The 45,421-nt window shown below is 64.6% G+C and carries 39 protein-coding genes; 25 read left to right on the top strand and 14 right to left on the bottom strand.

Features of this window, described 5'->3' with window-relative positions; all coding sequences use genetic code 11:
* The first annotated feature begins 163 nt into the window (after positions 1-163).
* Genes SE92_RS13895 through SE92_RS13880 form a run of 4 tightly spaced genes read left to right on the top strand, consistent with a single transcriptional unit; the run spans position 164 to position 4,773 of the window.
* A complete protein-coding gene (locus tag SE92_RS13895; protein WP_063196295.1) occupies positions 164-1,561 on the top strand; it encodes an enolase-like domain-containing protein in 1,398 nt (465 codons plus the stop codon).
* Positions 1,558-2,709, top strand: coding sequence for a Gfo/Idh/MocA family protein (locus tag SE92_RS13890; protein WP_063196294.1), 1,152 nt, complete (start codon positions 1,558-1,560; stop codon positions 2,707-2,709). Before SE92_RS13895 ends, SE92_RS13890 begins: the two co-directional genes overlap by 4 nt.
* Positions 2,710-2,719: 10 nt before the next feature.
* Entirely contained in the window at positions 2,720-3,910 is a 1,191-nt protein-coding gene (locus SE92_RS13885) for a dihydrodipicolinate synthase family protein (RefSeq protein ID WP_063196293.1), read from the top strand.
* Positions 3,910-4,773 (top strand): sugar phosphate isomerase/epimerase family protein, encoded by an 864-nt coding sequence (locus SE92_RS13880; RefSeq protein WP_063196292.1) that lies wholly within the window; start codon positions 3,910-3,912, stop codon positions 4,771-4,773. The genes SE92_RS13885 and SE92_RS13880 overlap by 1 nt, the downstream gene beginning before the upstream one ends.
* 100 nt (positions 4,774-4,873) lie before the next feature.
* On the opposite strand, the gene SE92_RS13875 is transcribed toward SE92_RS13880, so the two are convergent.
* Positions 4,874-6,106: a cytochrome P450 gene (locus SE92_RS13875; RefSeq protein WP_063196291.1), complete on the bottom strand. Its 1,233-nt coding sequence runs from the start codon at positions 6,104-6,106 to the stop codon at positions 4,874-4,876.
* A gap of 105 nt (positions 6,107-6,211) precedes the next feature.
* Between SE92_RS13875 and SE92_RS13870 the strand changes: the two genes are divergently transcribed.
* From SE92_RS13870 to cnbZ, 9 genes are all read left to right on the top strand, one after another.
* Complete coding sequence (locus SE92_RS13870) at positions 6,212-6,766, top strand: phosphonopyruvate decarboxylase (protein ID WP_063196290.1); 555 nt, start codon at positions 6,212-6,214, stop codon at positions 6,764-6,766.
* A complete protein-coding gene (locus tag SE92_RS13865) occupies positions 6,763-7,353 on the top strand; it encodes a thiamine pyrophosphate-dependent enzyme (RefSeq protein ID WP_063196289.1) in 591 nt (196 codons plus the stop codon). Before SE92_RS13870 ends, SE92_RS13865 begins: the two co-directional genes overlap by 4 nt.
* Positions 7,354-7,513: 160 nt before the next feature.
* The gene (locus SE92_RS13860) at positions 7,514-8,200 is read left to right on the top strand and encodes a TetR/AcrR family transcriptional regulator (protein ID WP_063196288.1); all 687 of its coding nucleotides are present in this window, start codon (positions 7,514-7,516) and stop codon (positions 8,198-8,200) included.
* Between the two features lies 1 nt (position 8,201).
* Positions 8,202-9,395, top strand: coding sequence for an efflux RND transporter periplasmic adaptor subunit (locus SE92_RS13855; RefSeq protein WP_063196287.1), 1,194 nt, complete (start codon positions 8,202-8,204; stop codon positions 9,393-9,395).
* A 70-nt stretch (positions 9,396-9,465) separates the two neighbouring features.
* Positions 9,466-12,561, top strand: coding sequence for a MexW/MexI family multidrug efflux RND transporter permease subunit (locus tag SE92_RS13850; RefSeq protein WP_063196286.1), 3,096 nt, complete (start codon positions 9,466-9,468; stop codon positions 12,559-12,561).
* Positions 12,562-12,718: 157 nt separating this feature from the next.
* Complete coding sequence (locus SE92_RS13845) at positions 12,719-14,767, top strand: sensor histidine kinase (protein WP_063196285.1); 2,049 nt, start codon at positions 12,719-12,721, stop codon at positions 14,765-14,767.
* Entirely contained in the window at positions 14,764-15,153 is a 390-nt protein-coding gene (locus SE92_RS13840; protein ID WP_063196284.1) for a response regulator, read from the top strand. The genes SE92_RS13845 and SE92_RS13840 overlap by 4 nt, the downstream gene beginning before the upstream one ends.
* Positions 15,150-16,400, top strand: a complete 1,251-nt coding sequence (locus SE92_RS13835; RefSeq protein ID WP_063196282.1) for an adenylate/guanylate cyclase domain-containing protein — start codon at positions 15,150-15,152, stop codon at positions 16,398-16,400. Before SE92_RS13840 ends, SE92_RS13835 begins: the two co-directional genes overlap by 4 nt.
* A gap of 9 nt (positions 16,401-16,409) precedes the next feature.
* On the top strand, positions 16,410-17,156 hold the full coding sequence (gene cnbZ, locus SE92_RS13830) for a 2-amino-5-chloromuconate deaminase CnbZ (RefSeq protein ID WP_063196280.1): 747 nt from the start codon (positions 16,410-16,412) through the stop codon (positions 17,154-17,156).
* Here cnbZ and SE92_RS13825 read toward each other — a convergent pair.
* The 12 genes from SE92_RS13825 to SE92_RS13770 form a co-directional block, all read right to left on the bottom strand.
* A complete protein-coding gene (locus SE92_RS13825) occupies positions 17,153-18,040 on the bottom strand; it encodes an ABC transporter permease (RefSeq protein WP_063196278.1) in 888 nt (295 codons plus the stop codon). The two genes, cnbZ and SE92_RS13825, sit on opposite strands and share 4 nt — an antisense overlap.
* 3 nt (positions 18,041-18,043) lie before the next feature.
* Positions 18,044-18,985 (bottom strand): ABC transporter permease, encoded by a 942-nt coding sequence (locus SE92_RS13820; RefSeq protein ID WP_063196276.1) that lies wholly within the window; start codon positions 18,983-18,985, stop codon positions 18,044-18,046.
* A 31-nt stretch (positions 18,986-19,016) separates the two neighbouring features.
* The gene (locus tag SE92_RS13815; RefSeq protein WP_063196275.1) at positions 19,017-20,540 is read right to left on the bottom strand and encodes an ABC transporter substrate-binding protein; all 1,524 of its coding nucleotides are present in this window, start codon (positions 20,538-20,540) and stop codon (positions 19,017-19,019) included.
* 23 nt (positions 20,541-20,563) lie between these two features.
* Positions 20,564-21,667 carry an ABC transporter ATP-binding protein gene (locus SE92_RS13810; RefSeq protein ID WP_063196272.1) on the bottom strand — a complete coding sequence of 368 codons (1,104 nt, stop codon included), beginning with the start codon at positions 21,665-21,667 and terminating at the stop codon, positions 20,564-20,566.
* A gap of 172 nt (positions 21,668-21,839) precedes the next feature.
* Positions 21,840-22,829 carry an ABC transporter ATP-binding protein gene (locus SE92_RS13805; RefSeq protein WP_063196270.1) on the bottom strand — a complete coding sequence of 330 codons (990 nt, stop codon included), beginning with the start codon at positions 22,827-22,829 and terminating at the stop codon, positions 21,840-21,842.
* The gene (locus SE92_RS13800; protein WP_063196268.1) at positions 22,826-23,536 is read right to left on the bottom strand and encodes a DUF1028 domain-containing protein; all 711 of its coding nucleotides are present in this window, start codon (positions 23,534-23,536) and stop codon (positions 22,826-22,828) included. The genes SE92_RS13805 and SE92_RS13800 overlap by 4 nt, the downstream gene beginning before the upstream one ends.
* A 9-nt stretch (positions 23,537-23,545) precedes the next feature.
* Positions 23,546-25,351: a gamma-glutamyltransferase family protein gene (locus tag SE92_RS13795; protein ID WP_063196266.1), complete on the bottom strand. Its 1,806-nt coding sequence runs from the start codon at positions 25,349-25,351 to the stop codon at positions 23,546-23,548.
* A gap of 82 nt (positions 25,352-25,433) precedes the next feature.
* A complete protein-coding gene (locus tag SE92_RS13790) occupies positions 25,434-26,423 on the bottom strand; it encodes an ABC transporter ATP-binding protein (protein WP_063196264.1) in 990 nt (329 codons plus the stop codon).
* Positions 26,420-27,406 (bottom strand): ABC transporter ATP-binding protein, encoded by a 987-nt coding sequence (locus SE92_RS13785; protein ID WP_063196262.1) that lies wholly within the window; start codon positions 27,404-27,406, stop codon positions 26,420-26,422. Before SE92_RS13785 ends, SE92_RS13790 begins: the two co-directional genes overlap by 4 nt.
* Positions 27,407-27,449: 43 nt before the next feature.
* On the bottom strand, positions 27,450-28,421 hold the full coding sequence (locus tag SE92_RS13780) for an ABC transporter permease (RefSeq protein WP_063196260.1): 972 nt from the start codon (positions 28,419-28,421) through the stop codon (positions 27,450-27,452).
* Positions 28,422-28,433: 12 nt separating this feature from the next.
* Positions 28,434-29,414: an ABC transporter permease gene (locus tag SE92_RS13775; RefSeq protein ID WP_063196258.1), complete on the bottom strand. Its 981-nt coding sequence runs from the start codon at positions 29,412-29,414 to the stop codon at positions 28,434-28,436.
* Between the two features lie 105 nt (positions 29,415-29,519).
* Positions 29,520-31,115: an ABC transporter substrate-binding protein gene (locus SE92_RS13770; RefSeq protein WP_063196256.1), complete on the bottom strand. Its 1,596-nt coding sequence runs from the start codon at positions 31,113-31,115 to the stop codon at positions 29,520-29,522.
* Between the two features lie 306 nt (positions 31,116-31,421).
* Between SE92_RS13770 and SE92_RS13765 the strand changes: the two genes are divergently transcribed.
* The 6 genes from SE92_RS13765 (at position 31,422) to SE92_RS13740 (ending at position 39,152) form a co-directional block, all read left to right on the top strand.
* Positions 31,422-31,679, top strand: coding sequence for a DUF6489 family protein (locus SE92_RS13765; protein ID WP_063196254.1), 258 nt, complete (start codon positions 31,422-31,424; stop codon positions 31,677-31,679).
* Positions 31,679-32,479, top strand: coding sequence for an esterase/lipase family protein (locus SE92_RS13760; protein ID WP_063196251.1), 801 nt, complete (start codon positions 31,679-31,681; stop codon positions 32,477-32,479). The genes SE92_RS13765 and SE92_RS13760 overlap by 1 nt, the downstream gene beginning before the upstream one ends.
* Positions 32,480-32,526: 47 nt before the next feature.
* The gene (locus tag SE92_RS13755) at positions 32,527-34,077 is read left to right on the top strand and encodes a wax ester/triacylglycerol synthase family O-acyltransferase (RefSeq protein ID WP_063196249.1); all 1,551 of its coding nucleotides are present in this window, start codon (positions 32,527-32,529) and stop codon (positions 34,075-34,077) included.
* A gap of 10 nt (positions 34,078-34,087) precedes the next feature.
* Positions 34,088-35,083 (top strand): alpha/beta fold hydrolase, encoded by a 996-nt coding sequence (locus tag SE92_RS13750; protein ID WP_063196246.1) that lies wholly within the window; start codon positions 34,088-34,090, stop codon positions 35,081-35,083.
* A gap of 127 nt (positions 35,084-35,210) precedes the next feature.
* The gene (locus SE92_RS13745; RefSeq protein WP_063196244.1) at positions 35,211-38,447 is read left to right on the top strand and encodes a bifunctional cytochrome P450/NADPH--P450 reductase; all 3,237 of its coding nucleotides are present in this window, start codon (positions 35,211-35,213) and stop codon (positions 38,445-38,447) included.
* Between the two features lie 30 nt (positions 38,448-38,477).
* The gene (locus SE92_RS13740) at positions 38,478-39,152 is read left to right on the top strand and encodes a spermidine synthase (protein ID WP_063196242.1); all 675 of its coding nucleotides are present in this window, start codon (positions 38,478-38,480) and stop codon (positions 39,150-39,152) included.
* Here SE92_RS13740 and SE92_RS13735 read toward each other — a convergent pair.
* Entirely contained in the window at positions 39,149-40,063 is a 915-nt protein-coding gene (locus tag SE92_RS13735; RefSeq protein ID WP_063196240.1) for an alpha/beta fold hydrolase, read from the bottom strand. The genes SE92_RS13740 and SE92_RS13735 overlap by 4 nt on opposite strands.
* Before the next feature lie 164 nt (positions 40,064-40,227).
* Here SE92_RS13735 and SE92_RS13730 point away from each other — a divergent pair, with 164 nt between their 5' ends.
* The 6 genes from SE92_RS13730 to SE92_RS13705 all read left to right on the top strand — a co-directional run bounded on the left by SE92_RS13730 (position 40,228) and on the right by SE92_RS13705 (position 45,408).
* Positions 40,228-40,611 carry a hypothetical protein gene (locus SE92_RS13730; RefSeq protein ID WP_063196238.1) on the top strand — a complete coding sequence of 128 codons (384 nt, stop codon included), beginning with the start codon at positions 40,228-40,230 and terminating at the stop codon, positions 40,609-40,611.
* Positions 40,608-41,690 carry a PHA/PHB synthase family protein gene (locus SE92_RS13725; protein WP_063196236.1) on the top strand — a complete coding sequence of 361 codons (1,083 nt, stop codon included), beginning with the start codon at positions 40,608-40,610 and terminating at the stop codon, positions 41,688-41,690. Before SE92_RS13730 ends, SE92_RS13725 begins: the two co-directional genes overlap by 4 nt.
* A complete protein-coding gene (locus SE92_RS13720) occupies positions 41,687-42,280 on the top strand; it encodes a GNAT family N-acetyltransferase (RefSeq protein ID WP_063196234.1) in 594 nt (197 codons plus the stop codon). Before SE92_RS13725 ends, SE92_RS13720 begins: the two co-directional genes overlap by 4 nt.
* Before the next feature lie 192 nt (positions 42,281-42,472).
* The gene (locus SE92_RS13715; protein WP_063196232.1) at positions 42,473-42,928 is read left to right on the top strand and encodes a phasin; all 456 of its coding nucleotides are present in this window, start codon (positions 42,473-42,475) and stop codon (positions 42,926-42,928) included.
* Between the two features lie 234 nt (positions 42,929-43,162).
* Positions 43,163-44,449 carry a DUF445 domain-containing protein gene (locus SE92_RS13710; RefSeq protein WP_063196230.1) on the top strand — a complete coding sequence of 429 codons (1,287 nt, stop codon included), beginning with the start codon at positions 43,163-43,165 and terminating at the stop codon, positions 44,447-44,449.
* Between the two features lie 188 nt (positions 44,450-44,637).
* On the top strand, positions 44,638-45,408 hold the full coding sequence (locus SE92_RS13705; RefSeq protein ID WP_063196228.1) for an esterase/lipase family protein: 771 nt from the start codon (positions 44,638-44,640) through the stop codon (positions 45,406-45,408).
* Positions 45,409-45,421 lie beyond the last annotated feature (13 nt).

The following is a 45,421-nucleotide window of genomic DNA, read 5'->3' as shown; positions in this document are numbered from 1 at the left end:
GGTCTCCGCAATGGGACACCCCCCAAGAGGATAGAACCCTCACCCGGCGCGGGACGATGCTTCGCATCGCCCGGAACGTGCCGACCTCTCCCGCAAGCGGGAGAGGCGAGTCGCCCGCGGCCATACTGCTCGCACCAAGTTCACCTCATATCTTTGTAAGACCATGGCACCGCGCCTGAAGCTGCGAGACATCGCCTTCTTCGAACGCCCCGTGCAGTTCGCGCGGCCGTTCCGCTTTGGCGCAATCACCATCAACGCGACGCCGCAGTTGTTCGTGCGGGTCGAGATCGAGGTCGAGGGTAGAGGTGTCGCGGTCGGCGCCGGCGCCGAGCTGCTGGTGCCCAAATGGTTCGACAAGCGGCCGGAGCGGTCGCCCGCGCAGACGGTGGATGGCTTGCGACGGTCGCTCGAGATTGCGCGTGAGCTCTATCTGGCGAGCACCGGATATCAGACGGCGTTCGGTCTGCACGCCTCGTGCATTGCTGCCCAGGTCGTGGCTTGCGCGAAAGAGAACATTCCGCCGCTTGCCGCCGCTTATGGTCCGGCGGAAATCGACAAGGCAATTCTCGATGCGCTGCTGCGCGGCGTCGGGGCCAGTTTCTTCAACGGGATGGCGGCCAACGTCGCCGGCATCGATGCGCGGCTTTCTACTGACTTGAGCGAGAGCGACATCGGGATGTTCCTCTCCGGTCGGGTGCCGCAGGCGCGTGTCGCCATCCGGCATACGGTCGGCCTCGACGACGTCGTTGAAGGCGCGGGCGGCGTTGCCGATCCGAGCGAGAATGCCGGGGCGCGTTACTTCAAGCTCAAACTGTCGGGCGATCCCGCCGCAGACGCGGCGCGGCTCACGCGCATTGGCGAGGAGTTCGATACGCTGGGACATCAGTACAAGGTGACGCTCGACGCCAATGAGCAGTACGCCGACCTCGCCGCGTTGCAGGCGCTGATGGAGCGGCTCGACCGTGACACCGCGCTGCGCCCGATCGCTGCGCGCCTTCTCTATGTCGAACAGCCGATGCCGCGCGATATCACGCGGCAGTCCCCGCTCGGCGCTCTAGCCGCCTGCGGTTTCATCGTCGACGAAGCGGACGATTCCTACGATGCCTTCCCGGTGGCGCGGGCGCTCGGCTATCGCGGCATCTCCTCGAAGTCCTGCAAGGGCCTCTACAAATCCATCGTCAATGCAACGCGCGCAGCGAAATGGAGCGGGGAAGGCGAGCAGTTCTTCGTCTCCGGCGAGGATCTCACCTGCCAGGCCGGCCTTGCCGTGCAGCAGGACCTCGCGCTCGGCGCGTTTATCGGCGCCACCCACGCCGAGCGCAACGGCCATCATTATGTCGATGGCTTCGGTGAAACGCCTCTCGCCGAAGCGCAGGCCTTTGCCACCGCGCATCCCGATCTCTATGCCGATGCCGGGCAGGGCATCCGCCTCTCCGTTCACGACGGCGATCTCCTGACGGGATCGCTCCATGCTGCGGGCTTTGCGACGTCGGTCCATCCGGACTGGTCGGCGCTCAGCCCGCTCGAACAGCCAAAATCACCTAGGGAGCATTTGGCATGACCACCCAACGCCTCGGCCTCATCATGAACGGCGTCACCGGCCGCATGGGGCTCAATCAGCATCTGATCCGCTCGATCGTCGCGATCCGCGAGCAGGGCGGGGTGCGCCTGAAGAACGGCGACCGCGTCATGCCCGATCCGATCCTGGTTGGCCGCAGCGCCGAGAAGGTCGAGGCGCTCGCCAAGCGTTACAACATCACGCGCTGGACCACCGACCTCGATGCGGCGCTCGCCGACAAGAACGACACCATGTTCTTCGACGCTGCGACCACGCAGGCGCGCCCTGGTCTGCTGACCCAGGCCATCAATGCCGGCAAGCACGTCTATTGCGAGAAGCCGATCGCGACGAATTTCGAGGAGGCACTCGAAGTCGTCAAGCTCGCCAATGCAAAGGGCGTCAAGCACGGCACGGTGCAGGACAAGCTGTTCCTGCCAGGCCTGAAGAAGATCGCGTTCCTGCGCGATTCCGGCTTCTTCGGCCGCATCCTCTCGGTGCGCGGCGAGTTCGGCTATTGGGTGTTCGAAGGCGGCTGGCAGGAGGCGCAGCGGCCGTCCTGGAACTACCGCGACGAGGACGGCGGCGGCATCATTCTGGACATGGTGTGCCACTGGCGCTACGTGCTCGACAACCTCTTCGGCAACGTGCAGAGCGTGGTCTGCATCGGCAACACCGATATCCCCGAGCGTTTCGACGAGCAGGGCAAGAAGTACAAAGCCACCGCGGACGATTCCGCCTACGCCACCTTCCAGCTCGAGGGCGGCGTCATCGCCCACATCAACATGTCCTGGGTCACGCGCGTCTATCGCGACGACCTCGTCACTTTCCAGGTCGACGGCACGCTCGGCTCGGCGGTCGCGGGCCTCTCCGACTGCATGATCCAGGCGCGGCAGGCGACCCCGAGGCCGGTGTGGAATCCCGACGAGAAGCGGCTGCATGATTTCTACGGCGACTGGCAGAAGCTGCCCGACAATGTCGCTTACGACAACGGCTTCAAGGAGCAGTGGGAGATGTTCATCCGCCACGTCTACGAGGATGCGCCCTACAAGTTCACGCTGCTCGAAGGCGTCAAGGGCGTGCAGCTCGCCGAATGCGCGCTGAAGAGCTGGAAGGAGCGGCGCTGGATTGACGTCGCGCCAATCAAGGCCTGAGGAGGGACACATGAACAAGCCCGTCCAACCCATGTCGTCGTTGTCCCTGAAGCTGCCGAAGGCCGATCGCTCGATCGAGACCTACCGGTTAGCTGCCTCGCGCACGTTTCCCGCAAAGCTCGAGGGGCCGCTGAACCGTATCGCGTTCTCCGCGGTGCATACCGTGGCCGATCCCTTCGCGGACAATGATCCCTGGCTGTCGGTTGCCGTCGACTGGGACAAGACCATCGCCTTTCGCGAGCACGTCTGGGACCTCGGCCTCGGCGTTGCCGAAGCGATGGACACCGCGCAGCGCGGCATGGGGCTGGATTGGCCGACCTCGCTCGAGCTGATCACGCGCTCGGTCGGCGCCGCCAAGCGGCGCAACGCGCTGGTGTTCTCGGGCGCCGGCACCGATCATCTCGCGGTCGAGGACGCCAGGAGCCTCGATGATGTGATCCGCGCCTATGAGCAGCAGATTTCGGCCGTCGAGAAGGTCGGCGGCCGCATCATCCTGATGGCGTCGCGCGCGCTGGCAAAGCTTGGCCGCAACGCCGACGACTACGCCAAGGTCTATGACCGCGTGCTCTCGCAGGTCCGCGAGCCCGTGATCATCCATTGGCTCGGCGACATGTTCGATCCCGCGTTGACGGGCTATTGGGGCACCGGGGATCTCGACAAGGCGATGGACACGGCCGTCGCCATCATCAACGGCAACGCCGCCAAGGTTGACGGCGTCAAGGTCTCGCTGCTCGACAAGCAGCGCGAGATCGATATGCGCCGGCGTCTCGACAAGCGCATCAAGATGTATACCGGCGATGACTTCAACTATGCGGAGCTGATCGCCGGCGACAGCGAAGGCTTTTCACACGCGCTGCTCGGCATCTTCGATGCCATCGCGCCGGCGGCGTCCTATGCGCTGTCGCGGCTAGCTGCTGGCGACGAGGCCGGCTTCCACGACGTGCTGGGGCCGACCGTGCCCCTGTCGCGCCACATCTTCAAGGCGCCGACGCGCTTCTACAAGACCGGCGTCGTGTTCATGGCGTATCTCAACGGCCACCAGGATCACTTCACCATGGTCGGGGGACAGGAGAGCACGCGCTCCACGCTGCATCTCGCCGAGCTGTTCCGTCTTGCCGACAAGGCCGGCCTGCTCGCCAATCCTGAACTCGCGACGCAGCGGATGAAGACCGTGCTCGCTACCCACGGTATCGAATCCTGATGCGCGATTTCTCGTCCGACCATCGCTGGCTGTCGCTGAACACGGCGACCGTCCGCAAGCAGGGTGACCTCGTTGAGATCATCGAGGCCTGTGCCAGGCACGGCATCCGCGCCATCGATCCCTGGCGCGACCAGGTTGCGTCCGTCGGTCTGGAGCGTGCCGCGCGCGCGGTGCGGGATGCCGGTCTCGAATTGTCAGGCTATTGCCGCGGCGGCATGTTCACCTCGGATGCATCGCGCCGGAGCGAAGTGCGCGACGACAACAGGCGCTGCGTCGACGAAGCCAAGGCGCTGGGTGCGTCCTGCATCGTTCTCGTTGTCGGCGGCCTGCCGCAATATTCGCGGCCGGGCAGCGAGGCGTCGAAGGACATCGCGGCAGCGCGCGGGCAGGTCGAGGAGGCGCTGGCCGACATGCTCGACTATGCCAAACAGGCAAATCTGGCGCTGGCCATCGAGCCGCTGCATCCGGCCTACGCGGCCGACCGTGCCTGCGTGAACACGACAAAGCAGGCGCTCGACATCTGCGACCGGCTAGACCCCGGACGCAGTGGCATGCTCGGCGTCGCCCTCGACGTCTATCACATCTGGTGGGACCCCGAGCTGATGAGCCAGATCGCGCGCGCCGGCAAGGATCGTCTGCTCGCCTTCCATGTCTGCGACTGGATGGTGCCGACCAGGGACATCCTCAACGACCGCGGCATGATGGGTGACGGCGTGATCGACATCAAATCGGTGCGTGCTGCCGTCGAAACACAGGGCTTTGCCGGCTATTCCGAGATCGAGATCTTCTCCAACGACTGGTGGGGCAAGCCGATGGACGAGGTGCTCAGCACCTGCATCGCGCGACACAAGAGCGTGGTGTAGGTACTAAAGCACCGATACGGCCACCTAGCGATTGCAGAGACTCTTCAACGGGTTGGCTACTGTGCATGGGGTTGTTTTCGCAATTTTTGTGTTGAGGCCCTCAGCGAAGCGTGCATGGCACGCTCAAAAAACCCCGAAACCGCACCCGTCCGCCCCGCACCGGCTTTCCGCTCAGGGCATAGGTCGGGAAGCGCGCCAGGAAGCGCGAGATCGCGATCGCGCCTTCCAACCGCGCCAGCGCCATGCCCGCGCATTGATGCGCGCCGGTGGCGAAGGCGAGATGCCGGTTCGGCGTCCGCGCGATGTCGAAGCTTTCGGGGTCCGCGAACTGCGCGGGATCGCGGTTGGCGGCGCCAATGCACAGCGTCACCGACGTGCCGGCCTCGAGCATGACGCCGCCGAGCTCGATCTTCTCCGTGGTCATGCGGTTGCCGAGCTGGTTGGAGCTCTCGTAGCGCAGCATTTCCTCGACCGCGGTCTTGATCATGTCGGGGTTGTCGATCAGCCGCTGCTTCTGGTCCGGGTGGCAATCCAGCGCGACGAGACCGTTGCCGATCAGATTGGTCGTGGTCTCGTGGCCGGCATTGAGCAGGAAGATGCAATTGTGCAGCAGCTCCTTCTCGGTCAGCCGCTCGCCGTTCTCCTCGCCGCCACCTTCTCCTTGGATCAGGCGCGTTAGCACGTCGCGCTCGGGATTGCCGGGCTTTTGGCGCCGCCGCGCCACCAGCGTTTCGAGATAGGCGAGGAAGTCCGTCACCGCTCTGTTACCGCGCGCAGCGGCTTCAGGTGACACGACGGGTTCGAGCGCGCCCAGGATCGCCAGCGACCAGTCGCGCAGCGGCCCGCGCTCGTCATGGGGGACGTCGAGCAGATTGCCGATCACCTCGATCGGGATGGACGCGGCGAAATCCTCGATCAGCTCGCAATGGCCCTTGGCCGCGACAGCGTCGAGCAGGCCGTCGACCAGCTTGATGAGATCGCCTTCCATCCCTGCAATCGCCCGCGGCGACAGCGCGCCCATGATCAGGCGGCGCACGCGTGTGTGCGACGGCGGGTCGTTGAAGACGAGGCTGGTGGTGTGGTGCTCGTAGAGCGGCGTGTCGCCGTATTTCGGCGCGAACTCGCGCTTCTTGTCCGAGCTGAACGACTTCGTGTTCTTGTAGGTCGTGACGAGATCGTCGTAGCGGGTCAGGAACACGGTGCCGCTGCGCAGGCGCTTGACCGGCTCGTTCTCCCGCAGTGCACGATAGGTCGGATAGGGGTTGTCGTAGAACTCGGGCGTCAGCTTCTCGAGGTCGAAGCCTGCCGCCAGCTCCTTCGCATCTGCGTTCATCCCGTTATACTCGCCGGTTAAAGCCGATATGCCGTTTTTGTTGTTCTGGTCGACACGTGCATGCGTCTACAGTCTTCTAACACTGCTAGCCGACCGGACAGGAAAATGCACGCGCGCGCTGACGCTCCCGACACGGCCCCAGAATCAAGTGTTCTTTGGCCCGATGATATCTTTGCAACCTTGCAACGCTTCGACGTCCGCCAGGTGCCTTATGTGCCTGACGCAGGCCATTCGAAGCTGATCAACCGCGTGCTGGCCTCACCGACGATGCGCGGCATTCCACTGACGACGGAGGAGGAGGGCGTGGCCCTTCTCGCCGGCGCCTGGACCGGCGGACAGCGCGGCGTGCTATTGATGCAATCGAGCGGCGTCGGCAATTGCATCAACATGCTGTCGCTGATCCCGATCTTGCGTTTTCCGTTCCTCACGCTCGTGACCATGCGCGGCGAGTGGGGCGAGTTCAATCCGTGGCAAGTGCCGATGGGCTCGACCACGCAGGGCGTGTTCGAGCTGTCGGGCGTCCAGGTGCTGCGCGCCTCGCACGCGGCCGAGGTGCCGGCCGTGCTGGAGGCCGCCGCCGCGCAGGCCTACAACGCGCTCACCCCTACCGCTGTCCTTCTGTCGCAGCGCCTGATCGGCGCCAAGGTTTTCACCAAATGAGCAAGGCCAATCTCCTCGACCGCCGCCAGGTGGTGTCCACCCTGCTGGCGAACCGCAAGGACGTTGTCGCGATCGGCGGCCTTGGTGCTTCGACCAACGACATGTGCGCGGCCGGGGATCACGCCCGCAATTTCTATCTCTGGGGCGGCATGGGCGGCGCGGCGATGATTGGCCTCGGGCTCGCACTGGCGCAGCCAAAACTGCCGGTGCTGGTCATCACCGGCGACGGCGAAATGCTGATGGGCATGGGCGCCCTTGCCACCATCGGCCTGCAAAAGCCGGCCAACCTCTCGATCGCCGTGCTCGACAACGAGGCCTATGGCGAGACCGGCGGCCAGACCAGCCATACCTCGGCCGCCGCCGACCTCGTCGGTGTCGCCAGGGCCTGCGGCATCAAGGACAGCCTTTCTGTCACGACCATGGCCGAGGTCGAGGCCTTCGCCAAAGCCGTCCATGACGTCTCGGCCGGGCCGCGCTTTGCCAATGTGAAGATCGACAGCGCCAGCCTGGAGCGGATTCTGCCGACCCGGGACGGGACTTACATCCTCAACCGGATCCGGGGCGAACTCGGCTTCCAGCCCATCTAGGGCGGGCCAGTCCATTGCCGGGGCGCCCTGCTCCTGCACGCGAGCCGTGCGGGTGGAGCAAATTTTCGCTGAATCTACAACGCACTTAGGTTGCGATGCAACATAGTGCTTGACTTCCGCGTGGGTGAGTGCTTACTCACCCAGCATGAGCTCATTGCGTATGACGAGCGACCTGAGGCGTCAATTGATCCTCGGTGCCGCGAAACGCTGCTTTGCCCGACATGGCTATAACGGCACCACGACGAAGAGCGTGGCGGCCGCCGCTGCCATTTCGGAGGCGCTGCTGTTCAAGCATTTCCCATCCAAGGCGGCCCTCTACGCCGAAATCCTCAGTGACGAATGCGAGGCCGATCCGGCGCTCGCGCAGCTTCTGGAGCGGGAGCCTTCGACGGCCACGCTGGTCGAAGTGATCCGCGGCATGGTCGAGCATTTCATGAACATCGCGGATGGTCCCGATCAGGAGGAGGCCCAGCGCCTGCGGCTGATGGCCACGAGCCATTTGGATGATGGCGAATTCGCCCGTTTGCTGTATGCGAAGATCGAGACGCTGGTCGGAGCCATCTTCGTCGCCTCGGTCGAACGTGCCGTTGCCGCCGGGGACGCGCGGCCGTGCAGCGGCGATCCGCTCAACCTGTTCTGGTTTGCGCATCACACGGTGATGACCGCAGCGCTGACCAGGCTGCCGGCCACGCCTTGCCTCGTCTACGGCAAGGCGAGCGACCTCGAACGGCAGCTGTGTGAGTTTCTCCTGAGGGGTATCGGACTTAACGACGCCGCAATTGCTTCGCATCTGGGCCACAATCAGGCCGCCGATGCCGGCAGGACGGCGATTGCAGAGAGTGCATGACATGAACATCGTAACCGAACACAAGATTTCGGGCGAACCGATCGACAACAAGGCTCCCCAGCGTCCGGTCCGGCCGGTGCTCTGGTTCATCATCGTCGGCGCGCTGCTTACTGCGCTCGTCGGTGGTCTCGTCTGGTTCAACTATTTCCGCGGCCAGATGATCAAGCAGTTCTTCGCCAACAACAAGCCGCCGCCGACGGCCGTCAGCGCGGCCGAGGCGAAGTCGGAGGTGGTGCCGAACCTGCTCACGGCGGTGGGCAGCCTCGTCGCCGTGCACCAGGTCGACGTCAGTGCCGACGTGAACGGCCGCGTCACCGAGATCAAGTTCGAGCCGGGTACGCGTGTCGAAGCCGGCACGCCGCTGGTGCAGCTGTTCGACGCGCCGGAGCAGGGCGACCTTGCCAACTACAAGGCCCAGGCGACCGTGGCGCAGCTGTCGCTCGATCGCGCCAAGCAGCTCGCATCGCGCCAGTTCGGTCCGCAGGCGACCGTCGATTCCGCGCAGGCCGCCTACGACCAGGCGCAGGCCGGCATCGCCAAGACCGAGGCGCTGATCTCGCAGAAACTGGTGCGCGCACCGTTCGCCGGCGATCTCGGCGTCCGCAAGGTCGAGGTCGGCCAATATCTGACGGCGGGTACGGCGATCGTGTCGCTGACCGACCTGTCCGAGCTGTGGGCCAACTTCACCGTGACCGAAAAGGATTCCGGCAACCTCAAGGTCGGCCAGACCGTTCGGCTGAAGGTCGACGCCTACCCGGGCCGCACCTTCGAGGGCAAGATCACCACGATCGAACCGCAGATCGCGGCCGATACCCGCAACATCCGCGTGCAAGCCACGATCGCCAATCCCGAGAAGATCCTGAAGCCCGGCATGTTCGCGACCACGACCGTGGTGCTGCCGGAGAAGCCGGCGGTGGTCACCGTTCCGGAAACGGCGGTCGACTACACGCTCTACGGCGACTCCGTGTTCGTGATCACCGAGAAGAAGGAAGAGGACGGCAAGACCAGCCTCTCCGCGGTGCGTACCTTCGTGCAGACCGGCAGCCGCATCGAAGGCCGCGTCGAGATCGTCAAGGGCGTGAAGCCGGGTGACAAGGTCGTCGCCGTCGGCCAGCTCAAGCTGCAATCGGGCGCGGCCGTGTCGATCTCGACCGACCCGGCGCCGCAGATCCCGGCGCAGCCGCCGCGCTACTGATCCGATACATCCAAGTGATCCGGCCCGGCCGGATCACTTTTCTATAGGCAAAGAATTCGAGATCGCCGCGATGCGCTTTACCGATATTTTCATCAAACGCCCGGTCCTATCGGTCGTCGTCAGCCTGCTGATCCTCCTGATCGGTCTGCGCGCCGCAATGGTGCTGCCGATCCGGCAATATCCGAAGCTGTCGAACACGGTCATCAACATCACGACCGTCTATCCCGGCGCGTCCGCGGACCTGATCCAGGGCTTCATCACCACGCCGATCGAGCAGGCGGTCGCCTCCGCCGAGGGCGTCGACTACATGACCTCGTCCTCGGTGCTCGGCACCTCGACGATCCAGGTCTACATCAAGCTGAACTTCGATCCGAACCAGGCGCTCACCGAGGTGCTGGCGAAGACGAACTCGGTCAAGTACCTGATCCCGAAGGAATCCAACGACCCGATCGTCACCAAGACCACGGGCCAGACCACGGCCGTGATGTATCTCGGCTTCTCCTCGGAGGAACTGTCGGGCTCGGCGATCTCCGACTATCTGACGCGCGTGGTGCAGCCGGTGCTGTCGACGGTCGACGGCGTCGCTTCGGCCGACATCCTTGGCGGCCAGACCTTTGCGATGCGGCTGTGGCTTGATCCCATGAAGATGGCCGGCCGCAACGTGTCCCCGGCAGATGTCGCGGCCGCGATTGCCGCCAACAACTTCCAGTCTGCGGCGGGGCAGACCAAGGGCTATCTGATCGTCTCCAACATCTCGACCAATACCAGCCTCACCGACGTCAACCAGTTCAGGAAGATGATCGTCAAGGCCAAGGACGGTGGCTTCGTCCGGATGGAGGACATCGCGACGGTCGAGCTTGCCGCACAGAGCACGGACGCCAGCGTCGCCTTCAACGGCGAGCATGCGATCTTCATCGGCGTGAACGCGACGCCGCAGGGCAACCCGCTCACGCTGGTCAAGGGCGTGCGTGCGCTGTTCCCGGAGCTCGAGCGCAATCTGCCGCCGTCGATGAAGATGAAGGTCGCCTACGATTCGACCAAGTTCATCCAATCCTCGATCGACGAGGTGGAGAAGACGCTGGGCGAAGCCGTGATCATCGTGATCGTGGTGATTTTCCTGTTCCTGGCTTCGCTGCGCTCGGTCATCATTCCCGTCGTCACGATTCCGCTGTCGATGATCGGCGTCTGCACCTTGATGCTGTCGCTGGGCTTCAGCTTCAACCTCTTGACCCTGCTCGCGATGGTGCTCGCGATCGGCCTCGTGGTCGACGACGCCATCGTGGTGGTGGAGAACATCCACCGGCATCTGGAGGAGGGGAAAACGCCGGTCCAGGCGTCGCTGGAAGGCGCGCGTGAAATCGTCGGCCCCATCATCTCGATGACCATCACGCTGGCGGCCGTGTACGCGCCGATCGGTTTCCTCGGCGGTCTCACCGGTTCGTTGTTCCGCGAATTCGCCTTCACGCTCGCCGGTTCGGTGATCGTGTCGGGCGTGATCGCCCTGACGCTGTCGCCGATGATGTGCTCGGTGCTGCTGAAGAACACCGAAGAGGGCCGCTTCGCCAAGGCCGTCAACAAGGTGTTCGGCGCGCTGACGCGCTGGTATGGCCGCAGGCTCGACCGCTCGCTCGACTATAAGGCGATCACCGGCCTGTTCGCGGTGACGATCCTCGGTCTGGTCGGTTTCCTCTATATGCACACCTCGAAGGAGCTGGCGCCTGAGGAAGACCAGGGCATCGTGTTCGCGGTGACCAAAGCGCCGAAATACGCCAACATCGACTATGTCGATTTCTACGGCGATAAGCTCGACAAGGAATTCCAGAAGTTCCCCGAGACCGACCTTCGCTTCGTGCTGAACGGCATCAACGGCCCGCAGGGCGGTATCGCCGGCATGCTGCTCAAGCCGTGGGAGGAGCGCAAGCGCTCGTCGATCGCCTTGAAGCCGCTGGTGCAGGCCGAGCTTTCCAAGATCGAGGGCGTGCAGGCCTTCGCATTCAACCTGCCGCCGCTGCCGGGTGGTCCGGGCGGTCTGCCGGTGCAGATGGTCATCAACTCGACCGCGGGCTACCAGACCGTCTATGAGCAGATGGAGAAGCTGAAGGATGCTGCGCGCAAGAGCGGCATGTTCATCGTTTCCGACAGCGACCTCGCCTACAACCAGCCGAGCGTTCAGGTCACGATCGACCGTAGCAAGGCGCAGGATCTCGGCGTCAACATGCAGAACCTCGGCTCCACGCTCGCGGTGCTGCTCGGCGGCAACTACATCAACCGCTTCAATCTTGAAGGCAGGTCCTATCAGGTCATCCCGCAGGTGCCGCGTAGTCAGCGGCTCTCGCCGGAATCGCTCGGCGGCTACTATGTGACGACCAACACCGGCCAGCAGCTGCCGCTGTCGACTGTGGTCTCGATCAAGACCAGGACCGATCCGAACTCGCTGACGCACTACAACCAGCTCAATTCGGCGACCTTCTCGGCCGTGCCGATGCCCGGCGTGACTGTCGGCGCGGCGGTCGACTTCCTGGAAGGCGAGGCCAAGAAGCTGCCTGCCGGCTTCAGCCACGACTATCTGGCCGACTCCCGTCAGTACGTGCAGGAAGGCAACCAGCTCGCGATCACCTTCGGCTTCGCGCTGATCATCATCTTCCTGGTGCTGGCGGCACAGTTCGAGAGCCTGCGCGATCCGCTGGTGATCATGATCTCGGTGCCGATGGCGATCGTCGGCGCGCTGATCCCGCTGTTCTTCGGCGCGGCGACCATGAACATCTACACCCAGGTCGGTCTGCTGACCCTGGTCGGCCTGATCACCAAGCACGGCATCCTGATGGTGGAGTTCGCCAACGAGCTCCAGGTCAACGAGCGGCTCGACCGCCGCTCGGCCATCGAGATGTCGGCCCGTATCCGCCTGCGGCCGATCCTGATGACGACGGCCGCGATGGTGACCGGCCTGATCCCGCTTCTGACCGCGACCGGCGCAGGTGCGGCCAGCCGCTTCTCGATCGGTCTGGTCGTCGTTGCCGGCATGTCGATCGGCACGCTGTTCACACTGTTCGTGCTGCCGGCCGTGTATGTGGTGCTGGCGACCGACCACCGCGCGGCGGCCGATTCCGAGCGGAACAAGCAGGTCAACGAGCTCGACCTCGGCGCCAAGGCCCTGCGGCCGACCTGAAACCGCACGTAAGCGAACCGGAGGGCGGCAGCGGCGAAACCGTTGCCGCCCTTTTTCGTTGTGCTGCCGCATCGGCCATTCCGCGCCGCGGCCTTCGGGCAGATTGCTTCCGCGCTCGCGAGAGACAAGGCCCGGTCTTCTTGCTAGTTTCCGCGGGATGAGCCTTTCCCTCCATCCCGATACCCCGCAAGCCAGCATGCTGCCGAGCGCGCCGCCGGCTGGCGTTGCCTCCGGCCCCGCTGCCGGACGAGGGACCAGGACCCGGCTGTTCACCAAATATGTTGCGCTGTTCGTGGCTGTCGTCGCCATCGCGCTGCTGGCCAACGGCCTGTTCGAGGCCTTCTTCTATTATCGCGAGCACAAGGCTTCGCTGATCCGGGTCCAGCATGAGCAGGCCGAGGCGGCTGCGGCCAAGATCGGTCAGTTCGTCAAGGAGATCGAGAGCCAGCTCGGCTGGACCACGCAACTGCCGTGGTCGGCAGGCTCGATCGAGCAACGCCGGTTCGACGCGCTGCGGCTGCTACGCCAGGTGCCCGGGATCACCGAGCTCGCCCAGGTCGATTCGACCGGCAAGGAGCGGTTGCGGGTTTCGCGGCTGGCGATGGATGCGATCGAAAGCGGGATCGACCTGTCGAGCGATCCGAAGTTCACCGAGGCGGTCGCGCACAAGGTCTATTACGGCCCTGTCTATTTTCGCCGGGAATCCGAGCCCTACATGACGCTGGCTCTGGCCGGCGCGCGCAAGGACGCAGGGGTCAGCATCGCCGAGGTCAATCTCAAATTGATCTGGGACGTCGTCTCCCAGATCAAGGTCGGCGAACATGGACACGCTTATGTAGTGGGGCCGGAGGGCCGCCTGATCGCGCATCCCGATATCAGTCTCGTGCTGCGCAACACCGACATGTCCGGCCTCGCACAAGTGCGCGCCGCGCAGGCTGCCGGCGGCACTATGCCGGATGCGCTCGAGGAAGCGCGCAATATCCAGGGGCAGAAAGTCTTGACGGCATCGGCTCCGATCGCGCCGCTGCACTGGACCGTGTTCGTCGAGCTGCCGGTCGAGGAGGCCTATGCGTCGCTCTACGCCTCGCTGCAGCGGCTCGCCATCGTGCTGCTGGCGGCGTCGATCTTCGCAGTGCTTGCCGGGATATTTCTCGCGCGCCGCATGGTCGGGCCGATCCAGGCGCTGCGCAGCGGCGCCGAACGGATCGGCGGTGGCGACTTCTCCCAGCGCATTTCGATCCGGACCGGCGACGAGCTTGAAGGACTCGCCGACCAGTTCAACGACATGGGCGCGCGACTGCAGGAATCCTATGCTGACCTCGAAAAGAAGGTCGAGCAGCGGACCTCCGAGCTGCGGCAATCCCTGAACGAACTTCGCGCCGCGCAAGACCGGCTGGTGCAGACTGAAAAACTCGCCTCACTCGGCCAGCTCACCGCCGGCATCGCTCACGAGATCAAGAACCCGCTCAACTTCGTCAACAATTTCTCGGCGGTCTCGACCGAGTTGATCGACGAGCTCAACGAGACCCTGCAATCGGCGGCGCTCGACGGCAAGACGAAGGAGGAGGTCGACGAGCTGACCGGCATGCTCAGGAGCAATCTCGAGAAGGTCGTGCAGCACGGCAAGCGTGCCGATTCCATCGTCAGGAACATGCTGCTGCATTCGCGCGAGGGCTCCGGCGAGCATCGCCCGGTCGATATCAACGCCGTCGTCGAAGAAAGCCTCAATCTCGCCTATCACGGCGCGCGCGCCGAACGACCGTCCTTCAACGTCACGCTCCAGCGCGCGCTCGATCCCGCTGCCGGTATGGTTGACATCTATCCCCAGGAGATCACGCGCGTCTTCCTGAACCTGATCTCGAATGGATTCTATGCCACGGCCAAGCGCAAGGAGAGCGCGGGTGAGGCCTTCGAGCCGATCTTGAGCGCGGCAACCAAGGATCTCGGCGACGGGGTCGAGATCCGGATCCGCGACAACGGCACCGGAATTCCGCCGGAGGTGAGCGAGAAGATGTTCAATCCCTTCTTCACCACCAAGCCGGCCGGCGAGGGCACCGGCCTCGGCCTGTCCATGAGCCATGATATCGTCGTGAAACAGCACGGCGGCACCATCGACGTGAACACCACACCCGGTGTATTCACCGAATTCATCATCACCCTGCCGCGCACGATGGCGGCGGGCGGCGCTTCCGGAGGCAAGTCGTGAACGTTTACATCCTGGTCGTCGATGACGAGCCCGACGTCGAGACGCTGTTCCGACAGCAGTTCAGGCGCGAGCTGCGTGCCGGCCGCTTCCAGATGGAGTTCGCCTCCTCCGCGCCCGATGCGCTCAAGCGCGCCGCGGAAGTTCGCGATCCCTCGCTGATCCTGATCCTATCCGACATCAACATGCCCGGCATGAGCGGGCTCGACATGCTGCCGAAGGTTCGCGCCGCGCATCCGGACGTCCCCGTCATCATGATCACGGCCTACGGTGACGCCGAGACGCGGCGGAAGGCGATCGAGCGCGGCGCCGTCGGGCTTCTCACCAAGCCGATCGACTTCGCGCTGTTGCGGCAGGAGATCGACACGAGGCTCGAGCAGGCCGCATGAGCGCCACCATTCTCTTCGTCGACGACGAGCCGGATCTCGAGGTGCTGGTCCAGCAAAAGTTCCGCAGGCAGATCCGTGACGGAGAGGTCACGATCATGTTCGCGCGCGACGGTATCGAGGCGCTGGCCTCGCTCGAGCAGAACCCGCATGTCGACATGGTGGTCTCCGACATCAACATGCCCCGGATGGACGGGCTGTCGCTGCTGGCGAAGCTCCAGGAGGCCGAGGACAAGAAGTCGACCATCATCGTCTCGGCCTATGGCGACATGAGCAACATCCGAACCGCCATGAACCGCGGGGCGTTCGACTTCCTGACCAAGCCGATCGACTTCGCCGATCTGGAAGCTACGATCGGGAAGACCATCCGTCATATCGAGATGCTGCGCGAGGTGCGGCGGCGACAGATCGAAGCCGAGCGCGCCCATGCCGCGTTATCGCGTCATTTCTCGCCTGAGCTTGCCAAGCGTCTGGCCGCCGGTGGCGAGGGCGAGGGCATCGAGGTGCAGTGGCGCGACGTCGCCACCATCTTCACCGACATCACGGGCTTCACCTCGCTGGTCGAGACCGCGCCGCCCGAGGCCTTGGGCAAGCTGCTCAACGAGTATGTCGGCGGCATGACCGACGTGGTCTTCGCCCATGAAGGGACGGTCGCAAAGATCATTGGCGACGCGATCCAGGTGCTCTTCAACGCGCCCGGGGATCAGCCGGATTATGCCACGCGCGCGGTCGCCTGCGCCCACGAGCTCGATGCCTGGGCGCAGGATTTTCGCGCGCGCCAGAGCGCCATGGGCGTCACCTTCGGTGCCACCCGCATCGGCATCCACGCTGGTCCGGCCCTGGTCGGCAATTTCGGCGGCAACCGCTTCTTCGACTACACCGCGTATGGGGATTCCATCAACATCGCGGCGCGGCTGGAGGCCGCCAACAAGCATCTGGGCACCCGCATTTGCGTCAGCGCAGGCGTCGCCGAGGCAGCGGAGCATTTCCAGGGCCGCCCCGTCGGAGAGCTGATGCTACGCGGCCGCAGCGAGCCGTTGCGCGCGTTCGAGCCATTGCCGCCCGCCAAATACGAAGCGCCGGAGACGGCGCTGTATTCGGAGGCTTATGCCAAGATGGAGGCCGGCGATCCCGCGGCGATGCCGGCCTTTGCCGCGCTGGTCGGCATGCACGCCGACGATTCCCTGGCCGGCTTTCACCTGAGGCGTCTGCTCAACGGCGCCAAGGGCATCCGCATCCAGCTTGAATAGGAGTTCGTCATGGTTCGTGAGTTCTCTGCCGGCAATTACCGCTTCATTCCGTCCGTGTTTCAATATTCCGCGGGCGCCGCTGCGGATGACAGCTACGAAATCGAGCGTGTCCGCTTCGACCGCCTGGTGCCGCTCGCGGAAGGGTTTGCGCTCGCTGCAAGGTTCATCCAGGAGGCAGGTCGTCCGCTGACCGCATTCTGCGCCTGCGAGCTGCGTTCGCCGGCGGCCTTCAGCGAGGAAGGCTTTCGCGCGTTCAACTTGCATTATGTGAAGACGCTGTCGGAATGGGGCATCTTCGACGGTACCACCAATCCGGTGGCGCGTAGCAATGTCTGTCCCGAGATCGATCCGCCGGCCGAGCCGTCGTTCTATGCGTTCTCGTTCACGCGGCCGACCCGCTCGACCGCGCCGAGCTTCGTAATATCGGGCGGCGCCGAGGCGCGTGAGGGCAGCGGCACCTATGTCGAGCGCACCGTGCGCTATCGCGATCTCAGCCCGGAGGGATTGCGGGAGAAGGTGCGCTTCACCACGACGTCGCAGATGGAGAACCGGCTGGCGGCATTTGGATTCGGCTGGAAGGAGACTACCGGCGTGCAGGCCTATTCGGTGCACGACTTCCACCATGCTCTCGTCGACGAACTGGTCCGCCGCGGCGCGTTACGCTCAGGCCTGACCTGGCATTTTGCCCGCCCGCCGGTGGTCGATCTCGAATACGAGATGGATTGCCGCCGGGTGTTGCGCGAGGTGGTGATTTAACGCTGCCGTGGGTCGAGCGCGTCGCGCAGGCCGTCGCCGAGCAGGTTCAGCGACAGCACCACGAGGAAGATCGCAAGTCCCGGCCAGATCGCCATCCACGGCGCCTGGGTCAGGAAGCGCTGCGCGGCGTTGAGCATGCTGCCCCAGGACGGCGCCGGCGGCTGCTGGCCGAGGCCGAGGAACGACAATGCGGCTTCGGCGATGATGGCGGCGGCGATCGAGAGCGTCGCCTGTACCAGCAGTGCCGGCAGGATGTTCGGCAGGATATGCGCGATCGCGATCCGCCACGGCGGATTGCCGAGCGCGCGCGCGGCCTCGACATAATCCTCGGCCTTGACGACGAGAACCTGGCCGCGGGTCAAGCGGATGAAGATCGGCGTCGCCGAGATGCCGATTGCGATCATGGCATTGCCGAGGCTCGGCCCGAGGAAGGCGGCGAGCGCGATTGCCAGGATCAGGAACGGGCAGGCCAGCATCGCGTCCGTGATCCGGCTGATCAGTGCATCGAGGAAGCCGCCGCGATAACCGGCGAGCAGACCAAGCGGCACGCCGATGCCGAGTGCGATCGCGACCGAGATGAGGCCCGCGAGCAGCGAGGCGCGCGCGCCGTAGACGACGCGGCTGAGGATGTCGCGGCCGAGCTCGTCGGTGCCGAACCAGTGCGCCGCGGTGGGGGCCTTGCGCACCAGGCTCCAGCTCGTCGCGATGGGATCATAGGGCACGATGAGCGGGGCGAAGGCCGCAAGCAGGATGAACGCCGTGATCACAACGAGCCCGAACACGGCGGCCTTGCGCTTGAACAGCCGCCGCCGGGCGCGGCGCGCCGGGCTGTCAAGTTCGAAGGCTTGCGTGGCAGGGGTGGCTGATAGGGCAGCGTCGGTCATCGCCTAACCCCTTAGCCTGGGATTGACGAGGATATAGGCGACATCGGCGACGAGGTTCAGCGTGATGTAGACCGTGGCCGTGACCAGCACGACGCCCTGCACCACCGCGTAGTCGCGGTTGAAGACGGCGTCCACGATCAGCTTGCCAAAACCGGGAATGGAGAAGATCTGCTCGGTCAGGACCGCACCCGACAGCAGCGTGCCGAGCTCCAGCGCGCCGAGCGTGATGATGGGCGTCAGCGCATTGCGCATGGCATGCTTGAGGATCACGGAGCGCTCGGAGAGCCCCTTCGCGCGCGCGGTGCGGACATAGTCGCTCTCCAGCACTTGAAGCATGGCGCTGCGCGTATGCCGCATCAGGACCGCGGAGATTGCATTGCCGAGCACGAAGGCCGGCATGATGGTGGCGGCTAGGCTCGCGCGCCAGTTCTCGGTGAGCGGGACATAGCCCGATGCCGGCAGCCAACCGAGCTTGATCGAAAACAGGAAGATCAGCAGGATCCCGAGCCAGAAATTCGGCGTCGAGATCCCCCACAGCGCAAACAGGTTGGCGCCGTAGTCCCAGGCCGTGCCCTTCTTCACCGCGGAGACGATGCCGGCGGGAATGCCGATGAAGAACGCGATCAGGATCGCCATCGAGCCGAGCTGCAGCGTCACCGGCAATTTTTGCGCGATCAGCTCGCGCACCGGCATCTTGTTGCGCAAGGATTCGCCGAAGTTTCCGGTCAGGACGCCCTTGAGCCAGTAGGCGTACTGCACGGGAATCGGCTGATCGAGCTTGTACTGCTGCCGGATCTGCTCGATCACGGCGGGATCACGCTCCTCGCCCGCCATCACCAGCGCGGGATCGCCCGGCAGCAATTGCTGGAGCGAGAAGATCAGCACCGACACGAAGAACAGTGTCGGCACGATCTGAGCGATGCGGTGGGCAAGGAACCTCAGCATGGCTAGGCCGATGTCCCGGGCGTTGCCGCGATCACTTGAACTTCAATCCGACCACGCGCACCAGCCCGTCGGGCATCTGCTTGTAGCCCTGAAGCTTGGTCGTGTGTGCGATCAGGAGCGTGCGGTGATAGATGTAGATGATCGGCAAATCGTCGAGCAGGATTTTTGTCAGCTTGGCGTAGATCGCCTTGCGCTCCTCGACATTGGACGTCGCCCGCCCGTCTTCCATCAGCTTGTCGGCTTCCGGATTCGCGTACCCGCCGTCGTTCTGCGGTGCCTTGCTGCGCATGAAGATGTAGGAATTGCCGTCGGGATCGATACGGCCGCTCCAGTTGATCTGGAAGATCTGGAATTCTCCGGCCTGGGCCTGCTTGAAGGTCGTGGCGAATTCGACCGCACGGATCTTGATGTCGAAGCCCGCTTCGGCGGCCATGGACTGGACGACCTGGGCCACGGCTTCGTTCTCCGCGCCCTTGGGGATCATGTAATCCACCGTCACCGGCGTGGTGACGCCGGCTTCCTTCAACAGCGCCTTGGCTTTCGCGATATCACGACCGCGGACCGGGAATGCCTTCTGGTAGTAGGGATGTGTCGGGCTGACCCATTGATTGCCCGGGGTGAACTCGCCGTTGAAGACGACCTGGTTGAGGGCCTCGCGGTCGATCGAGAGGTCGAGCGCCTGGCGTACCTTTGCCGACTGGCTCAGTGGCCCCTTGGCCTTGTCATTGCCGATATTGACGGTCAGGCCGAGATAGCCGAGCTCCGGCGCGGTCGATAGCACCAGCTTGGGATCGGCTCGGACGTCCTTGATGTCGGTGGCGAGCACGCGCTCGATCAGATCAAGACCCCCTGACTTCAGGTTCGCAAGCCGCACCGTCGCATCGACGATCGGCTGGAACACCACGCGATCGATATGGATGTTGTCCTTGTTCCAGTAGTCGGCGAACTTCTCGAACACCATGCGGTCCTGCTGCACGCGCTCGACAAACTTGTAGGGGCCTGCGCAGACCGGATGCAGGCCGAACTTGTCGCCGGCCTCCTTCGCCGCCTTCGGTGAGACCATCATGCCGGAGCGGTCGGTGAGCTGGGCGATCAAGGGTGAGTATGGCGTTTTCAGCACCAGCTTGATGGTGAGGGGATCGACCACCTCGACATGGTCGACGCTGGCAAGCTCCGACTTGCGGAACGAAGTCGGTAGCGTCATGTGACGCTCGATCGAGAATTTTGCGGCTTCCGCGTCGAGCGGCTCGCCGTCGTGGAATTTAACGCCCGGCCGGAGCTTGATCGTCATCTCCTTGCCGTCGGCCGAAGTCTCGTGGGACAGCGCGAGCTGCGGCACGATGTTGAGCTTCTCGTCGATATCGAACAGCTTGTCGCAGAAAGCGGAGAACACGATGCGGCCGACATAGGTGCGGCCGATGCTGGGATCGAGGATATCAGGGTCCTCGGCGATGCCGATGCGCAGCGTGGTCTGAGCCTGGACTTGGTCCTGGGCTGCGCCCGCGAGCGACGTCAGCACGGCCGACGCCAGGATTGCCAAACGCATGAAACTCATCGCTCTCAACCTCTGTTTTGCGGCTATGCCGGGTCCGTTCCCAATGAACTAACCCCGCTGCCGCGGACTGCTTCCGGGCCGCCGCTGAAGGCGGCGACCAATTTTTCAAGGACCGGCGAAAAGCCGCCGTCGGACGGGACGATCGCCGCGGAGGACGGCAGTTCCGACGTTCGGTGACAGGCCGTTGCATGTCCGATGCCATCCGCGGCCAGCTGGGGCATCTCGCTGCGGCAGCGCTCGACCACGTAGGGGCAGCGGGTGTGGAAGCGGCATCCCGGCGGCGGATTGAGCGCGCTGGGGATCTCTCCCTGCAGCACAATCCGGCTGCGCTTTGCCTGCGGTTTAGGCACGGGGATCGCGGACAAAAGTGCCCGGCTATAGGGATGGCTTGGTGCTGCGAACAGCGCGTCCGCTTCCGCGGTCTCGACGATCTGGCCGAGATTCATCACCGCCACGTGGTCGGCGATGTGCTTGACCACGGCGAGGTCGTGCGAGACGAAGATGTAGGCAAGGCCGAGCCGGTCCTGCAGCTCGCGCAGCAGGTTCAGGATCTGCGAGCGGATCGACACGTCGAGCGCGGAGACCGGCTCGTCGCAGATGATCAGCTTCGGTTCGACCGCTAGCGCGCGGGCGATGGCGATGCGCTGGCGCTGGCCGCCGGAAAATTCATGCGGATAGCGCCGCGCCAGCCGTGGCTCGAGCCCCACCAGGCGCAACAGCTCGGCGACGCGCTCGCGCCGCTGCGCTGACGGCACGAGGTCGTGCAGCGCCAGCGGCTCGGACAGGATCTGGCCGACGGTCATGCGTGGATTGAGCGAGGCGTAAGGGTCCTGAAAGATGATCTGCGCCTCGCGGCGGAATTTTCGTAGCGCGTTCGCATCGAGCGAGAGCAGGTCGCGACCCTCGAAGCGGATGGAGCCTGCGTCCGGCTCGATCAGCCGTAGCACCAGCCGGCTGACGGTCGATTTGCCGCAACCGGATTCGCCGACGAGGGCGAGCGTCTTGCCGGCTTCCAGCGAGAACGAGACGCCGTCGACCGCTTTGACATGCGCCAGCGGCCGGCCGAACAGCGAGCGCTCGGCGACGAAATGCTTGACCAGACTTTCGACCTCGAGGAGGGCGGTCATCTCTGCTCCTCGCGAATGCTGCTCTCGTGTCCCGGGCGCGGCGCAGCACGAAGTGTTGCGACGCCGAACCGGGACCCAGTCGGTTGCAGCATGGGCCCCGGTTCAGCAGCGCACCACTGCGCTGCGCTTGTGATGCGCTGCGCCCGGGGCACGAGAGAGGAGAGCTGCGCCATCACGACACCAGTCGTTCGAGTGGCGCGCGGATGCATCGCGAGAGGTGGCCGGGGCTGACCTCGGTCAATGGCGGCGGCGCCTTGGTGCAGGCCTCCAGCACGAACGGGCAGCGCGCGGCGAAGCGGCAGCCGGCCGGCGGCTGCGCCATGTTCGGCACCATGCCTTCGATCGTCGCGAGCTGCTCGGCGCGGTGGTCGAGCCGCGGGATCGAGCCGAGCAGGCCGACGGTGTAAGGGTGCTGCGGCGCGGAGAACAGCTCATCCACCGGCGCACGCTCGACGATCTCGCCGGCATACATCACCGCGACCTCGTCGCAGACCTCGGCGACGACGCCGAGGTCGTGGGTGATCAGGATGATGGCGGCGCCGCTTGCAGCTTTCAGCTCGCGCATCAATTCCAGGATCTGCGCCTGCAGGGTGACGTCGAGCGCCGTGGTCGGCTCGTCCGCGATCAAGAGACGCGGATCGCAGGCGAGCGCCATCGCGATCATCACGCGCTGGCGCATCCCGCCCGAGAGCTTGTGCGGATATTCGTCGATGCGCCGCTCGGGCGAGGGGATGTGGACGCGGCGCAACAGCTCGATCGCCCGCGCGCGCGCGCTCTTTCGTGAGCCGCCGCGGTGGCGCAGGATGGTCTCGATGATCTGGTCGCCGATGGTGAAGCTCGGGTTGAGCGAGGTCATCGGCTCCTGGAAGATCATCGCGAGCCGGTTGCCGCGCAAGTCGCGCAGGGTCTGGTCCGGTGTCTTCAGCAGGTCAAAACCGTCGAAGCGGATCGCGCCTGAAATCTCCGCGCTCTGCTTCGGCAGGAGGCCCATGATGGCCAGCGAGGTCACGCTCTTGCCGCAGCCGGATTCACCGACGAGGCCGAGCGTCGCGCCATTGGCAACACTGAGATCGACGCCGTCGACCGCATGGGTGATCCGGCCGTCGTCGCCGTGAAAGCGGATGCGTAGATCTGTGATCTCGATGAGAGGGCCGGCGCTCATGCCTGCCTTGCCTGTGCCGCGGCGATAGTTGCGTCGATGACGCTGCGATCGGTGTTGCCGGATGGATTTTGCCGCGTCGGCATGGAAGGGCGGAAGTGCACCCAGAGCTCCTGGCTGACCCGCTCGAGCCGTTCGAGCTCACCGAGTGGATCGGGATGATCGTCAGCCCGGATGTCGAGCGTCGGCCATTCCTCCTCGCCATGGATCAGCAGTGCGGCGGACTGCTTGCCGCGCTTGTCGCCGCCGGCGGCCTCGCCGGCGCGCATCGCCGCGAGCAGGCGGCGCGGGAAGGGCAGGCTGTCGTTGGCGATATAGGTCTTTGCGGTCTCGTCGAGCACGTCGGCGCCGGCGAGCATGTTGCCGGCAATCGAAAAGCCGCTGCCTGCGACGTGCCCGCACCAGTCGACGCAGTCGCGCCCAGTATGGGCGGCGATCTCGCCGCTCGCGTCCATGATGTGGACCTGCCGGCTCTCGCGGCCGTCGTCGGTGGCAAGCAGCGCGGCGAGAACGTCATGCACATTCAGGCCTTCACGCAGCAGCTTGAGGCCGTCGATGCCGTAATAGGGATTGACGAAGGCCTGGGTCGCGATGGCGCCGACGCCGGCCGCGATATAGGGCACACGTGCGCCGACAGCGAAGAAGCGGGTCGCAACCGCGATGCCGAACTGGCCGGTGGCAGGATCTCGCGCGATGATCGACCAGGTCATGTGTTGCCTTTAGCGTCCTGCGGCGTAGCCCTGCATGCCGCGCGGATTGGCGGCGGCGCGCCGGCGGACACCGACGCGCGAGGCCGCGGTGAGGCGGCCTTCGGACCAGTCGGGCCCGACCTCGACGATATGCCCGCGCTCGCGAAGGTTCTCGATCGTCGCCTTCGGCACGCGGTTCTCGACCACGAGCACGCCAGGACGCGCGGTGCGCGGCCAGAACGAGATCGGGAAATGCTCGGAATGCCAGGCCGGCGCGTCGATGGCTTCCTGGAGATTGAGATTGCAATGGACGTGGCGCAGGAAGAACTGCGTGATCCACTGGTCCTGCTGGTCGCCGCCGGGCGAGCCCCAGGCAAGGTAAGGCTCGCCATCCCGCAGCGCCATGCTCGGCGACAGCGTGGTGCGCGGGCGTTTGCCCGGCGCGAGAGAACTAGGTTGGTTCTCCTCCAGATCGAACATTTGTGCGCGGCTGCCGAGGCAGAAACCGAGTTCAGGAATGACAGGCGAGGATTGCAGCCAGCCTCCTGAAGGTGTCGAGGACACCATGTTGCCGGCCTTGTCGATAATGTCGAAATGCACGGTGTCGCCGCGCACCTCGCCGAAGCGCCCCACGGTGGGTTCACCGGCGCCGAGCGCTCCGACGGCCTCGCGCTGGCCTTCCGCGCGGCGCAGCTTGACCACGCCGCCGAAGCCCTCGACCGCGCCGGGCCGCAGATCGAGCGAAGCTTTGTCCGTGACGAGCTTGCGGCGCTCGTCGTTATAGGCATCCGACAGCAGCGTGCCGATCGGGATCTCGCTGAATTTCGGATCGCCGTAGAATTTTTCGCGGTCGGCGAAGGCGAGTTTTGCGCATTCGATCTGGAGGTGGATGAACTCCGGCCCGGTCGGATCGAGTCCGTCGAGTGAAAAGCCTTTCAGCAGTGCCAGCTGCTGCAGCGTCACCGGGCCCTGGCTCCAGACGCCGGCCTTGCAGACAGTATAGCGGCCGTAGTCGTAGGTGAGCGGCGCCTCGATTGTCGGCTGCCAGCGCGCCATGTCGTCTGCGGACAATACGCCGCGATGCGGCGAGCCGCTGACGTCCATCACTTCTTGCGTGCGGCAGAACTTGTCGATGGCCTCGGCGACGAAGCCCTGCGACCACGCCTTCCGCGCACGCTCGATTTCGGCATCGCGGCCGCCGCCGCCGCTCTCGGCCTCGTTCAGGATCCGCGCGTAGGTCGCGGCCAGCGTTGTGTTGGTGAACAGCGTGCCGGGCTTCGGCAACTCGCCGTTGGGCAGGTAGACGGCCGCGGAGGTCGGCCAGTGCTTGCGGAACAATTGCTCGACGGTCTGGATCGTGGCACAGGCGCGCTCGACCAGCGGATAGCCGTCGCGCGCATAGGAGATCGCGGGCTCCAGCACGTCGCGCACGCGCATCGTGCCGTAGTCGCGCAGCAGCATCATCCAGGATTCGAACGTGCCGGGGACGCAGGCCGCGAGCAGGCCGGTGCCCGGCACCATGTCGAGGCCCTCGCTCTTGTAATGCGCGATGGTGGCGCGGGCTGGTGCCGGACCCTGGCCGCAGATCACCTCGGTGCGACCGCGCTTCACGTCATGCACGATGATGGGCACGTCGCCGCCGGGTCCGTTCAGATGCGGCTCTACCACCTGGAGCGTGAAGGCGGTAGCGACGCCGGCGTCGAAGGCGTTGCCGCCCTTTTCCAGGATGGCCATGCCGACGGCAGTCGCGATCCAATGCGTGGTGGCGACGACCCCGAAGGTGCCTTCGATTTCGGGACGCGTCGTGAACGGATCGGGATTGACGTTGCTGGCCATGGGCTACCTCATTTGCGGCGCGCGCAATTGATCACAGCCGATGCTGGGATGCCAAATGCGCAGGCCGCATGGCACGCGCGCGTCACGCTGGGACCGGCGCGGTGTTCACGGCGTGACATGCGACGCCGCTAATCAGTTCCGGCGTTTCCTTGCGGCAGAGATCGAACGCCAGCGGGCAGCGCGGATTGAAGGCGCAGCCGGGCGGCGGATTGATCGGGTTCGGGATCTCGCCTTTCACTGGAATGCGCTGGCGGCCGCTCATGGCGAGGTCAGGCACGGCGCCCAGCAGCATCTTGGTGTAGGGCATGCGCGGATTGGCGAACAGCTCGCGCCCCTCCGCGATCTCGACGATACGGCCGAGATACATCACGCCGACGCGGCTCGCCATATGGCGGACCACGGCGAGATTGTGGCTGATGAACATGTAGGTGAGGCCGAACTTGTCCTGAAGGTCGCGCATCAGGTTCAGGATCTGCGCCTGCACGGAGACGTCGAGCGCCGAGGTCGGCTCGTCGCAGACGATGAACTCGGCGTCGGAGGCGAGCGCCCGCGCGATCGCGATACGCTGGCGCTGGCCGCCGGAGAATTCGTGGGGAAATTTCAGCCGGTCGTCCGGATGCAGGCCGACGAGGGTGAGCAACTCGCCGACGCGCGCCTGGATGTCGCGCTCGCCCTGGATCAGGTCGAACGCGCGGATCGGCTCGGAGATGATGGCATCGACACGGAAGCGCGGGTTCAGGCTCGCATATGGATCCTGGAAGATCATCTGGATGCGGCGGCGCAGTTTGCGGCGCGCCTGCGCCTGCCGCGGATCCGTCATCGAGACCCCGTCGATCAGGACGTCGCCGGCGCTCGGCGGCAACAGGCCGACGACCATCCGAGCGACGGTGGTCTTGCCCGAGCCGGACTCGCCGACCAGCGCGAACGTCTCGCCCTTTCTGATATCGAAGGTGACGTGATCGACCGCCTTGAGATATTCGAGGTGGCCTCCCTCGAGCACGCGGTTGAGCCACGGCTTCGAGACGTCGAACACACGGCGCAGATTTGTCGCCTGGACGAAGGGCGTGCTCATGCCGCGCTCTCCGCCGGCACGTCGTCATAGAGATGGCAGGCGACCGATTGCGCGCCCCGCGGCAGCGGCTCCGGCCGCTCGACCCGGCAGCGGTCGAAGGCAAAGGCGCAGCGCGGATTGAACGAGCAGCCGCGCGGGATCGCCGAGAGGCGCGGCATCGAGCCGGGGATCTGCTGCAGGCGCTTGTCGTCGCCGGCCAGCGTCGGGATCGCGCCCATCAACCCCTTGGCGTAGGGATGAAGCGGATTTCGCACGACATCCTGGACCGGACCGATCTCGGCGACACGGCCGGCATACATCACCGCGACGCGGTCCGAGGTCTCCGCGATCACGCCCATGTCGTGCGTCACTAGCATCACGGCGGTGCCGTGGTCGCGGCCGAGCCGCTTGATCAGCGAGATGATCTGCGCCTGCACGGAGACGTCGAGCGCGGTGGTCGGCTCGTCCGCGATGATCAGCTCAGGCTCGGCGCAGATCGCCAGCGCAATCACGACGCGCTGGCGCATGCCGCCCGAGAACTCGTGCGGATAGCCGTCGATGCGCTTGTCCGGCGCGGGAATACCGACCTCGGCGAGCAGGTCGATGGCGCGGCGGCGGGCGGCGGATTCGGACAAGTTCAGGTGCGTCCTGATCGTCTCGACGATCTGGTCGCCGACCCGGTAGAGCGGATTGAGCGAGGTGAGAGGATCCTGGAAGATCATGCCGATCCGTTTGCCACGGATGCGGCGCATCTCCTCCGGCGGCAGATTGTCGATGCGCAGTCCGGCAAGACGGATCTCACCGCCGGCGATGCGGCCGGGCGGATCGATCAGGCCGATCACCGCGAGGCCGGTGACGGACTTGCCGGCGCCGGATTCGCCGACCACGCCCAGCACCTCGCCCTTGGCGATGTCGAAGGAGACATCGTCGATGGCGCGCAGGGTGCCGCGGCGGGAGGCGAACTCCACCTGAAGATTGCGCACGGAGAGGATGGGTTCGGTCATGAGCGAGGCGTATTCATCGAAGGATTGCTCATCGAAGCGTTGCTTATCGGAGTTTCGGATTGAGCGCGTCGCGCAGCCAGTCGCCGAGCAAATTGATCGACAGGATCAATCCAGCGAGCGCCAGGCCGGGGAAGACGACGATCCACCATTCGCCCGCGAACAGATAGTTGTTGCCGATGCGGATCAGCGTGCCGAGCGAGGGCATCGTGTCGGGCAGGCCGACGCCGAGGAAAGAGAGCGTCGCCTCGGTGATGATGGCAAGCGCGAGGTTGATGGTGGCGATGACCAGGATCGGACCCATCGTGTTGGGCAACACGTGCCGCAGCATGATCTTCGGCGCCGGCAAGCCGATCAGCTGCGCGGCGGCCACGTAGTCCTTGTTCTTCTCGACCATCACGGAGCCGCGCACCGTCCGGGCATAGCCCACCCAGAAACTCAGGCCGATCGAGATCACCAGCACCACCAGCATGCTGTTGGCATCCAGCCGGTTGCCGAAGATCGATTTGGCGATGCCGTTCACCAGCAGCGCGATCAGAATGGCGGGGAAGGTGAGCTGCACATCGGCGATCCGCATGATGACGCCGTCGACCGCGCCGCCGAAATAGCCCGCGATCAGGCCGAGCGCGATGCCCAGCGCGCCGGCGAAGATCACGCCTGCGACGCCCACGGCGAGCGAGATGCGCATGCCGTAGAGGATCGCGGAGAACACGTCGCGCCCCTGCTCGTCGGTGCCGAGCAGGAACGGGCTTTGGCCGTCGGCGGTCCACAGCGGCGAGATGCGCGAGTTCATCAGCTGAAGCTGCGCCGGATCGAACGGGTTCTGCACCGCGAGCGCGGACGCAAAGATCGCGAGCAGGAAGAACAGCACGGTGATGGCCGCCGCCACCATGGTCAGCTTGGAACGGCGGAACGAATAGAAGATGTCGCTGTCGAGCGCGCGGGCCAGCCAGCTGCGGCCGGCAGGCGCGGCCGGCGCGCTTGGCTCGGTGGAATTGGAGGCGACTGCGTCGGACATGCAGGGCTTCCCTTAGGTGGCACGGCCGACGGTCGCGCGCAGGCGCGGATCGACCACGGTATAGAGGATGTCGACCACCAGATTGATGGTGACGAAGATCAGCGAAACCATCAGCAGGTAGGCGGCCATGATCGGGATGTCGACGTTTTGCACGGCCTGCACGAATAGAAGTCCCATGCCCGGCCACTGGAACACGGTTTCGGTGATGATCGAAAATGCAATAACCGAGCCAAACTGAAGTCCCGCCACCGTGATCACGGGAATCAGCGTGTTCTTCAGCGCGTGGCCGAAATGGATGGCGCGGGTGGTGAGCCCGCGGGCGCGGGCAAAGCGGATATAGTCGGTCCGCAGCACTTCCAGCATCTCCGCACGCACCAGCCGCATGATCAGGGTCATCTGGAACAGGCCGAGCGTGATCGAGGGCATGATCAGTGCCTTCAGTCCCGACAGCGTGAGCAGGCCCGTGCTCCACCAGCCGAGCTTGACCACCTCGCCGCGACCGAACGAGGGCAACCAGCCCAATGTCACGGCGAACAGATAGATCAGCAGGATGCCGATCAGGAACGTCGGCAGCGAGATGCCGATGAGCGAGACCGCCTGGAATAATTTGGCCAGAATCGTGTCGCGCCTGAGCGCCGAATAGACGCCCATCAGGATGCCGAACACCATTGCAAACACGGTGGCGCAGATCGCCAGTTCCAGCGTTGCGGGCATGCGTTCCATCAGCAGCGTCGAGACTGGCTGGCGGAACTGGTAGGAGACGCCGAACTTGAACTGCGCTGCATCGGCGAAATAGCGGATGAACTGCACCGGCACGGGATCGTCGAGACCGAGCGACTTGCGCACGATTTCGCGTTCGGCCGCCGACGTGTCTATCGAGACGATCTGGTTGACGGGATCGCCGGCGAAACGGAACATCGAGAACGCGATGATGCCGACGGCGAACATGACGCCGATGGCCTGAACGGCGCGGCGAAGAGTGAAAGCGAGCATGCCTTCCACTGTCCTTGGGTGAGCGTGCGGCTGACGACCTTGTCAGCCGGAAAAAGGAAAGGTCCCGGACGCCTGACGCCTCCGGGACCTCGTGTTCAACTGACGCTATTCCTTCTTGGTCGCCCAGTGGAACATGACCAGATTGTCCGCGCGTTGCGGCAGGTTGACCTTTTTCGAGACGCCCCAAGCCAGTGCCTGCTGATGCAGCGGGATGTAGGCCCAGTCCTTGATGCTGATCTCGTAAGCCTGCTTGATCAGCTGGTTGCGCTTGGCGGTGTCGGTCTCGACCAGCACCTTGTCGGTGATGGCGTCGAACTCCTTGTTGCAATAGCCGCCGAGATTGGCTTCGCCGCGCGAGGATTTCGCATCGTCGCGGCAGCCCATGATGTCGTAGAGCACGTTGTGCGAATCCATCGTGCTCGGCGTCCAGCCCAGCAGGTAGAACGAGGTCTGGTAGCCGCCCTGCTTCAGCACCTTGGCGAAGTACTGCGCCTTCGGCTGTGCCAGCAGATTGATCTTGACGCCGATGCGGGCAAGCATGCCGACGACGGCCTGGCAGATCGCGGCGTCGTTGACGTAGCGATCGTTCGGGCAGTCCATCGTGACCTCGAAGCCATCGGGGTAACCGGCCTCGGTCAGGAGCTTCTTGGCGCCGTCCGGATCGAATTTCGGCCGCGTGAACTCCTTGGACAGCGCGAACAGTTCCGGCGCGATCATCAGTGCCGAGGGCGTCGACAGCCCGCGCATGACGCGCGTCTTGATCAGTTCGATGTCGATCGCCTTGTAAAAGGCTTCACGGACGCGGGCGTCCTTGAACGGGTTCTTGCCCTTGATGTTGGAGTAGAGCAACTCGTCGCGGGTCTGGTCGAAGCCGATGAAGATGGTGCGCAGCTCCGGTCCCTTCAGCACCTGCGCGTTCGGGCTTGAATCGACGCGCGAGATGTCCTGGATCGGCACCGGCTCGATGACGTCGACTTCGCCCGAGAGCAGCGCGGCGACGCGGGTGGCGTCCGAAGCGATCGGGGTGAAGATGATCTCCTTCAGATTGCCTTCCATCTTGCCCCAGTAATTGGGGTTGGCCTTGAACACCGTCTTCACGCCGGGCTGATGGCTTTCGATGATGAAGGGGCCGGTGCCGTTCTCGTTGAGCGAGGCGTAGCTCGGCGTGGTCGCCGCCACCGGCGTCGGATCGACGACGTTGTTCGCCTCGGCCCATTTCTTGTCCATGATGTACCAGACATCCCACGAATTGTGCAGGATGGGATTGGGCGAGGGCAGGACGAAGTCGACGGTGTAGTCGTCGACCTTCACGACCTTGATGTCGGGCGCGAGACGGGTCTGCATATTGGACCCCTTCTTGCGGACGCGATCGGCGGAGAACACGACGTCGTCGGCGGTGAAGGGGTCGCCGTTGTGGAATTTCACGCCCTTGCGCAAATGGAAACGCCAGCGCGTCGGCTCCGGAGTTTCCCAGCTTTCCGCCAGCGCCGGAATGATCTTGAGGTCCTTGTCGCGCGCGGTGAGGCCTTGATAAACGTGTCCGAGATGGGCGTGGGTGGTGCTTTCGTTGAGCGTGTAGGGGTCAAGGGACTTCAGGTCACCCTGGTTGGCATAACGCAGCGTCTGGCTGGTCGCCGGCGAGACCGCTAGCGCAAACGTACCGGCGAGCGTCGCCGCAAACAGACTTCGACATACTGACATTCTTGACCCTCTCCACACCGCCGTGCCGGTGGTTTTTGATTGTTCGGCCGGCCGATCAATCCATGTTGCCCAGAGTTCTCGACCGGTGCAAGCGCCATTCCAGCAAGGAACGCGCCAAGTTGCGCCGCTGTGCAGCAATGCTGACCGTGCTGCCCGGCATGGGGCAATCGCCTCTTTCGACTTTGGTTGACCATACCGGCCAATTGCGGGACGGGGCACGCCCGCGCCGGCATCAGGTCGCTTGCGTCGCACCACAACTCGCGGCGATACTCCACAAAGCCGCTCGAATCTCAATCCGGAGGGGACATGAAAGTTAATATCGAAATCGACTGCACCCCCCTCGAGGCCCGCCAGTTCTTCGGGCTGCCCGACGTGATGCCGATGCAAACCGCGGTCATGGACAAGCTGCAGCAACAGATGATGTCCAACATCGACAAGGTCTCGCCGGAATCGCTGATCCAGAGCTGGTTCACCTTCGATCCGAAGATCGCCGAGCGCTTTCAGGACATGTTCGCCACCATGGCCGGCCTCGGCAGTCCGCGTAGCGGCGACAAGAAGAAATAGTGTCGCCCGGGCGGGAGGGGGAGCTGGAGACAGACCGGCTTCGTCCGCCGGGGCTCGGTCTTTTGCTCGCCGAAGCCCGCGGCCTGTTGGAGCTCAATGCGAGCCTCTTGCTGTCGCCGATCCTGATGCGGGCGCCGAGGGGCGATGGCCATCCGGTGCTGGCGCTGCCGGGCTTTCTCGCCAGCGACCTCTCGATGGTGCCGATGCGGCGCTATCTCAGCGAACTCGGCTATGAGGCACATGCCTGGCGAATGGGCCGCAATCTCGGCGGCCTCGGGCGGATGCGGGAAGCCTTGCGCGCCCGCCTTGCCGAAATTCATGCCGCCACGGGGCGTAAGGTCAGCCTGGTCGGATGGAGCCTCGGCGGCGTCTATGCCCGCGACCTCGCGCTGTGGGCGCCCGACAAGGTCCGCTATGTCATCACGCTCGGCAGCCCCTTCGCCAATGATGTGCGGGCGACGAACGCCACGCGGCTCTACGAGGCCCTGTCCGGCGAACGGGTCGAGGATCTTGCGGAGGCGCGCGAGGCGATCGCCGGCGATCTGCCGGTGCCGGCAACCTCGATCTATTCGCGCGCCGACGGTGTCGTGAACTGGCGGACCTGCTTGCTGCGTCCCTCCGACCGGGCCGAGAACATCGAGGTGCTCCTGGCCAGCCATCTCGGGCTCGGCGTGAACCCCGCGGCGCTGTGGGCGGTGGCGGACCGCCTGGCGCAACCGGAAGGGGAATTCTCGCCATTTGACCGGGCCGGGCCGTTTGCCATTGCATATGCCCCGCCGGAACAGGCAGTATCGGCCTGACGAGAAGCGCCGGTAAGGCGCCCGTCAAATCGTTGCGGGAGGGAACTATGGCTGACGGTAAGAAGCTGTCGTCGCTGGACGCGTCGTTTCTCTATCTGGAAACGCCTGAGATGCCGATGCATGTCGGGAGCATGGCGATCTTTCGTCTGCCCGACGACTACAAGGGCGACTTCTTCGAAGACTTCAAGGCGATGATCGTCTCGCGCCTGCACATCGCGCCGATCCTGAAAGCGCGACTGGAGAAGGCGCCGCTCGATATCGACCATCCCTCCTGGGTCGAGGACGACCAGTTCGACATCGACCGTCACATCTTCCGCGCCAGCCTGCCGCAGCCGCGCGACCGGGCCACGCTCGAGCGCATCGTCGGCTGGATGCATGCCAAGTTGTTGAATCGCGCCCGCCCGCTCTGGGAGTTCTACGTATTCGAGGGCATGAAGGACAACGAGGTCGGGCTCTATTCCAAAATGCACCATGCCGCGATCGACGGCGGCGCCGGTGCGGCGCTGACCAACATGATCTACGATATCACCCCGATCCCGCGCAAGGTCGAGCCGCCGACGGCGGGAAGCAAGGCTGGACAAGAGCCGCGCGACATCGCCGCGAACCTGCTCGATTCCTACCAGCAGTTGTTCAACCAGCCGCTCGACGCCGGTAAGGCCGCCCAGAACCTGCAGCTGCCGCGCACCGGCAAGAGCGATATCGGCTCGATCCTGTTCGACAATGCGATGTACCAGATCGAGAGCGCGGTGCGCTTCGCGGGCAACATCCCGACCATGGTCAAGAGCGTCTCCGAGGTGCTCGGCAAGGTCTCCGATCCCAAGTCGCGCGAGAGCCTCGCCAGCATGGTGTCGCCGCCGACCATGCTGAACAAGACCATCTCGTCGGAACGCAGTTTTGCCGGCGTTTCGATCTCGCTGTCGCGCTCCAAGGCGTTGGCGAAGCTTGCCGGCGGCAAGCTCAACGACGTCGTGCTGGCGCTCGCCTCCGGCGTGGTCCGGCGTTACCTGAAGGAGTACAGCACGCTGCCGGCGAAATCGCTGACGGCTGCTGTGCCGATCTCGCTGCGCGAGGAGGGCAACACCGAGGCCAACAACCAGGTGTTCGGCATGATCTGCTCGATCGCGACCAACATCGACGATCCCAAGGCGCGGCTGGAGGCCATCATCGCGCAATCGACAAAGTCCAAGGAGATGTCGCATCCCTTGCGCGCATTGATGCCCCAGGTCTCCAACATCTCGATGCTGGGTGCACCGATCATGGTGCAGATCCTGGCGCTGCTCTACAGCCGCTCCAACCTGTCGGACGTGCTGCCGCCGGCGGCCAACATCACGGTGTCCAACGTGCCCGGACCGCGGCAGACGCTCTACGCTGCCGGCGCCGAACTCTTGCACATCTTCCCGGTGTCGATCTCGACGCACGGGCAGGCGCTGAACATCACCGTGCAGAGCTACCGCGACCAGCTCGACTTCGGCTTCATCGTCGGCGCCAACATCATTCCGCACGTGCAGGTGATGTGCGACATGCTGCCGGCGGAGTTTGCCGCGCTGGAGGCGGCCTACGCGCCGCCTGCGGCGGATATCAAGGGTGCCGCTGAGTAGGACTATTGCAATGATTGAAATGCCGCCGCTCAAGTTCGCGCAGACGAACGGAATCCGCATGGGCTATTACGAGGCGGGCCCGGCCGACGACAAGCCGCCGATCGTGCTGTGCCACGGCTGGCCCGAACTCGCCTTCTCCTGGCGTCACCAGATCAAGGCGCTGAGCGAGGCCGGCATCCGCGTGATCGCACCCGATCAACGCGGCTATGGCGCCTCCGACCGGCCGGAGCCGGTCGAGGACTACGACATGGAGCATTTGACCGGCGACCTCGTCGGTCTGCTTGATCATCTGAAAATCGACAAGGCGATCTTCGTCGGTCACGACTGGGGCGGCTTCGTCGTCTGGCAGATGCCATTGCGGCATCCGACGCGCGTCGCGGGCGTGGTCGGCGTCAACACCCCGCATTGGGACCGCGCGCCGATCGATCCCATCGCGCTGTTCCGCCAGCGCTTCGGCGACCAGATGTATATCGTCCAGTTCCAGGATCCGGCGCGCGAGCCGGACCGGATCTTCGGCAGCCGGGTCGAGCAGACCTTCGACGCCTTCATGCGCAAGCCGCTGGCGCGGCCGGCGGCGAAGCCGGACGAGCCGCCGATCGCAGGCGTCGGCGCTTCGTCGAAGACCAATCTGGCGTTTCCGCAAATGATCGCGGCGTATGATGCCAAGGTCGATCCACGCACGCCGATCCTCTCGGCCGACGAGAAGAAGGTGTTCGTCGACACCTTCACGAAAACCGGCTTCACCGGCGGCATCAACTGGTATCGCAACTTCACCCGCAATTGGGAGCGGGCAAAGGGACTGGACCATCACATCCACGTCCCGTCCTTGATGATCATGGCCGAGAACGACGCGGTGCTGCCGCCATCGGCGGCCGACGGCATGGAGAAGCTGATCAGCGATCTCGAGAAATACCTGGTAAAGGACAGCGGCCACTGGACGCAGCAGGAGAAGCCGGAAGAGGTCAGTGCCAAGCTGATCGAATGGCGTAGAAGGCGATTTGGCTAATCATCATTGCGAACTCGTCATTGCGAGGAGCGAAGCGGCGAAGCAATCCAGACTGCCTCCGCGGAAATATTCTGGATTGCTTCGCTTCGCTCGCAATGACGACATTGAGGCAGGGGACTAAATTTCGATGTCATCCAAGAACCGTCTGGACCCGATCCCGCATCCGCCGACCAAGCCGGTGGTCGGCAACATGCTGTCGCTGGACTCGGCTGCCCCTGTGCAGCACCTGACGCGGCTTGCCAAGGAGCTCGGTCCGATCTTCTGGCTCGACATGATGGGCTCTCCCATTGTCGTCGTGTCCGGCCACGGTCTCGTCGACGAGCTCTCCGACGAGACGCGCTTCGACAAGACGGTGCGCGGCGCGCTGCGGCGCGTGCGCGCGGTCGGCGGCGACGGCCTGTTCACCGCCGATACCAAGGAGCCGAACTGGAGCAAGGCGCACAACATCCTGCTGCAGCCGTTCGGCAACCGGGCCATGCAATCCTATCACCCGAGCATGGTCGATATCGCCGAGCAGCTCGTCCAGAAGTGGGAGCGGCTCAACGCCGACGACGAGATCGACGTCGTTCATGATATGACGGCGCTGACGCTGGACACGATCGGGCTGTGCGGTTTCGACTACCGCTTCAACTCCTTCTACCGGAGCGACTATCATCCCTACGTCGAGTCGTTGGTGCGCTCGCTCGAAACTATCATGATGACGCGCGGCCTGCCGTTCGAGCAGATCTGGATGCAGAAGCGGCGCAAGACCCTCGTCGAAGACGTCGCCTTCATGAACAAGATGGTCGATGAGATCATCGCCGAGCGCCGCAAGAGCGCAGAGGGGAGCGACGACAAGAAGGACATGCTCGCCGCGATGATGACCGGCGTCGACCGTTCGACCGGCGAGCAGCTCGACGACGTCAACATCCGCTACCAGATCAACACCTTCCTGATCGCGGGCCACGAGACCACCAGCGGCCTGTTGTCCTACACGCTCTATGCGCTGCTCAAGCATCCGGAGATCCTCAAGAAGGCCTATGACGAGGTCGATCGCGTCTTCGGCCCCGACGTCAATGCCAAGCCGACCTATCAGCAGGTGACGCAGCTCACCTACATCACGCAGATCCTGAAGGAGGCGCTGCGGCTGTGGCCGCCGGCGCCGGCCTATGGCATCTCGCCGCTCGCCGACGAGACCATCGGCGGCGGCAAGTACAAGCTCCGCAAGGGCACCTTCACCACGATCCTGGTGACGGCCCTGCACCGCGATCCCTCCGTCTGGGGGCCGAATCCCGATGCCTTCGATCCCGAGAATTTCAGCCGCGAGGCTGAGGCAAGACGGCCGATCAATGCCTGGAAGCCGTTCGGCAACGGCCAGCGCGCCTGCATCGGCCGCGGCTTTGCCATGCACGAGGCTGCGCTCGCGCTCGGCATGATCCTGCAGCGCTTCAAGCTGATCGACCACCAGCGCTACCAGATGCATCTGAAGGAAACGCTGACGATGAAGCCGGAAGGCTTCAAGATCAAGGTGCGCCCCCGTGCCGAGCGCGAGCGCGGCGCCTACGGTGGGCCTCTTGCGGCTGCGTCCTCTGCGCCGAAGGCGCCGCGCCAGCCGACGGCCCGGCCCGGCCACAACACGCCCATGCTGGTGCTCTATGGCTCCAATCTCGGCACTGCCGAGGAATTGGCCACGCGCATGGCGGACCTTGCTGAGATCAACGGCTTTGCCGTGCATCTCGGTCCGCTCGACGACTACGTTGGCAAGCTGCCGCAGGAGGGCGGCGTGCTCATCATCTGCGCGTCCTATAACGGCGCGCCGCCTGACAATGCGACGCAGTTCGTCAAATGGCTCGGCGGCGACTTGCCGAAAGACGCCTTTGCCGGTGTGCGTTACGCCGTGTTCGGCTGCGGCAACAGCGATTGGGCCGCGACCTATCAATCGGTGCCCCGCCTGATCGACGAGCAATTGTCGGCGCATGGCGCGCGCGCGGTCTATCCGCGCGGCGAAGGCGATGCGCGCAGCGATCTCGACGGTCAGTTCCAGAAGTGGTTCCCGGCCGCGGCCCAGGTCGCGACCAAGGAATTCGGCATCGACTGGAATTTCACCCGCACCGCCGAGGACGATCCGCTCTATGCGATCGAGCCTGTGGCGGTGACCGCCGTCAACACCATCGTCGCCCAGGGCGGCGCTGTGGCGATGAAGGTACTGGTCAACGACGAGCTGCAGAACAAGAGCGGGGCCAATCCGTCGGAGCGTTCGACGCGCCACATCGAGGTGCAGTTGCCCGCCAACGTCACTTATCGCGTCGGCGATCACCTCAGCGTCGTCCCGCGCAACGATCCGACTCTGGTGGATTCGGTCGCCCGCCGCTTCGGTTTCCTGCCGGCCGACCAGATCAGGCTTCAGGTGGCCGAAGGCCGCCGCGCGCAATTGCCGGTGGGGGATGCGGTGTCGGTCGGTCGCTTGCTCAGCGAATTCGTCGAGCTGCAGCAGGTCGCAACCCGCAAGCAGATCCAGATCATGGCCGAGCACACTCGCTGCCCCGTCACCAAGCCGAAGCTGCTGGCCTTCGTCGGCGAGGAGACGGAGCCGCTCGAACGCTATCGCGCCGAGGTCCTGGCCAGGCGCAAATCGGTGTTCGATCTGCTGCTCGAATATCCCGCCTGCGAACTGCCGTTCCACGCCTATCTGGAGATGCTCTCGCTGCTGGCGCCGCGCTATTACTCGATCTCGTCCTCGCCGTCGGTGGACCCGGCGCGCTGCAGCGTCACGGTCGGCGTGGTCGAAGGTCCCGCCGCCTCCGGCCGGGGCGTCTACAAGGGCATCTGCTCGAACTATCTCGCCAATCGCCGGGTCGGCGATACGATCTACGCGACCGTGCGCGAGACCAAGGCCGGTTTCCGCCTGCCGGACGATCCATCCGTGCCGATCATCATGGTCGGCCCGGGCACCGGCCTTGCGCCGTTCCGCGGCTTCCTCCAGGAGCGCGCTGTGCGCAAAGCGAAGGGGGCCAGCCTCGGGCCATCGATGCTGTTCTTCGGCTGCCGCCACCCCGATCAGGATTTTCTCTACGCGGAAGAACTGAAGGCGCTGGCCGCAAGCGGCATCACCGAGCTGTTCACGGCGTTCTCGCGGAGCGATGGACCGAAGACCTATGTGCAGCATGTGCTTGCCGCGCAGAAGGACAAGGTCTGGCCGCTGATCGAGCAGGGCGCGATCATCTATGTCTGCGGCGACGGCGGCAAGATGGAGCCCGACGTGAAGGCGGCCCTGGTTGCAATCCACCGCGAGAAGAGCGGCAGCGATGCCGCCGCCAGCGCGCGCTGGATCGAGGAGATGGGGACGCAGAACCGCTATGTGCTCGACGTCTGGGCGGGCGGGTGATTGTTCGTCCGATCGTGCTAAACGTCGCCCATGATTCCCTGGGAAAAAATCGACACCGCCAAGATCCCCGGCTCCGACGAAGAGCTTCGCCTGATGCGACGGGGCAAGGAGTTCTCCATCAAGCTCGGCACCAACGAGCTGATGAACAATCGTCTGTCCGGCTCGGAAGCTGCGCTCGCGACGCTTGCCGCAAAGCAGATCGAGAAAGTCGCAAAACCCGTCGTTCTGGTCGGTGGCCTCGGCATGGGTTTTACCTTGCGCGCGGCGCTCGCCGTGCTTGGCCCCAAGGCGAAGATCGTGGTCTCCGAGCTCGTGCCGGCGGTGGTGAGCTGGGCGAAAGGCCCGATGGCGGAGGTCTTCGGCGACAGCCTCGATGATCCCAGGGTGGACATAAGGGAAATCGACGTCGGCGAGATCATCCGTGCGAAGAGCGCAGCCTACGACGCCATTCTCCTGGACGTCGACAACGGGCCCGAGGGGTTGACCCGAAGGGGCAACGACGCGCTCTACAATGCGAGCGGGCTAACGGCGGCGAAGACGGCCCTGCGGCCGGGCGGCGTGCTGGCGGTGTGGTCGTCCGGACCCAACCCCGCATTCACCAAGCGTCTCAAGCGCGTCGGCTTGGACGTCAACGAAGTCGCTGTCCGCGCAACCGGCAGAGGCGGCGGCGCGCGCCACGTGATCTGGATCGCGCGGAAGAGCTAAGCCGTCTGCGCCGCCGCGCCATGCGCGTGCTTGTCGATGGCGCCGATGATCTCCGGCCAGAACCGCATCGGCAGCGCGTGGCCCATGCCTTCGATCGTCAACAGCTTTGCGTTCGGGATTGACTCTGCGGTGTCCTTGCCGCCCTCCGGCCTGACCAGCGGATCGACCGTGCCGTGGATCACCAGCGTCGGAGTGGTCACTGCGTGGAGCCGCTCCTTGCGGCTGCCGGACGCCAGCACGGCGCGGAGCTGGCGGCCGACGCCGGCCGGATTGAGACCGCGGGCGAACACGCGCTCGGCACGTTCGGGGTCGAGCGCTTCCTCCTCCGGAAAATGTCCGGCGCGCAGCAGCTTCCAGGTCTCGCCGTAGCGGACGATGAACTCCTCCTTGCTGCGCGGCGGCGGCGCCATCAGCATGGCCGCGGCCTCGCGCGACGGGGGCGGGACGCGCGGATTGCCTGTCGTCGACATGATCGATGTCAGCGAACGGACGCGGTGCGGAAACGACAGCGTCACCTCCTGCGCGATCATGCCGCCCATGGATGCTCCGACCAGATGCGCCGACTTGATGCCGAGCGTATCCATCAGGGCAACCGTGTCCTTGGCCATGTCGATCAGTTTGTAGGTCGCGGCGACAGGGATCTTGAGGAACCGCAGCTTCAGCAGCTCGAGCGGCGTCAACCGCTTGCCGCCGGTGAGATGGCTGGACTTGCCGATGTCGCGGTTGTCGAAGCGGATGACGCGGAAGCCGCGCGCGGCAAGCTGTTCGCAGAACGCATCGTCCCAGTGGATCATCTGCGCCCCGAGCCCCATGATCAGCAGCAGCGGCTCGGCATTGTCGTTGCCGAAGATCTCGTAGCAGATGTCGATGCCGTTGGCGCGGACGGTCTGGGGCGGCTGATGGCTGGTCACGGACGCGGTCCCTCCTGCTGATCGATGCTGTATCGCATGGTTTCACGCCGCAAAGAAGGCGTGTGCGCCGCACTTGAGGACCTGCCGGTTGACCGGCACCGCGCAACGGTGTGGTATGGCGCAAAAAGAAGGGCATCGCAGCTCTCGATTTCAGGAGGACGCCGATGACCGACAAGACCAACGACCCCGTTGCCATGTGGCAGAAGATGGTGGGCGAGATGGAGAAGGGGTTCAACTCTTTCGCCAACCAGGCCATGTCGTCGCCCGAGTTTTCGCAAGTCGTGAACCGCGCGGGCGGAGTTGCTGCAGGTGCTCAGAAGCAGCTCGGCGAGCTCATGGAGAAGTATCTCGTCACGATGAACCTGCCGAGCCGGGAGCAGGTCACAAGTCTGGCCGAACGGCTGCAGTCGATCGAAGCCCAGATCGGCGAGATGAAGTCGATGCTGAGCCAGATGGCGGCCAATGCCGGCATCTCGCAAGGTTTCGATGGGACGCCGCGGCCGCCGCGGACGAAGCGTCCGCCTTCCGAAAACGGAGGCCAGACATGAACGCGCCGGCGGGACTCGATCTCGCATCCATCCCGGAGCGCATTCAGTCCGAGGTGCAGCGCGCGATCCAGCGCAGCATCAAGGGCGTCGAATATTTCTCGACCTCCGGCCCTTCACTCGGCTCGACTCCGAAAGACGTGCTGCATACGCGTGGCACCATGAATCTCTATCACTACCGACCGATGTCTGACGAGATCTACCGCGTGCCGGTGCTGATCGTGATGGCCACCACCAACCGCGGCTACATTCTCGACCTCGTCCCCGGGCAGAGCTTCATCGAGTTCCTGCTCAAGCGCGGCTACGATGTCTACATGCTCGACTGGAGCGCGCCGCGGCCGGAGGAGAAGAGCCTGCGGATGGAGGACTACGTCCTCGACTTCATCCCGGATTGCGTCCGCCGCGTGCAAGCCGATTCCGGCGAGCAGGACGTCTCTGTCATCGGCTATTGCTTCGGGGGCGTGCTGTCGTTGCTGTACGGCGCGATCCACAAGGACGGGCCGATGAAGAACCTGATCTGCTTCACCACGCCGATCGACTTTCGCGAGATGAAGCTGTTCTCGAACTTTTCCGACCGTCGCTATTTCGACGTCGACCATCTCGTCGACAGTGTCGGCAACGTGCCGCCGGAGATGATCCTGTCCTCGTTCGAGATGCTGCGCCCGGCCTCGCGCACGGTGAGTCAGATCCAGCTCTGGGAGAACATCTGGAACGATGAGTTCGTCAAGTCGTACCGGCTGTTCGACCGCTGGGCGACCGACACGCTGCCGCTTGCGGGCGAGTATTTCCGCACCATCACCAAGGACCTGATGTGGGACAACAAGCTGTTCAACGACACCATGTCGGTCGGCGGTCGCGCGGCGAAGCTCGAGGATATCAAGGTGCCGTTCCTGCATGCGGTCGCCGAGCACGACCACATCGTGCCGTATGAGGCGGCCAAGCACCTGGTCGCGAAGATCGGGTCCGAGGACAAGGAAGAGGTGATGCTGAAGGGCGGTCACGTCTCGCTCGTCGCCGGCGCCAACGCCGTGAAGCGGCTGTGGCCGAAACTGGATTCCTGGCTGGGAAAGAGATCGACATGAGCGAGCAGCGTTCCTATCCGCGTCACGTCAAGACCGACGCCGGCGATATCGAGATACGCCTGATGTCGCCCGCGGACGAAGCCGCGGTGCTCGCCTTCGGCAAAGGCCTGCCGACCCACGATTTGTTGTTTCTTCCGCGCAATATCAGCGAGCCGAAGGTGCTGTCGGCCTGGGTCAAGGAGATCGAGCGTGGCGCGATCACGAGCCTGCTTGCGATCGCGGACGGCAAGGTGGTCGGCTGCGGAACGCTGGTGCGCGATCCGCATTCCTGGTCGCCCCATGTCGGCGAGATCCGGATGGTGGTCTCGCTCGACGTTCGCGGGAAGGGGGTGGGGCGGGCGCTGTCGCAGGAGACCTTCGCACTCGCGCTCGGCGCGGGCCTGGAAAAACTCTCGGTGCAGATGACGGTCGACCAGCAGGCCGCGATCGCCGTTTTCGAGAGCCTCGGCTTCAAGGCAGAAGCGTTGCTGCGAGACCATGTCCGGGACGTCGACGGCAAGACCCACGACATCGTCGTGCTCGGCCACAACATCGCGCAGGTCCAGGCCCAGATGGAGGCCTACGGCCTGCCGGGCGCGGTCCAGCATTAGGGCGCTTCGGGACTTTGTCTGGCGGGAGAGGCAGCATATTGCCTCTCGTTAAGGCGGTTCACGAGTTCGTGATATCGCAGTGCAATATCAATGTTGCATCGCACCATTAACTATGCCATATAAGTCGTGCCCCGGGCCAATGCGGACGGGGTGAGCCCATAGCTCAGATCAAATGAGGATGGAGACAACCCCATGACCACCGAAACCAACACCACTTTCGAGGGCTTCAAGGACGCTTTCAAGAACATCCAGAACCTGGAAGTTCCCGAGGCCGCCCGCGAGTTCGTCAAGAAGACTGCCAATACCGCCAAGGACCGTGCTGCCGAGGCCTTCGCCGGCTCTGAGCGCGTGACTGCCGCCGTCGAGAACGCGGTGACCGAATCCGTCGCCGAGGCCGGCAAGATCAGCCGCAACATCCAGCAGGCGATCTATGACGACGCCCAGGCGTTCTTCGCCGGCATCGACAAGCTTGCGTCCGCCAAGTCGTTCAGCGAGGCCGTCGAGATCCAGTCGAGCCTGCTCCGCTCCCGCGGCGAAGTGTTCGTCTCGCGCGCCAAGGCGACCGCGGACTATGTCGGCCAGCTGGCCGCCAACGGTGCCAAGTCCGCTCAGGACAATTTTGCCAAGGTCTACAACAAGACCGCCTGATCTGGCGCCCTGAGTTCAAACTGAAATTTGAGGCCCGCTTCGGCGGGCCTTTTGTTTTTGTCGCCTGCGTTCCCCGGATGCAGTGCCAGCGCGGCCCTGGCGATGCGAAGCATCGTCCAGGCGGCGTGGTGCACTGCCGATCCGGGGTCCATGGTGGGTCCCGCCTCGACGTCGCTACGCTGCGCGTTGCGCCTTGTCCGGGACACGAAGAGACCGACGCGCTAAGTATCCCTCATGACTCCCCTCGCCACCTTCTCCTTTGACACCCCCGGCGACGCCGAACGCGCGGCCGAGCTGCGCCGCGTCAAGGCGCTGGCGACGCTGGTGCTGGCTTCGACGCTTGCGCTGTTCATCATCGCAAAGTGGCTGCTGCCCGTGCATCCCGCCTTCGGCTTCATCGCCGCCTTCGCGGAAGCCGCGACCATCGGCGGGCTCGCCGATTGGTACGCCGTGGTTGCCCTGTTCAAGCGGCCGCTCGGCTTGCCGATCCCGCACACCGCGATCATCCAAAGCAACCAGGCCCGCATCGCCGACAAGCTCGGCGAGTTCATCCAGGTGCATTTCCTTTCGGCAGATCCCGTCGAGGCCAAGCTGAAGGAGATCGATTTCGGCTCCTTCGTCGCCGACTGGCTGCGCGATCGCAAGCGCAGCGATGATCTGGCGCGCTTCGCGCTCCGTTTGCTGCCGGAAGCCGTCTCGGCGACCGAGAGCTCGGGCCTGATGACCTTCATCATCCGTCGCATGTCTTCGCAATTGCAGGCGATCGATCTTGCGCCGCTTGCAGCCGGCACGCTGCGCGGCTTCGTGGCCGAAGGGCGCCACCAGATTCTGTTCGACGATCTCCTGCGCGTGATGCACGAGACGCTGAACCAGACAGAGACGATGGGGATGATCCGCGAGAAGGTGCGCGCGGAATTGCCGACCCTGCTGCGACTCTATCGCGCCGACAAGTTTCTGGTGAACAAGATCGTGGCCTCCGCTACCGCCTTCTTCAACGAGGTGCGCAGCGATCCCAAGCATCCGTTCCGCGGCGAGTTCGACCGCATGGTGCTGAGCTTCGTCGACCGGCTCGGTACCGATCAGGCCTATATCGACCGCATCGACGGCTTGAAGCGTGATCTGCTGGCGCGGCCCGAGCTTGCCGATCTCGCTCGCACCGTCTGGGCCAATACGCGCTCCTTCATCGAGCGTAGTGCGAGCGGCGAGACGCAGGTGCTGCAGCATCACCTTGCCGGAATGTTCGTCGCGGCGGGCGAGGCGCTGGCCGGCGATGCCGAGCTGCGCGGCGAAATCAACAAGGGGCTGGTCACGGTGCTGCGCAGCTTCATCGCCGATCAGAAGAGCGGCGTTTCGATCTTCATCTCCGACCAGGTCAAGGCGTGGGACATGGCGCAGTTGATTTCGCTGATCGAAATCAACATCGGGCGCGACCTGCAATACATCCGCTTCAACGGCTCGCTGATCGGCGGCCTCGCCGGGCTCGCGCTCTACTCCGTAGAATTCCTGCTTCGATGGCTGTGACTTTTGCGTCACGGCCGTTATCATTAACGCGCGGGGCTATTGTCGCCCCGCGACTCTCCCGCTTGAATGTCGGAACCCGGCCGCCTAGCTGATTCATGTTGCGCTGCGGAACGATCCAGAAGCCGGCGTGTTGGAATTCATGCCCATTTTGCCGGCCTCTCGACCGGCCCTTCTCAGGGGAAACAGTGATGAACGCTACTGCCCAGACGCTGCGTGCGCCGTCCAAAACTCTGATGTTTTTGGAAGGGCGTGCGATCCATGAGTTTGGCGCGTTCCTCGGCGCACTGCCTCTGCTGAGTCTTGCGCCGCGTGGCGACGGGCATCCGGTGCTCGTGTTGCCGGGCCTCGTGGCCTCCGATGCCTCCACGCGCGCGCTGCGCACGTTCCTGGGCAGCAAAGGCTACGCGGTGAGCGGCTGGCGCCAGGGCCGCAATTACGGCCTGCGTGACGGTGTGCAGCACGCGATGGTCGATCTGGTCCAAGAGCTCAACGACACCCATGGCCGCGCGATCAGCCTGGTCGGCTGGAGTCTCGGTGGCCTCTATGCGCGTCAGCTCGCCAAGATGATGCCCGAGCGCGTGCGTCAGGTCATCACGCTGGGCAGTCCTTTTGCCGGCAATCCCCGTTCGACCAATGCCTGGCGCGTCTATGAATGGGCGAGCGGGCAGAAGTCCGACGAGGTCGATCCCGACTTCGGCAGCGAGCTCGCCGTGCCGCCGCCGGTGCCGACCACCGCCATCTTTAGCCGCACCGACGGCGTCTGCGCCTGGCAGGGCTGCATGGAAAAGGCGGGAGCGCAAACCGAGAGCATCGAGGTCGAGAGCAGCCATTGCGGCATGGGCCACCATCCCGCCGTCGTCTATGCCGTTGCCGACCGTCTCGCGCAGAAGGAGGGCCAGTGGCGCCCCTTCGACCGCAGCGGCTGGCGCAGCGTGGTGTATCCCGATCCGCATCGGTAGGTTCTTCGCCTCT

Origin of the sequence: Bradyrhizobium sp. AT1, from assembly GCF_001590795.1 — a bacterium.
Taxonomy (GTDB): Bacteria; Pseudomonadota; Alphaproteobacteria; order Rhizobiales; family Xanthobacteraceae; genus Bradyrhizobium.
The sequence above is the reverse complement of the archived record's forward strand: the minus strand, read 5'-3'. Positions and strand labels throughout refer to the sequence as shown.

Bases quoted from the DNA above. Each gene is read 5' to 3' on its own strand.
- SE92_RS13895 (WP_063196295.1), top strand. From the start codon at position 164: ATGGCACCGCGCCTGAAGCTGCGAGACATCGCCTTCTTCGAACGCCCC.
- SE92_RS13890 (WP_063196294.1), top strand. From the start codon at position 1,558: ATGACCACCCAACGCCTCGGCCTCATCATGAACGGCGTCACCGGCCGC.
- SE92_RS13885 (WP_063196293.1), top strand. From the start codon at position 2,720: ATGAACAAGCCCGTCCAACCCATGTCGTCGTTGTCCCTGAAGCTGCCG.
- SE92_RS13880 (WP_063196292.1), top strand. From the start codon at position 3,910: ATGCGCGATTTCTCGTCCGACCATCGCTGGCTGTCGCTGAACACGGCG.
- SE92_RS13875 (WP_063196291.1), bottom strand. From the start codon at position 6,106: ATGAACGCAGATGCGAAGGAGCTGGCGGCAGGCTTCGACCTCGAGAAG.
- SE92_RS13870 (WP_063196290.1), top strand. From the start codon at position 6,212: ATGCACGCGCGCGCTGACGCTCCCGACACGGCCCCAGAATCAAGTGTT.
- SE92_RS13865 (WP_063196289.1), top strand. From the start codon at position 6,763: ATGAGCAAGGCCAATCTCCTCGACCGCCGCCAGGTGGTGTCCACCCTG.
- SE92_RS13860 (WP_063196288.1), top strand. From the start codon at position 7,514: ATGACGAGCGACCTGAGGCGTCAATTGATCCTCGGTGCCGCGAAACGC.
- SE92_RS13855 (WP_063196287.1), top strand. From the start codon at position 8,202: ATGAACATCGTAACCGAACACAAGATTTCGGGCGAACCGATCGACAAC.
- SE92_RS13850 (WP_063196286.1), top strand. From the start codon at position 9,466: ATGCGCTTTACCGATATTTTCATCAAACGCCCGGTCCTATCGGTCGTC.
- SE92_RS13845 (WP_063196285.1), top strand. From the start codon at position 12,719: ATGAGCCTTTCCCTCCATCCCGATACCCCGCAAGCCAGCATGCTGCCG.
- SE92_RS13835 (WP_063196282.1), top strand. From the start codon at position 15,150: ATGAGCGCCACCATTCTCTTCGTCGACGACGAGCCGGATCTCGAGGTG.
- cnbZ (WP_063196280.1), top strand. From the start codon at position 16,410: ATGGTTCGTGAGTTCTCTGCCGGCAATTACCGCTTCATTCCGTCCGTG.
- SE92_RS13825 (WP_063196278.1), bottom strand. From the start codon at position 18,040: ATGACCGACGCTGCCCTATCAGCCACCCCTGCCACGCAAGCCTTCGAA.
- SE92_RS13820 (WP_063196276.1), bottom strand. From the start codon at position 18,985: ATGCTGAGGTTCCTTGCCCACCGCATCGCTCAGATCGTGCCGACACTG.
- SE92_RS13815 (WP_063196275.1), bottom strand. From the start codon at position 20,540: ATGAGTTTCATGCGTTTGGCAATCCTGGCGTCGGCCGTGCTGACGTCG.
- SE92_RS13810 (WP_063196272.1), bottom strand. From the start codon at position 21,667: ATGACCGCCCTCCTCGAGGTCGAAAGTCTGGTCAAGCATTTCGTCGCC.
- SE92_RS13805 (WP_063196270.1), bottom strand. From the start codon at position 22,829: ATGAGCGCCGGCCCTCTCATCGAGATCACAGATCTACGCATCCGCTTT.
- SE92_RS13800 (WP_063196268.1), bottom strand. From the start codon at position 23,536: ATGACCTGGTCGATCATCGCGCGAGATCCTGCCACCGGCCAGTTCGGC.
- SE92_RS13795 (WP_063196266.1), bottom strand. From the start codon at position 25,351: ATGGCCAGCAACGTCAATCCCGATCCGTTCACGACGCGTCCCGAAATC.
- SE92_RS13790 (WP_063196264.1), bottom strand. From the start codon at position 26,423: ATGAGCACGCCCTTCGTCCAGGCGACAAATCTGCGCCGTGTGTTCGAC.
- SE92_RS13785 (WP_063196262.1), bottom strand. From the start codon at position 27,406: ATGACCGAACCCATCCTCTCCGTGCGCAATCTTCAGGTGGAGTTCGCC.
- SE92_RS13780 (WP_063196260.1), bottom strand. From the start codon at position 28,421: ATGTCCGACGCAGTCGCCTCCAATTCCACCGAGCCAAGCGCGCCGGCC.
- SE92_RS13775 (WP_063196258.1), bottom strand. From the start codon at position 29,414: ATGCTCGCTTTCACTCTTCGCCGCGCCGTTCAGGCCATCGGCGTCATG.
- SE92_RS13770 (WP_063196256.1), bottom strand. From the start codon at position 31,115: ATGTCAGTATGTCGAAGTCTGTTTGCGGCGACGCTCGCCGGTACGTTT.
- SE92_RS13765 (WP_063196254.1), top strand. From the start codon at position 31,422: ATGAAAGTTAATATCGAAATCGACTGCACCCCCCTCGAGGCCCGCCAG.
- SE92_RS13755 (WP_063196249.1), top strand. From the start codon at position 32,527: ATGGCTGACGGTAAGAAGCTGTCGTCGCTGGACGCGTCGTTTCTCTAT.
- SE92_RS13750 (WP_063196246.1), top strand. From the start codon at position 34,088: ATGATTGAAATGCCGCCGCTCAAGTTCGCGCAGACGAACGGAATCCGC.
- SE92_RS13745 (WP_063196244.1), top strand. From the start codon at position 35,211: ATGTCATCCAAGAACCGTCTGGACCCGATCCCGCATCCGCCGACCAAG.
- SE92_RS13740 (WP_063196242.1), top strand. From the start codon at position 38,478: ATGATTCCCTGGGAAAAAATCGACACCGCCAAGATCCCCGGCTCCGAC.
- SE92_RS13730 (WP_063196238.1), top strand. From the start codon at position 40,228: ATGACCGACAAGACCAACGACCCCGTTGCCATGTGGCAGAAGATGGTG.
- SE92_RS13725 (WP_063196236.1), top strand. From the start codon at position 40,608: ATGAACGCGCCGGCGGGACTCGATCTCGCATCCATCCCGGAGCGCATT.
- SE92_RS13720 (WP_063196234.1), top strand. From the start codon at position 41,687: ATGAGCGAGCAGCGTTCCTATCCGCGTCACGTCAAGACCGACGCCGGC.
- SE92_RS13715 (WP_063196232.1), top strand. From the start codon at position 42,473: ATGACCACCGAAACCAACACCACTTTCGAGGGCTTCAAGGACGCTTTC.
- SE92_RS13710 (WP_063196230.1), top strand. From the start codon at position 43,163: ATGACTCCCCTCGCCACCTTCTCCTTTGACACCCCCGGCGACGCCGAA.
- SE92_RS13705 (WP_063196228.1), top strand. From the start codon at position 44,638: ATGAACGCTACTGCCCAGACGCTGCGTGCGCCGTCCAAAACTCTGATG.